Source organism: Polyangium mundeleinium, from assembly GCF_028369105.1.
GTDB lineage: Bacteria > Myxococcota_A > Polyangia > Polyangiales > Polyangiaceae > Polyangium > Polyangium mundeleinium.
Genome location: NZ_JAQNDO010000001.1, coordinates 8,191,615 through 8,249,285, shown reverse-complemented (window position 1 = coordinate 8,249,285; position 57,671 = coordinate 8,191,615). Strand labels below are relative to the sequence as shown.

Sequence of the window (57,671 nt, the reverse complement as noted above, 5' to 3'; positions counted from 1 at the left end):
CAGCGCGCCCGTCTCCATGCGGGCACAGGTATGGTCGTAGCCGGCGAAGAGGTACGTGGCCGCTCCGCCGAGCGGCACCTCCGGCGGCGGCATCTCGCCCGGCTCGTCGCCGATCGGGCTCGTATGGCCTTGCCCGAGCTGGCCATAATCGTTGTCACCCCAGCAGCGCACGCCGCCGGTCGAGAGCAACGCGCAGGTATGCCGCCCGCCCGCGACGAGCTGCATGACCGTTCCGCCCACGTCGACCACGGGGGGCGGCAATTCGCCGGGCTCGTCGCCGATGTGGCTCGTGTTCCCCTGGCCGAGCTGCCCGAATTCGTTGTATCCGAAGCAGCGCACGGAGCCGCCCTCGAGCCTCACGCATGTGTGCGCGCCGCCGAGCGCCACTTCGAGCACAGGCTCGCCGAGCGGCACGTCGGCGGGCGGCAGCTCGCCGGGCTCGTCGCCGAGGTGGCTCGTATTCCCCTGGCCGAGCTGGCCAAACTCGTTCGAGCCCCAGCATCGCAGCGTACCCTGTGGTCCGATCGCGCAGCCGTGCGCGTCGCCCGCAGCCATTTTCGCGGCGACGAGCTCCGGTGCTGCGCCGCCTTGGCCTCCGCTGCCTTGGCCTCCGCCGCCTTGCGCTCCTTGCCCACCCGTCCCGATCGACCCGCCGCCCATTCCTCCCGCTGCGTCGACTCCGGCGTCGACCGGCGTCGGATCCACGGGCTCCTTTTCAGCTCCGTCCGCACAGCCCCAGGGCCCGAGCGAGCCCAGCGAGGCGCACGCCAGCGCGACCCATCCTGCTCGGCGCATCATTTGACCTCCGTGACAAACGGTCCCTTCGAAATGCGAGAACGAAGCCGCCGCGCACCTTGCCCCGCGCGGCGGCCCCGTGCGAGCGCGTTATTCTTCGAGGTTCTCCGGGATGACGAGCAGAGCCGCGGAGGTGTTCGTGAACTCGACCGAGTAGGTCTCGCCCGACTCGAGGTCGTACGTCTTCACGTACGACAGCGCCGCGTCCGTGCCGTAATCCGGCAGGCTCGTATTGTTCGAGCCGGCGCAGACTTCCGCCGTCAGGGTCGTGGACCAGACCGGCGTGAGGACCGTCGTGCCGAGCTTGACCGTGACCGTCACGCTGGGATCGGTATAGAAAGCGTGCTCGGCGTCCTCATCGGCCTCGAAGGCGACTTTGCCCGCATAACTCGAGCCCGAGCCGGGCAGCGTGACGTTGTAAGCCCCGTGCTCGACGAGGAGCGGCGCCGTGCCGGAGGTGACGGCGGTGACGTTCGTATATGCGCCGCCCGGCGGCGACTGCGCATGGCTGCATGCATGCTCGATGTCCTCGGCCGTCGCGAGGCGCTGCACGGCCTCCCCCACGCCGCCCTCTTGCATGGGCTCTCCCGCGCAACCGACGAGGCAGCAAATGACGATGGAACTCGCCCACAGATACACGTTTTTCATGACCTCTCCTCGTGTCGGAATGGGCCCGCCGCGCGGCGCGCGCACGGGCTCCTCCCACGCGGACGTCGCAAAGCCCCGAGGCACCGCTGCTGCCACGGGGGACCGACATCCACCGCGCTGACCTACGGTAACAGCAACGGAGTTGCAAGTGAAATTTTAGTTGGCGGACTGGATGCGCAAAACGGAGACGAATTTGCCATCGAGTCGAGATATCGATCCGTTGTACGGTGAGGGCCCTCTCGTCGGGCGGACAAGGTTGCGTTCTTCACGCGGTGTAGCGCGTGGGATTCTAGATTTATGGAATGGCAGAGAGCCTCTTCCTGAATATCAATCCGTTCGTGGAACGGCTGGATGTTCGAGCTCGGTTGTCCCGAGGGGGAAGCCTCGCGTCCCCCTCTCGGCCAAGCGAATCCCCGGCCGATTCACCCCTCCGAGGCGGGATCACTGCGCGATCTCGACGCTCTAACTCGCCTCCCGCAGCCCCGCGAGCAGCGACACCAGCTCCGACGGCTCGAACGGCTTTGCGAGGTGCGCCTTGTAGCCTGCGGCGAGCGCGCGTTCTCGGTCCTCGGGCCGCGCGAATGCGGTGACCGCTACTGCGACGACGTCTTTCCCCTGGCCGTTGTGCCGCGCTCGGATCTCCTGGAGGAGCGCGTATCCATCCATCCCTGGCATCCCGATGTCGCTCACGATGAGGTCGATCGACCGTGACGCCGAGACGTCGAGCGCTTCTGCGGCCGAGGCTGCCGTGCATACGACCGCCTCGTGCTCCTCCAGCACGCGCTTCACGAGCTCGCGTGAATCGGCCTCGTCGTCGACCACGAGCACCGCCACGCCGTGCAGGTGCCGTGGATCGTTTGCGGGCACGCTCGGGGGCAGCCGCGTGGGCATGCGGATGCGCTCGCCGACTTCGCAGGGCAGCTTGACGGTGAACGTCGCGCCTTTTCCTTGGCCTTCGCTCTCGGCGCGCACCGCGCCCCCGTGCAGCTCCACGAGCCGCTTCACGATCGAGAGCCCGAGACCGAGGCCGCCGTGCTGCCGCGCCATCGAGGAGTCGGCTTGGCGGAATCGTTCGAATAGAAACGGAAGGAAGTCGGGCCTGATGCCTTCTCCCGTGTCGCGCACGGTGATCACGGCGTCCTTGCCCTCTTGCGCCAGCATCACCTCGACCTGGCCGCCCTTGGGCGTGAACTTGATGGCGTTCGAAACCAGGTTCCAGACGACCTGCTGCAGGCGCGCCGGGTCCCCGCGCACCGCGACGCGCGCCGGATCGCGGGGCCCGCGCAGCGTGACGCCTTTGGCCTCCGCGGAGGCGCGGCAGGCCTCGATCGCGGCCTCGATCACGGGCGCGAGTTGTGTCGGCTCGAGCTCCACGTGGATCTTGCCTGCGACGATCCGGCTCACGTCGAGCAGATCGTTGATGAGCTGCGCTTGCAGGTGCGTGTTTCGCTCGATCACGGCGAGCCCCTTGGCGAGCTGCTCTGGCCGGATCCCGGGCCGTTGCACGAGCTGCGACCAGCCGAGGATCGCGTTCAGCGGCGTGCGCAGCTCGTGGGACAAGGTCGCGAGGAACTCGTCCTTCATCCGGCTCGCCCGCTCGGCCTCCGCCCGCGCCGTGCGCTCGCTCTCGAGCAGGAAGGCGCGCTCGATCTCCACCTGCTTCTCCTTGGTCACGTCGCGGCAGATCCCCACGATGCGGAGGGTCTTGCCTGCCTCGTCGTAGGTGATGCGGCCGAGCGTGTGGATCCACCGCTCGCCTTGCTTCGGGTGCGAGAACCGGAACTCGTGCGAGAAATCCGGGATCCGCTGCGCCATGCGTTGCTCCATGTAGGCGTTCGCGCGCGTGAGATCGTCCGGATGCACCCCTCGGACCCAGTCGGCGAGGTGCACCGTCCGGTTCTTCGGATCGAAGCCGAACATGTCGTACTGGACCTCGGACCACGTGTAGAGGTCGCTCGCGACGTCGTACTCCCACCACCCGGCCTGCGCCCCGTCGAGGGCCATGCGAAGCCGATCCGCGCTTTCGGCGAGCGCCGCGGCGGCCTCCCTGCGCTCGGTCACCTCCTCGCAGACCACGTTCACGCCGACGATCACGCCGGACGCGTCGCGAAGCGGGAAGAAGCTCTCCAGCCATACCCGCGTCTTGCCGGGCTGCGCGGGCGTCTCGCCGACGAGCTCCACGTTCCGGAGTGGCTCGCCCGTCTCGAAGATCTTCCGGAACATGGGCTCGGCCTTGTCGGCGAGCCCCGGCAGTATCTCGCGCACCGAGCGGCCGATGTGCGCGGCCGGCGTGAAGCCATTGATCTCGGCGAGCCTCTGGTTGATTCGCACCCAGCGGAAATTCCGGTCGATCACGCAAAGCCCGATCGGCGCGGCCGCGTACGTCGCTTCGAGCTCGGCGAGCTGCCGGCGCGCGACCGCCTCGCTCTCCCGCTGCGCCTCCTCGGCCCGCCGCGCGGCCTCCAGCGACACCAACACCTCGCGCTCGCTCGCCTCCAGCGCGGCGGCTCGTTCGGCGATCCGCTGCTCGAGCTCGGCATTGCGACGACGAACCTCGGCCTCGGCGCAAATGCGGGCTTCGAGGTCTCGCGCGAGGGCGGCTTCACGCGCACGCCTCGCGCGCTCGTTTAGCACGCTGATGGCCACGCCCACGGCCACGAAGAAGCCGAGGCGCGCCTGATCCGCGCCGGAGGAGATGGTCAGGCTGCCGATCGGGCACAGGAAGAGCGCTGCGCCGAGCAACGCGGAGAGGGCCGTGGCGAGGAGGCCTGCGAGGATTCCCCCATACACAGCGGCGATGGCCACGGGCAGCAGCAGGGCGAGCAGGGGCGCATTGCCATCCAGCCACGGCTCCAGGGAGAACCGGACGAGGACGATCACGAGCATCACGGCGATGGTGAGCCCGTAGGCGTGGAGCGCCTTCCCCGGACCTAGACGACCACTCCGGGGGGCCTCGAGCCGCGCTTCGCGGCATTCGTCGGCTGTTTGCATCGACCCTCGCTCGGAACGGCGGAACCAGGGTACACCCGTCCTGACAAGGCTAACGGGATGGAAGCGCGTTCGCAACGTGCACCGCCATCTCGCGCTGCTCGCCCACGCCCGGTCGATCTCCTTTGAAAAGCGGACCGACCGGGCGGAAGCGTTTGTCGTGATGTACCGACGCGGAGGCGCCTCAGCCCGCTCGGTCGGCGAGAATGCGCACCTTGAAGCCGAGCTCGCGTGACAGCGCGACCATCTCGTCGAACACGTCGCCGTAGGCCACGGCCACGTGATTCGAGAGGTAATGCGCCATGAGCGTATCGCGCCCGATCCCCATGTCCGCGGCCATGAATGGCCATTCGCGCGTCGTGCCCTCCCACCAGGCGTCACGCACCGCGGGCGGCAGTTTGACCACCTCGCCCTTGCCGATATCCATCCAGAGCGCGCCTTCCTTGATGTACGTCCGCGCCCAGGTCATGGCCCCTGGCAGGCTCTCGCCGGCGAGCGAGCCGCCCGGCGTCGGGAAATACATCGCCGGCTGCCGGTAGCTGTGCGCGCCGCGCAGCGTGTCCTTGTCGTGGTTGAACGCGTAGGCGCCGCACGAACCCGAATTCAAGAGCACCCACAAGAACCGGCCGTCGTGCTCGCCGCCCCAGCGCACGTCGTGGAACATCACGGCCTCGTGCAGCCCTTTTTCCCGCAGGAGCCGCTTCATCAGCTCCATGGGAATCGCGTTCCCCTGGTCGGCCTCGGTCGCGCAGGCGATCGTCGTGCCATTCGACTCGGGGCGACACGCCGAATTGAACAGGCCCTCGGCGAGGTCCGAGGGCGGGCGCAGCGGGATGAGCCCGAGCTGGTATTGCCAGCCCAGGCAATCGGCCTTGTATTCGTTCACCAGGTCGAGCACCACGAGGTAATCGCGGAGCTGCTCGCGCGTCGCGCGCTCGTCGAAATCGGCCGCGCCATTTTCGCCCCAGTGGAACGTCAGGCCCCGATCCTTCACGAACCGGAGCGCGTCGTCGATTCGCTTCTCGGCGATGCCCCGGCCCCGATCGATGATCCACGCCTGATCGATCTTGTGCTCCGTGAACCCGTGCTTGTTCAGGAGCCGCGGGCCGAAATACCCGTTGATCATGCCCATCGAGGTGTCGCCGAGCATCAGCAGGAGCACACGCCGCTTGTGGATCTCCTCGGCCACCTTGCGGGCGATCGCCGCCGCGGCCGGGGCGATCGGGCCAGGCTCGCGGATCGCGTCCTCGGGCCAGGCGAGCCGGCCCGTCTGGCACCACATGTCGAGCCGATCCATGAACGCCTTGTCCGTCGTCCAGTCCTCGGCGTCCGTCCAGATCCGCGAGAACGGCCGATCCAGGCTCTCCAGGCAGGCCCCCGTGTTGAGCAGGCCCACGAGGCCGGGCCAGCGACCCGAGAAATTCGACGCCAGGAGCAAGGGGTTTTCCTTGCTGACCACGCCGTCCGTCGTGTGTGGCCCGTAAAACCAGTGCACACACACGCCGATCATCGGGTCGTCGACCGGCCCGAGCTTCTCGATCGACTCGTGGGGCTTCGAGAGGAACCCCTCGATGCGATAGGGCGAATGACCGAGCTTTTGCAGCGCTCGTTCGAGCTGGATCGTCGCGGCCGTGATGCTGGGGACGGCGACCTCGTTCGGCTTGGCCCGTGCGTCGCCGGGCCAGAACAGGGCGATCTTTTTCATCGTGGGGGTTTGGGGGCGTAGCTCGGCCCGTCCGAGCGTAGCCCCCATCGTGGAACGAAGGCATCGACTACGTGCCGGCCGGCGTCAAGCGCGCTCGAAGAGCCTCTCGTGCAGCACCGCCGACGCGGCGCCTACGTCCTTGTCGGCCACGAGCATCGTCAGGCTGATGCTCTTCATGCCGTAACTCACCATTTCCACGTTCACGCCTGCGTCCGCGACGGCCTGCAAGATCGCCGCGCCGAGGCCCGCTTGCGCCGCGAGCCTTCGGCCCACGACCACCATCAGCGTCTTTCCCGCCTCGACCCGCACCTCGCCGAGCCGCTCGAGGTCCGGCAGGGCGCGATCCAGCGGCTCACGGCGGTCCGTCGTGAACGACACGCTGACCTCGGAGGTCGCGATCATGTCGACCACGACCTCGTGCCGCCCGAGCGCCTGGAACGCCTCGCCGAGGAAACCCGCGGCGCCGAACATCCGCGTCGAACGGATCGTCACGGCGAACTGCCCTTCCTTGTAGGCGATGCTCGTCGCTGAAAGCTCGCTCGGGGGCGCGGCCTCGCGGATGACCGTGCCGGGGTGCTCGGGCCGGTTCGTGTTGAGCACGCGGACCGGGATGTTCTTTTGCATCGCCGGCACGAGCGTCGAGGGGTGCAGCACGCGGCTGCCGAAGTAGGCGAGCTCCGCGGCCTCGTCGAAGCGCATCTCGGAGATCGAGCGGGCCTTCTTCACGACGCTCGGATCGGCGGTCATCACGCCGTCGGTGTCGGACCAGATCTCGACCTCCTCGGCGGCGATCGCGGCGCCGACGAGCGTCGCCGTGAGATCACTGCCGTTGCGGCCGACGGTCGTGATGTCGCCGGCCTCGGTCTTCCCGACGAAACCCGTCACGACGGGCACGACGCCGGCCGGCACGCGCTCGCGCATCGCGCGTTGCATCGCGGCCTCGTAGCCGGGCAGGGGGCGCGCCGAGCCGAACGTGCTGTCCGTGAGGAAACCGAGATCCCAGACGTCGAACGCCTGGGCGGGCAGGCCTTCTCGCGTGAAGAAATCGGCGATGACCCGCACGGCCATGCGCTCGCCGAAGCTCGCGGCGTAGTCGAGGCTGCGCGAGCTGAGCTCCCGCACGAGCGACAGGCCCCGATAGAGGGCCGCGATCTCTTCGTAAAAGGGCGTGAGCAGGGCGTCGTCGCAGCCGAGCTCGCGGGCGATCGCGGCCTGGCGCTCGATCACGCGCTCGGGGGCGTAGACGCCGCGAGCGGCCTCGCGCGCGCCCGAGAGCAGCGCGTCGGTCATGCCCTTGTGGGCCGAGCTCACGACGAGCGGCGTCCGCGCCGCGCGCCCGCGGACGATCGCGAGCACCTTCTCGATCTGCTTGCGGTTGGCGACGGAGCTGCCGCCGAACTTCATGACGATCATGGCGGCCGGACGGTAGCGCAGTGCGTCGAAACGTGCAGCCGGTTTTTCCGGGGTTTGGGGGCCCCGCGCGTCGGGCTTTGCCGGTGAGGCCAGGCGAACGGAATTCCGAGTTTACGGTGAATGTCCGAGCGCAGCGCGAACCACGAGGCCGGCGAGCGCGCCGCCCACCACGATCCACGTCGCATTGATCTTCGGCTGCATCGCGACGGGCAAGGCGGCGGCGAGGAGCAGCCACGCGGGGACATCGACGAGCGCGCCGCGGCCGAGGGCGATCGTCGCGGCGGCGAGCAGGCCGAGCGAGGCGGCGGCGGCGCCGTCGAGCAGACCCGCGAGGCGGGGCGCGGCGCGCATCTTCGGCAGGAGCGGCGCGCTCGCGCGGACGAAGACGAAGCTCGGCAGGAAGATGGCGAGCGTGGCGACGGCCGCGCCGGCGGGGCCTTCGATCAGGTATCCAATGAATGTCGCGGTGGAGAGCACGGGGCCCGGCGTGAACTGACCGATCGCGACCGCGTCGAGCAGCTCCGCCTCGGTGAGCCAGCCCCGCTCGGTCACGAGCCCTGCGCGGAGCAGCGCGATCAGCACGTATCCGCTGCCGTAGAGAATGCTCCCGACCTTCAGGAAAAACAGCCCGAGCGGGACGAGTTTTCCCCCTGTGGTCGCGACGGACGCGGTAACCGGAACCATGAGCGTGGCGGCCGACGCGCCCGCCTTGTTCGGTGCGGAGGGCGGCTTCTCGGGGGGCTTCTTCGAGCCCGGGACGATCGCGCCGAGCGCCGCGCCTCCGAAGAGCACGCCAATTTCATTCACCCCGAGCACGCTCGCTGCGGCCGCGGCGAGGCCGAGCGAAAGGAAGAAAAAATCCTTCTTGCGAGGCAGGACGAGCCGCGCCATGGCTGCGAGCACGATCGAGAGCATCGCGGGCTTGAGGCCATAAAGCAGCCCTTCGAGGGCGGGGAGCGTGCGCAGGCGCTGGTAGGCGATCGCGAATCCGGCCGTGATCAACGCGGCCGGCAGGATGAAGCAAGCCCCCGCGACGACGAGCCCCGGCGTGCCGGCGCGGCGATACCCGAGGTGGATCGCCATTTCGGTGGAGTTCGGCCCCGGGATCAGGTTCGTCGCGGCGAAGAGATCCAGAAACTCCTCGCGCGTCACCCATTTGCGGCGGACGACGACCTCGGCCTCCATGAGCGCGACGTGCGCGGCGGGGCCGCCGAACGAGGTGCATCCGAGGCGAAAAAACAAGAGCGCCACCTCGCGCAGCCGGCCCGGAACGGCCGCGGCGGATGGCGCCGGGGGAGGCTTTGCCTCCTCGTTCAGATGTGGACTCCGCCGACCAGCATGGCGTCGATCTCACGCTCGGCGACGAGCCAATCCTCCACGGGGTCGGTCGTGCCAAGGCCGCGCGTCTCGGCGCGGCGATACGCGGTGAGCGCGATCAGCCGGCGGCGCTCCTCGATCGAGATGGGCCTGCGCTCGGAGGCGGCGGGCGCTTTGAAATCCTCGTCGATCACGGCGGGCGCTTCGGGCGCGGGCGTGGCGGCGACGGGCGGCGGCGCGAGGGGCGCGGCGACGGCGGCGGCGGTGGCCACGGCGGCCTTCGCGCTCTTCTTGCCTGCCTCGCTCTTCTTCGCTGCCTTCTTGCCTTTCGTCTTCATCGATCCTCTCCTCGGTGGTTTCGTCCGGGCGAGGCGGCTCCTATCCTGGAGGAAGGGGGAGGGCAAAGTTCTGGCAGGAGTGTCCGTGTCCACCGAGGCGGCGCCGCGTGGCTTGGCGTCGCGGAGGCGGAGGCGGAGTTCCGGGGCTCCTGCTCCTGCGATGAAGCCGGGGGGTTGACCGAAGCGCAGCGCGGCGCTCAGACAGTGTGGGTGTAACTTTGTGTTGTAATCCTGCCAATGATAGATCTTGACCAATGAGTTTCACGTGTGTATTTGCAGGGTTGGCGTCTTTTGATCGAGTACGCACGGAGGAATTTGTGACCCAACGAAACGTGGTTTTAAAAGTTGTTGCGCTCTTCGCGTCTTGCGCTGCCATCATCAGCGCTTGCGACAGTGCGCCGGTGTTCGACGAGCGGGCCAATGAGAATGTGGCCAGTGCCGAGCAGCTTCTTTGCACCGACGTGGGGAATTCGTGCAGCATCGACGCGGACTGCTGCACGAACCAGTGCTGGGGGAACACCTGCGAGTGCCTGTGGCCTTCGGATTGGGGGTGTACCAAGGACGCGGATTGCTGTTCCCCTGCCGTCTGTACCATCAACGCTCCGGCCACCGTTGGCACGTGTGGCCTCCCGCTCGGTGCTCCGTGCGCTCCGTCCAATGAATTCAGCGAGACCTGCGACAGCGAGGTGTGCTGGGACGGTGTCTGCGCGGAGTGCGAGCTGATCGGGAACGTGTGTAGCGGGACTGAGGAATGTTGTGAAGGCGAGTGCCGCTCGGGGGGATGCTGCCAGCCTCCCGGTGGTGCGTGCGACTCGGACTATGACTGCTGCATCGGACCCAGCCTCAGCTATGGTTGCGACCAGGGCATTTGCCAGTGCCTGTGGCCTTCGGATTGGGGGTGCACCAAGGATTCGGATTGCTGTTCCCCTGCCGTCTGTACCATCAACGCTCCGGCTACCATTGGCACGTGTGGCCTCCCGATCGGTGCTCCGTGCGCTCCGTCCAATGAATTCAGCGAGACCTGCGACAGCGAGGTGTGCTGGGACGATGTCTGCGCGACGTGCAGGCTGATCGGGTATGCATGTGGTGTGGACGAGGACTGTTGTGAAGGCGAGTGCCACTCGGGGGGATGCTGCAAGCCTACCGGTAGTACCTGCTGGGATGACTATGAATGCTGCTCGGGAGGCGTCGGCTCTTGCAACCAGGGCACCTGCCTGTGAATCTGGCCGGGCGTGCGTGACCTCGCCTCCGCTCGCTCGTGGTGAAGCTTCGGCTCATCCGCGGTGAGCTCCGGAGCCCAGGACGGCCGTCCCATAGATACCGCGTCCCTCGGGGGCCGCGTCCATGCCGCGGACGACGACCCCTGAGGGTCCTGCGGAGGCGAAAGCGATATCAGGGGGATCGGGCGCAGCGGAAACCGATGTTGCTGTAGCGGTCCTTCGGCATGTTCTTCACGCGAAAGGCGACACGAACGGCCGAGGCGAGATCGTCGAGCCAGCTCGTGCCTCGGATGACGAGGTGTTCTTCCTCGGGCCGATATTTGCTCGACGTCCATTCCCACACGTTCCCGCCGAGGTCCTTGATCTTTTGCGGCGTATTTCCTCGAGGGTAGCTGCCGACGGGGCACGTCGAGGCACGCTTCATCTCGCCCTTGTCGTTGCCCGGCCCATTCCAGCACAGTTGCTTGAGAGGCGTGTCTTCACCCCAGGGATACGTATTGGCGCGGCTCCCTCCGCGTGCTGCCCACTCCCATTCCTCTTCCGTCGGGAGTCGCTTCTGTTGCGATTTGCAATAAGCTTCCGCCTGAAACCAATCCACGCAGTTGATGGGGTGGTTCTGCCGATCCGCCTCCCCCCAGTTGCAGTACTTGCCGGTGTTCGGCGTGGTGCATTGTCCTGCGTCCACGCATGCGCCATACGCGCCGACGGTGACCTCGATGTCGTCGAGGAAAAATGGCGCGACGGTCACGGTGTCATAGCGGTCGCCCATCTGGAACGTCCCGCCCTCGAGGCGCACCTCCACGACACTCGGGGCTTTCGCCGGGGACGTGGTGGGTTTTGCGGGAGCCGGTTTCGGTTGCGCAAGGGCCTCGTCAGGTCCGTTCGACGCGAGCCACCCGACCGCCGCAAAGCTCCACACGACGATTCCACCGATCCATTGCCGCTTCATCGCTCAACCCTCCCAGGCCCCCGTGGCGAGAGTTTACCACAGGCCGGCCGCTTCGTGTTCTTCCTCGGTGATGCCGCCGTCACGCCGTTCCAACCCGGCGCGGCGCCGTGCGCGGGTGGCGACAGGAGCCCCCCGCGGGCGCCGGAGGCGTGATCCACCTCCGCTCTTCGGACGAAAGGCATAAGGCGACCCCGTCTCCCCCTCGCTCCGCGTCCACCCCACAGAAAGGACGCCCCGATCCTCCCCCGCGCCGCCGCCGCGCGCACCCAGCCGAGCCGTGATCCTCCCGTGGTCACGCCATGTTCCCCAGCACGACGCCCCGTCCCTCCCCTGGTCACGACGCGCGCGGGGTCAGGCAACGCGTGATCCGACCCCCTCGACGAAGCGCACGGGGGCAGGCGAGGTGTTCTGCCTCCTTTTTCTTGACGTGGTCGTGCGCAGTCCAGTAGCACACCTCGTATGCGCCAGATTCCGCTCTCCTATGGCTTGCTCTACTTCCTCGACGATCTCGAATTCACCGAGGCTGCGCTCGCTGCTGACGAGGACGCCGCCCTCCTCGCCCCGCCGTTCACCGAAGCCATCGGCGAGTGGGAGGGCCTCTTCGCGCAGGAGCGCGCGGCGCGTCGCGGGGTGACCCGGGCCGAGGCGGTGGTCGCGGTCCGCAACGAGCGGCTCGATTCGCTCACGAAGCGCTTCGGCGCCGCCGTGCGCGCGTTCGCGCCGGAGCTGCTCGGGAAGTTCTTCGGCGGCGCGGCCCCGGGGCAATTCGTGCGCAAGGGGCTGCGCGCGCAATGCGAGAAGACGCGCGACGTGCTGCTCCCCGAGGCCAAGAAGCTCGGCCCGCATCACGAGCTCACCCCCTTCGCGGCCCCACTCGACCCGGTCAGCAACGCCGCGCTCGCCGCGCTCGACGTCCGCACCAAGGCCAAAGGGAATCGGCAAATCGTCTCGAACGAGACCGACGAATGGAAAGAGGGCATCAACGCCCTGCGCACGACGACCTACGCGGAGCTGCTCAAGATCGCGACCACGAAGAAGTTTCCCAAGTCGTGGGTCGAGTCCTTCTTCCGAAAGCCCGACGGGGCCAAGGGCGAAGACGGCGATATGGACGCGGGCGCCGAAGCCGAAAGCGAAGGGCCCTGAGAGCGTGTTGCTGAACTTGGGTGGCAACTGGCCGATGAGTTCGAGCGGCCTCAACGGGGCCGTGTCGATGTCGTTCTGGGCGAGGGTGACCTCCCCGAGCACGGGGGAGTCCGCCGACACCTCGTGGCCGATGATTTGGAACAAGACGCCGCCCAATCCGGCACCGAGGTTCTTCTCGACCCGGACCTCGCTCGTTTTTCCCCTTCTACAGCTCATCCGGCCCTGGCGCCATGGGACCAAAGTCCTGCACGAGCGCATGGACCGGCGTTCCCCCATGAACCGCCCGGGGCGAGCGTGTATCCTCCGCGGCCATGGACGATCCCTTTCGCGAGCGACGGCTCCCTCCGGCCGAGGTGCGCCGCATCCTGCGCCGGGCCCTGGAGCTCGCCGAGCAGGACGCCGAGACGCAGGCGGCTGAGACCTCGATGACCGAGGCCGAGCTCGTCCGTCACGCGGGCGAGCTCGGGATTCCACGCACAGCCATCCGGAGCGCGACGGCCGAGCAGGCGCCGCCCGAGGAAGTGAAGATCCGGGGCGGGTGGCTCGGCGCGCCGACGCGGACGCTCGCCGAGGAGGAAATCGACGGCGAGATCTCGTCCGATGTGCACGAGGATCTCGTCGACGTGATCCGCAGCGTGATGGGCGACGCGGGGCAGGTGCAGATCGTGGGAAAAACCCTGACCTGGACGCCCACGGTGAACCCGCAGTCGCAGCCGAGGCAACTGTCGGTCACGGTGCGCTCCCGCAATGGAAAGACGCTCGTGCGGGTCGAGGAGCGGTTCACGAACCTCGCCCTGGCCTTGTACCTGGGCATCGGGCTCGGCGCGGGGCTCGGCGTGGGCCTGCCCGCCGCAGCGACCATCGCGGCTGCGACGAAGAGCGGCTTGTCCGCCGTCCTGGCCGCGGTCGCTTGCCTGGCGTTCGCGTTCCTGCTGCCGCGCCTGATTTTCCCCTGGGTCGTGCGGCGCCGAGCGAGGAAACACGACGCGCTCCGGAAGCGGCTCTCGAGCGTGATCCGCGGGGCGTCGCGGGGCATGCGGGCGGCGGAGGAAGCGGGCGCGTCGCGGAAGCGGAAGCGGAAGCGGATTGCGGGCGCGGCGGCGGAGGCGGAGGCGGAGGCGGAGGCGGAGGCGGAAGCGGAGGCGAATTCCCCTCCGGTCGTTAGGCGTCCGTCAAGTCGCTAGAATCACGGCCTTTCCGCGCCACCGACCGTCCCGCCAAACGCCGGGGCGCCCGCAGGTCCGTCACTTTTTTCGTTACCTTGCCCGGAGCCCAGCGTTGATTTGGGTATGGGACCCTCTCGATCGCCTGCGCCCTTCCTCGATCGTCTTGCCGAGCTCCTCGGCCTGCGCCCCGAGATCCAGCGCATCGTCATGAGCGATGACGATGCATACACCCGCGACTCCGCGGAGGACCAAGTCCAACGCGTGTACGACAAGGCGTACCGCCACCTCCCCGACTACGAGCCGCACCCCGACGGCATGAAGCCCTGGCTCCTGACCATCACCCGCAACGTGATGAGCGACGCGCACCGCGAGACGCAACGTCATGAGCGGGTGTTCGAGCCTGACGACGGGCACGTCGACAGAGCCGAGACGCCGGAGGTCTCGCCCGAGCGCGCGGTGGAGCTGAAGCAGGCCCTGGAGAAGGTGATGTCCGCTTTCCGAGACATGCCCCCCTCGCAAGCCGCGGTGCTCTGGATGGTTTGCGTCGAAGAGCGGTCGCACGAGGAGGCCGGCGTGGCGCTCGGGATCTCCGAGGACGCCGCGAAGATGGCGCTTTCGCGCGCGCGGAGGTTCCTCAAAGCTCGGTTCGGCGACGATCTCTTCACGGTCCCGCCTCCCCTGCTCGCGCTGCTCTCCGACTGCGCTCCCTTGCTCGGACACCTTTGGGCCTTTTTCATGGCCATGGTGTTCGCGTCGTTGGTGGTCTCGCCTCGCGAGCCCGCTCCCTTGCTCCACGCTGTGGCGACCGGCGTGGCGCGCGTCATGGCAGCTTCGGCCGCGGACGTTACGCACGCCGCGGAGCCGGTGCCCTCGTCGGATTTCGCTGCCGCATCCGCGCCCGTCCTGGTGCCGTCCACGCCGAAGAGGCAGATGCTCGCCCCGCGTCGTCGGCGGGTCGATAGCGACAAGCAAGGTTTCCCCACGTTCGGTTTGTCCGCGGACCAGAAGGGTTCGTCCGCGAACGCGTCCTTCTAGGATCCGAGCCTCCGAGTGTGCTAAAAGAACCAACCCATGCGCGCGATCGTATGCTGTTCGATCCTGCTTCTCGCGTCGCCCGCGGCGCGGGCGCAGAGCCTCCCGAGCGCCACCGACGAGAGCCCCGAGGCGGACAGGGACCTGGAGTTCCAGGCGTTCGCGCAGCTCGGGGATCACGAGCGCGTCGCGGGCCGGCTGCGCGAAGCCGCCCGGGCCTACCGCCAGGCGCTCAACGTGCGGTCCGATCCGCTCGTCGCGGGGCGTCTCGGGCTCGTGCTGGTCGAGGGCGGTAGGCCCGAGGATGCGACCGAGCTTCTGCTCTACGCGCTCCATCAGGCCCCCGCCACGACGCCCGCGGAGCGAGCCGAGCGCAGGCGCTTTTTCGAGGCGCACGAGGTGGCGCGCGCGCATGGCTCGTGGGTCGAGGTGATCGTCTCCCACGCGGGTGCGCGTGTGACGGTGGACGGCGTCGATCGGAATGCTGTGGGGCGTTCGGCCTTCTGGACGTTCGTGGCGGGGGGAGAGCACGAGATCCGCGCGACCCTCGACGGCTTCGAAGAGGCGGTCGTGACGTTCACGGCCGTGAAGGGGAAGGACATGAAGGTTTCCGTCCCCCTGACGGCGCGCACGGTGGAAGAGGCGCCGGCGATCCATGTCCCCGAGAAGGCCCCGATCGTGACGTTGCCCGTGGTGGTTTCGGGGCCTGGATTTACGAAACAGGAAGACCCGTTCGCGGAAGCAGACAAGAAGGGAATGCGGGGTTATGTCGAGGCGGGGCCGGTGGTGGTGTTTGGCGTGGCGTCGTGGAGCCCCGCGGTAGGTTTGGCGGTGGGTGGGGGAATCCGGCCGAATGAGCACGTGTCGCTGGGGATCGAGGCGCGCGCGGCGTGGCTGACGACGGGCGTCGCGGATCGACCGATCAATGCGATGACGGCAGGTGCGATCGCGAGCGTGTGCGGGCACTACAAGTGGTTCTACGGCTGCGGGATTGGGCATCTCGGGGTGCTCAACGTCGACATCACGAGTCAGGGCTACACCCCCGCGAGTTTTTCGTTTGTCAAGCCCGGCGTGGGAGGCCGCGTCGGCGCCAGGGTTCGACTTACGCAATCCTTCACGGTTCAGGCAGCGGCCGATATTCTCGGCTTATCGAGCGGTGTGATGGTGGTTGTTGGACCAACGATCCTTTCGGAGCAGCCGGCGGTCATGGTCGGCGCCCAGATCGGCGGAGGTTGGGAGTTTTGAACATGCGCAGGTTTTTTCTTGTTATGTTCGTGTCGTCCACCGGTGTGATTGGCGTATCCTGCACGGCGCCACCATCCTTCGTACCGGTCGAGTGTGATCCGGACTCGTTTTTCCCCGCGCCCGAGTGCATCGACGGGGGCACGGACGCCGGATCCGACGCGCCGGACGCCGAGCCCCAAGCCGCCTGCACATCGCAAGGCGGGGAATGCGTCGAGATTCCCGACGATCCCGAGGCCGGCTTCTGGAGCCAGGTTCCGTGGGCCGTCTGGTTCGGCCCGGCCGCGGACATGCCGAAGGAGTGCCCCTTCGTCGGGGGCGAGCAGCTCAGGCTTTACGCCGGCCTTACCGCTCCCCCCGCGCAGTGCGACCCCTGCGAATGCCAGGAAGCCACGGGGCAATGCAGCGGCGTTCCAGGGGCGATCACGATCGGAGCTGGCATGTGCGGCGCAGGGGGGGCGCCGTCGCTCCCTTTTGACGGCCCGGGGGGGTGGGAGGGGAGCTGCACGGGCGCGAACGCGCTGCCCGCGGGGGCGCAGTGCCCCCCGGGGAGCGGCGTCCCGTGCGCGCAGTCGATCACGTTCTCGGCGCTTCCGCCTCCGGCCAACGAGACGTGCGGCGTCAAGCCGTCGCAGATCATCAAGGTGGGCGGGACGAAGAGCACGGAATGGGAGACGGGCGCGCTTGCATGTCGGTCGAGCCTCGATTCGTCGCTTTGCGGCGCGGGGGATCAACTGTGCATTCCCAAGGTTCATTATCCCCACCGTCAATGCTTGTGGCGGGAGGGGAAGCACACCAAGTGCCCCAAGCCCTACGATTATGAGGGGCCTCGGGTCATGTACCCGTTTCAGCCCAAGGAATCGCGCGAGTGCACAGAATGCATGTGCGGCGCGCCGCAAGGGGGCATGTGCATGGCAACCGTGCGCCTCTTCGACGATGGTGTCTGCTCGAACGAGTTCCACCAGAGGATCGTCACGTCCGAGGACAGCCCCTGCGATCCCATCCTCCCCGCGGGCCGAGCCATCGGCGGGAAGTCCGTCACGGAAAACGTCTACGTCAAGGGCACGTGCGAGGCGGGCGGTGGGGAGCCTATCGGCGAGGCGGTCGAGGATGAGGAGAACGCTGTGACGTTCTGCTGTCGACCCTCGTACATGTTTGACGAGTAGACCTCGGGCGCGCACCGCAGGTACGACATCTTCGTACAAATCAGCAACGAGCATCGTTACCCGCTGCCTCTCCGACGCGTTGTTTGTCTTGAGGGACAAGCACAAGCGACTCGCAGGAGGGGGCGGTGGGGAGATGCTTTTTTGGGCATGCGTTTTCCCATCGCCCTCTCCTGGGGGTCGCTTGTTGGCCCCCAGCCTTCCCCTTCCCGGGCCGATTCTGGCGTCGGACGCCTGCTCGCGCACCAAGACCAAAAGAGAGGGCCGGACGCGGACCCGGGAGGGGAAGGTTTTTTCTTGCTCGTCGCTCGAAGACGGGGCGCCGTCGCGCGCTCGGCTGCGCCATGGCAATGGCCAGGTCTGTGGAACAGCGGAAGGGGGCACGCACGCCTCGTCTAGGCCTTCTGGCCGGGATTCGAGTTCATGTGGCAGCCCGGCCATACCGAGGAGGGGCATTGCAGGGCCGAGCGCTCATCCGGGCGCGAGCATCTCGCAAAGCTCGCCCAGGCGGTAGCCCTCGGCCAGCGCGCGCACCTCGCCCACCCAAGCGGAGAGCCGCGCGTCCTCCGCCTCGATCGCCTGCAACGCTTGCAGCAGCTCCGGGATACGCCCTCGCTCGGCGAGGTCCAGAAGGCGCGCGCGTACCTCCGCGGGCGGCTCGATCCGGGGCGCAGGCGCCGCCTCCCCTGGCGCCGCTTCCATTGCACGCGGCGCGTGGCTCCAGGTGAGCGCGAGCCGCCGCGCGAGCACCTCGAAGAGCGCCGGCAAGCGCACGGGCTTGGGGAGGAACTCGTCGCAGCCGGCGTCCCTGGCGCGCCTCTGTTGCTCCTCGTCCACGCTCGCGGAGGAGGCCACGATGGGCAATCCCGTGAGCGCAGGCGTCTGGCGCAGACGGCGCGCGACCTCGTCGCCAGGGATGTCCGGCAGGGTGAGGTCCAGGATCACCAGATCGGGCCGCCGCTCCTCACAGAGCGCAAGGGCCTTCCCGCCTTCCTCGGCCTCCTCGACCTCGAACCCGAGCGGCCCCAGCGCGTCGCGCAAGAAGGCACGGTTATGGTCGTTGTCATCGACGACGACCACCACCCGCCGCGCGCCCTCGTAGCCCGTGATCTCCTCGGAGAGGTGCTCTTCGCCCGCTGTCGCACGCTCCGGAAGGGCGGGCAGGCGCAGGGTCACCGTGAACGTGCTTCCCGCGCCCGGAGCGCTCTGCACCTCGATCCGGCCGCCCATCTGCGCCACGATGCGCTGGGTGATCGAAAGCCCGAGCCCGGTGCCCTCGATACGCGCGCGCCGGTCGCCCGATTGCTCGAAGGGCTGGAAGATGCGCGCCAGATCCGCAGGTGCAATCCCCGGCCCGGTGTCCTCGACGTGAAAGGAAACCTCCTCGCCCCGGCCCTCGACGCGCAAGGTGACGCTCCCCTCCCGGGTGAACTTGACCGCATTGCCGACGAGATTGACGAGCACCTGCGTGAGCCGCTTTTCGTCCGCGCGCACCCAGGAAGGCGCATCCTTCGCGGGCACGTAATGAAATGCGAGCCCCTTGCCCTCCGCCCGCACCCGGCAGAGGTCCACCACGCTTTGCACGAGCAGGGGCAGATGGACATCGCTCGGAACAATCTCCAGCTTGCCCGCCTCGATGCGGGCGAGGTCGAGGACGTCGTCGATGAGCGAAAGCAGGTGCTCGCCCGACCTTTGCACGACGCCGAGCCCGTCCTTGCCCTCCCGGGGGAGCCCCGGCATGCGGGCGACGAGCTGCGTGTAGCCGAGAATCCCATTGAGCGGCGTGCGCAGCTCGTGGCTCATGCTGGCGAGGAAGGCCGATTTGGCGCGGTTCGCCTGGTCGGCTGCCTCCTTGGCCGCCTTGAGCTCGGCGGTGCGCGACTCGACCTGCTGCTCGAGCTCGAGGGTCCGCCGCCGCAGCGCGCGCAGCCGCACGCGCACCCCGCTCCAGACGAGCCCGAAGAGCGCGAGCGTATAGCCGAGGTAGGCCCACCACGTCCGCCACGGCGCGGGCTTTACCTGGAATGCAATCGAGACGGGCCCCGCCACGTTGCCGGCATGGTCGCGCCCCCAGACCTGGAAGGTGTACGCGCCCGCGGAGAGGTTCGTGTACCTCGCCTTGGCGTCCGTGCTCCAGTCGCTCGGCGAAGGGTCGAAGCCGGCCATCTGCGTGCGATAACGCGTGTCGCGGTCCCGGAAGAAGGAGAGGAGCGCGTAATCGAAGGCGACGGTGTTCTCGTCCCACGCGATGCCCATCCCGGGCAGCAGCGCCCCGCCCGCCGCGCGCGCCGCGGAGAGGACGAGCGGCTTGGGCGTCGTCGCTTCGACCTCGTCTGCCGGATCGAAGACGGCGGCGCCGCCGGCGGTGCCCGCCCAGATGCGGCCGCGGCTGTCGACGAACGAGCCGTTCATGTTGCATTCGTTGCTCGGCAGCCCATCCTCGGTGGTGAAGGTGTAGAGAGAAAACTCGGCGGGGTCGTCCGGCGTGGGCGCGCGGGGTGAGAGGCGCGCGACGCCGCGGTTGGTGAAGAGATGGATGCGGCCCCGCGCGTCCGCGCGCACCTGATAGATGGTGTCGTCCGGCAGCGACGGGCGGCTCTTCGTGCCGAGAGGCGAACGCCACACGTTGGCGTCGAGGTCATACCGCGCGACGCCGCCGCCCAGGGTGCCGATCCAGAGCACACGCGCGCCGCGCATATCGCGCAGCTCGGTCAGCGTGGCGACGAAGTCCCCACCGAGCGGCGCGTTCGCCGACGTGTAGTTCGTCCATCGACCGTCCTCGAGCCGGGACAACCCTCGGCGCGTGCCGAACCACGTGGCCACCTTGTCGCCCGGGCGCGTGCTCTCGAGGACGGACGTCACCCCGTTGTCGAGGAGCTGCGTGTTCTCCTGCTTGACGACCTGCCAGGCGCCCTGGTCGTCGAGGCGCGCGGCGCCGCTGCCCAGCGTGGTGACCCATAACCCGTGCCCGTCCAGCGACTCGCGCAGGTCGGTGACATTGCCGCGCGGCATCGGGGAGTTGCGCGGGGTGTACGTGGTGAAGCGCCCGTCCTGCCAGCGATGGAGCTCGCCGCTGGCGCTGCCGATCCAGACCACGCCGGGCTCGCGCCGGGAGGCGAGGAGCGTGGTGATGCTATTGCCGAGCCCCCCCGGCGTATCGGGCGAAGTGAGCGGCGAGAAGCCTCCCGCGGACCGCCGGATCACGTTGCCATCCATGCCGAACCAAAGCTCGGGCGCGCCGCCCTCGGGGCGCACCTCCGTGATGGCGTACACGGCGCCCGAGAGGGGCGAGTTGCGCGGCGTGAACGCCGTCCACCCGTCGTGCCGCAAGCGTGAGAGGCCGCCGTTGGTGGTGCCAATCCACAGCACCTGCGCGCCGTGTGCGCGGCTGGTCGGCGCGAGGGCGATGACGTAATCGTCCGGGAGGGTCGAGCGCGCCTTGGCCAGCACCGTCCACACGCCGTCCTGCAAGCGCACCAGGCCCCCGCCCATGGTGCCGATCCAGAGCGCACGTTTTCCCGCGCCGCTCACCGTCTCGCCGAGCGTCCGTACGAACTCCGCGGGCAGAGGCGAGTTCGCTTTCGTGAACGGCTCCCAGCGCCCGTCCGCGTGATGGGCGAGGCCGCCCATCGTGCCGACCCAGAGCTCCGGCCGGCCCCCCTCGCCGACGGTGGTGAGCAGAGCGGTGACGATATCATGAGGCAATCCGTTCGCCTTGGTGGCGAACGGGGCGCAGCGCTCGGCCTCGCAATGCAAGAGCCCGGCGGTCGTGCCCACCCAGAGCGTCCTCTCACCGTTCGGCCCATGGCCTTCGCGCACGGCATCGACGCCTGCGCGCTCGAAACCGGGCCCGAGCTCGATCCGACGCAAGCGCTCGCCCGCGTCGAGGCGGTGGAGGCCGCCCACGGTGCCCACCCAGAGCGCGTGGCCTTCCCCCTCGCGCGTCTCGACGATGGTGCGCACGAGCTTCGTGGGGCCCTCGACCGCCTCGATGCGCGTGAACCGCTCGCTCGCATAACGAAAGATTTCGCCCGTCTCCAGCCCGAACCAGACGGCGCCGTCATGCGTCACCGCAAGGGCCGTCACCCAGCTCGACGAGGTTACGCCGCGCGGCAGCTCGAGCGGCGTGAACCGCTGTCCGTCGTAGGAGGCGGTGCCGGCCTGGGTGCCGATCCACATTCGCCCGCCCGGCTCGAAGGCGATGGCATTGACGCTGTTCTGGGGGAGCCCGTCGTCCGCGCCGAAGGAGCGGATCATGGGCACGCCGAGATCCGCGATGTCGGCGGCGGAGGCGGGACCCGCAAGAGAAAGGAGGAGCCCCAAGGCGAGGCAGGAGAGCGCATGTCGAGGGCGAAAGGAAGACCGGATGGTCATGCGCCGCGCATCTTACGCGCGCTCGCTCCCGGTCGCAGTCTTGTTCGACCTGGCCGGCGCACAGGAAGCGCCAGACATAAGGGAAGAGGCGCGGGGGTTGTTCGCCGGCGCCCCGGGGCGCCCCCGCCGGGAGCTGCCGGAGTAGGACTTTGGTCCCATGGCGCACGTGGCCCGATGGAGCTTATCTGGGGCGACACGGAACGTCGCGGCTCTTGTATGTGGAGCAGCCCGAGGCGAAGCCCTGAGCGGGCCCGCAAGTGTCCCTGAAAGGAAAAAGCAATGGCTACAGTGAGCTTTTCGTCAGACTGGTCTCATAAGCAGAGCGGCGACATTCGAGCCGGGGAGCCCTTGCAGATCGAATACGCCACGGACAGGTTGTGTCAGTGCCGGGCGGAGCGTTATGGGCAGAAGGCGTGGAGTATCCGCGTCAACCTCCGATTTCACCCGAGCGGACAGGAGCAAGCCGGCGATGTCTCCTCAGGAGCCTGCCAGGTGAACGTGCCCGCGAACACCAGCCGGATCGAGCTATGGTTCAACAATACGGATCACACGGGCTGCTCGACCTGGGATAGCCGCTACGGCCAGAACTATTGGCTGGACGTGAAGGCCGCTGGGTAAGGGCCGCAGCTCGGTCTGACAAGCTGCTGCGCGCCTGCAGGGGTGCCGGAACCCGTAGCGGAAGCGGAGGCGCGAGTGCCCTGCGGGTCGAGCAATGACGAACACCTGGCCAGGTTCCGCCGGGAACTCCGACAGATCCGCCTGCGCGAGCGTCCGCCGCGCGAGCTCGCCGTCAGGGCGCAGGCGACGGGCGTCCTGCCACCCGCCGTCGAGGCGCTACGCATCGCCGCTCGTGCTGTCTGGAAGACAAAGGAGGGAGCGCTCGATCGTGGCGGCCTCGGTGTGCTGTTGACGGTGGGCCGCCGGATGGAGAAGCTCGCGCCATGAGAAGCGCGCTGATCGTCGGTGACCTCCAGGCCGGGATTCTCGACAACTACCCATTCACGAAGGCCGTGGTGCCACCGGTGACTGAACTGCTGCCGCGTGCGCGCGCGGCCGGGGCGCTGGTCGTGTTCGTGCGTACCGCGTTTCGGGCCAACGGGGCGGACCTGGCGGGTGAGGTCTTCGCGGCCTTCTACCGAGCCGGTGACCTGTTCCACGAGGGTTCGCCGGGTACGGAGGTCGCGCTGGAGGTCACCGCGGACGACGTCGTCGTGCTCAAGCGGCGCACGAGCGCGTTCGCGGGAACGGATCTCGATCTGGTGCTCCGCGCCCGCGGCGTGGACTCGCTCGCGCTCACCGGAGTCGCGACGAGCGCCATGGTCGCGGCCACGCTATACGACGCGTCGGACCGGGGCTACAGGCTGACCGTGCTCCGCGACGGGTGCGCTGACCAGGATCCGGCGGTGCACGAGCTCCTCGTCAACACTGTCTTTCCCAGCAGGGGAGCGGAAATCCTTACGTGCGCGGAGTGGCCAGCTCCTTCTCGAACCAGTGGTGCGCGTACGGCTCCCCGTTGAACGGCTCGACCTCGCGGTAGCCCGCGGCGCGGTACAGCCTCAGCACGCGGTATCACCGAGCTGCTCGGGTTTGTTCAAGCTCCCCACGCTCGCCGCCGAATCTCGTGAAGCTCAGAGGCGGCGGCGCCGCTCGTCCCGGGGTGTGGAGCGCGCCTATGATCAGCGTTTGCGGGCGCTTTTGACCCCGGACGCGGGCGCGTCCGGGCTAGGCGTGGGAGGCTCGCCTAGCAGTCGAAGGCCGGCTCCAGGGCGGGCGTCGTGGGCGGCTTCCTGTGCTGCGGGAAAGCGGTCGCCCCGGCCTTCGGCGACTCAGAGGCAACTGCTCCATCGCCGCGCCTCCACCGCCGCCGTGTTGATCCTGCTTGCCGCGTCTTGCGGCCGCGACGCCCTCCCCGATGGCCAGCCGGCGCCGGTCGAGCCTTCCCCGACGCAAGCTTCGCCGCAGCCGTCGAGCGCCGCGATGCCGAGGGACCTGCGGGCGGCGTACATCGCCGCGGTGCAGGCGAAGGCGTCAGAGGCATATGCCGCGAGGAGGGCCGGGTCGCGCTCTTGTATGCGGACCTCTTCGGGAAGGATGCCAAAAGGAAGGAACTCCTGACCGTGCTTCTTCCTGGGGCGTGACCGGCGGTAAACATCGTCGCTGACCGGCACGTCGTCAACCGCATCGGCAGCGGAGCTAGGCGCTCCGTGGGCCGCGGGGTGGCGCGCCGCAGGGGCGCGCCTGCGTTTCCGCTGCCCGTGACGCGGCTCGGGAAGCTACGGATCGAGTGGAAGCGAACGGGTTGCCACCGTAGGCGCCCTCATGCGTCGAGCTAGCCTTCCTTGCACGGATCGTCCACCAATTCCGCCGACGATCGCCCGAAGCGCGCCCGGACGACGTCCTCGACCGACACGAAATGCATCCCCCGTCGCCGGATCTCTTCGATGATCGCTGGCAGCGCCCTGGCGGTCTGCGCGTGGGTGCTATGGAGCAGGATGATGCCGTAAAAGCCTCGATCGAGGTTCCGCTTCACCGCGGAGAGCACGCATTCCGCGTCGCCCCGGGGGCACCGGCCGTCGGCGATGGCGATATTCCATCCGATGTGGACTGCGTGCCGCGCGACGATGGGGGCCACCTTCTGATAGCCCCGGCCGCGCCGGCCCCCCACGTAAGGATCGCCGTAAGGCGCCCGGAAGAGCGTGAGGCGCGGCGCCTCGTCGCCCAGGATCTCCCGTACGGTCTGCTCGACGCTCGCGATTTCATGCTCGATTCGTTCGGGTGACAGCGAGGAAAGGCGCCAGTGGTGCACCGTGTGGTTGCCGAGCGCGTGCCCTTCCTCCACGATTCGACGCACGATGGCGCGGGCGTTCTCGTTCGTGCTCAGGGATGACCAGTTTTCCGTATTGATGAAGAATGTCGCGTGGACCCCCTCACGCGCCAGCACGTCGAGCACCTTGGGGGTATTGACCAGATCCGGGCCGTCGTCGAAGGTGAGCCCGATGGTATCGGGCGTGAGATACGCCGGCCGCAGATCGAAGGGAATTTCTGGGGCCTCCTCGCACGCCTCGAGCGTGCGAGACGCCGCCGGGCCCGCGGGCGTGTGACGCTCGGGCGTGACGTGAGTCGCATGCGCGGAGAGCCCCGCGGATACTGCGAAGGCCCCCAGGAGGAGGGCCCGAATGGTATCCGTTGCACCTTCGCTGCGCATGATGCCACCTCCCCATCGACGCGGCCCGCCATTCCGAGGCGATCAGCGCCATTCCTCGCAAGTCATCAGACGGCCAGACCCAACCGTCAATGGCTGCGATGATGATGGTGAGGGGGAGAAGCTTCAGCGCACGGCAAGATCGCGGGGCTTCTCCGACAGGATGCAGCGCTCAATTCGCGCCGATCACCGCCGCCGTTCGCGCCTTCCCGATTTGCGCCGCCTGCGCCGTATCTTCGTTCCTCGTCACCACCGCGCTCGTCCCGGTGAATGCCACGTACGTGACGCCGCCGTCGACGCCGCCAAAGGTCGGGCTCGGGTCGATGCCGAGCATCTGGGCCATGGCGTACGAGGCCTCGCCGATCACGCCCTTCGGGCCGAGATCGCCGAGGATGCCGTAGAGTATCTTCCCTTGGTGGATGACGCCGACCACGCTCCCGAGCTCCAGGCCGTGGGCCTTGTAATCGAAGCCGTTGCTCGGCAGGGGCAAGACGACGAAAGGGAGCGTAGACGCGTCCAGCGGGTTGCCCGCCGAGTCCACGGCGGACGTCTCTGCCTGATAATACGGGTCGGCCTTGCATTCCGCGCCTCGGCCGCCGTCGCAGTCGATGTCGAGGTCCGAGGTCCACCAGATCGCGCCATTGAGCGCGCACAGGGGTACGGTCTTTGCGCCACCTGCGTCATGTGCGAATTTCGTCGTCCCCGCGAGCTGATGGCAATTCGTCAGTTTCGCGACGAGATCGGCAGGCACGGGCTCAGGGCCCGGCGCTGGAGCTGGGGCGGCGTCGTCGTATTCGCCGGAGCTCGCCACCATCGCGCTCCGCAGCGCGCTCGCCAGCAAGATCGCAGCAATGGCCACGATGCCGCCCGCGGAAGGAATACGAGTTCCTGGCATGGCGTCCCTCCTAGCTCAAGCATAAAGCGCTTTCAGACGGGCCGGGAGCCTTGGCTCTACGCGACGGTCGAGACCGAGGCCAACGACGGCATCGTCAAAACACGTCCGGCGAGATGGGCCGTGATGTGAGCGCATCCTGACGCGATCTGTCGAATTCTGCAGAGCCGGGAGGGGCCGCGCTGGCAAACAGCCTCGCTGCGCGCCGGGCCTCGATCTCGAGGAGCGCGCCGCGCTCTGCACGCGAGGGTTCGGGCCCTGACAGGGCGATCGGGATCCCGCAGTACCTCCAGGGGCACCATGAGCACAGTGCCGCGCGCGGGCCGGGTGGGTGGTGTGGAGGATGAGACCGGGTGAGAGGGCAAGTCGGGGCAGGCGCCTGATGCCGCTGCCGCTTCCGTTTCCGCTCCCGATTTCCGCATCCGGCAATTGATTCATGCCAGATCAGGCCGGCCACCACCACCTGCCTCCGTCAGGGGGGCTGCTCATGCGCGGCCGCGATAGTGAGTGGAATAGGGAAAGCCGTCGTATCTGCGGCGGAGACACCCTAACCCGGCCGCTCCTCATGCCCGGCTGCTGAAGCTCGCGCCGCCATGGTGACGTCGAACGCCGTCCGGTGGCCGGCCTCAGCGGAGGGGGCTCGGGCCGGCCGGGGATATGGCAGGGAGTCGGCTGCGAGATTTTTCCGGTGACGCTGCCATGGCACGCGCGTCCAGCCCCCTCGACGCGACCGGCCGTCGCCTTACGTTCTGACGAGAGCGGTCGTCGACATTCAATGCGACGGGATTCTATCGGCAAGTTTTCATCCTGCAACTGGTCGGTCGAGCCGTCACGGAGGGGTTCATGGCCAGCGAGCAGTTTTCGCGGGCCCGGGGAGGTGGAACGCCATATCGGGGCGGTTCGTTGTTTGGCAGGGCCATCCAGGCGATGGTTGCCTGCCTGCCCGCCCTCCTCACCGGCTGTGGAGGCTGTGGATCGGCGACACCGGACGGGGACAGCCCAACACCCCCTCGGCAGGTCTCTGCGGTAGAGATCGCAATGCTCGATCTGGCCGAACAGATCTTGATCAGCCGGTGCATGAAGGCGCACGGCTTCACCTTCGTTCCTGTCTGCACGCCGCCGAGCGAGCGCCCGTCCTTTCGTTACGTCATCGATGATGTGGTGTGGGCCCGAGAGCACGGCTTCGGTGACGGAGGCACGCGAGGAAGGGCGCAGGCCATGCGGCCGAACCCCAACCAGCAGTATTTTGATGCGCTGGCCCCGGGCGAGCAACTCGCCGCCCTGGCGGCCCTGAACGGGGAGCGGCCGGACGGACTGTCCGTGGCGATGCCGATGGGCGGGGTCATCACGGCCAGCGACCGGAGCTGCCGCGCGGACGCGCAACGTCGCCTCTATGGTGATCTCGAGGCCTGGTTTCAGGCGACCACCATCGTGGGAAACCTCGCGCCCTTGTATGTCGCCGAGGTCGAGCAGGACGCGCGGTTCACGAAGGCGGTGGAGGATTGGGCCCGGTGCATGAGCGGGGCCGGGCATCCGTACCCGAGCCCCAGGGATCTCCGCTCCGCGCTCGATGATCTCACCAAAGGCCTCGGCCCCGCCGAGGCACACGACGTCGAGGTCCGCCTGGCGGTCGCCGAAGCCACCTGTGCTCGCGACACCGCGCTTGCAGCGACCGTGGAGGAGCTCGACCGGGTTTACGGGGACCGCGTCCGCGAGAAATACCGGTCTCAGATCGAAGCCGAGCGGCGCATGCAGCACGCCGCGCTCCCGCGAGCCCGAGAGATCACCGCCGGGGGATCCTAGGGGCGCAGCGGTCCGAAGACGTGCCCCGACAATCGCGCCCGGGCTTCAAGAGATCGTCCGATCGAGGGCGGAACGAGGAGGGATGGAGATGCGAAGAACAGGAACGGCAAGGGCAATCATCGCGGCAATCGGTCTCATGGGGGTCGCTCTCGCAGCGCCTGCCAGCGCTGCCGACGGGAGGGTCTACGTCTATGAGCACATCAACTACGGGGGGCGAGTTTGCTCCACGGAGGGCAATGTCAGTGATTATGCGTCGTTCTGCGGACACGACATGGTTTCCAGCGCATGGAACAACGGGTACAATAGCGGCAACCGCGACGTGATCTTTTACGAGCACCCCAACTACAGGGGGCGTGGGACGTGCCTCAAGAACGGCCAGAGGTGGGCCCGCATGCTGCCAGGCTGGAACGACGTCGTCTCGTCGCACAGGTGGAGCATCTGCTCATAGGTGAGGAGCGGGGGCGGGAGGGGTCGACCTGGCCGTGGTTGGGTGGTGCATCGTTTCACCACCCACGCGGGTGCGTTCAGGACCTCCGCCCGCACCGCCTCGAGCGCAATAAAGGGAGAGCTGGCCATGACATTACGTTTCACGCGGGGGCTCATCGCGGCGGCCACGGTTCCTGCACGAGTTCGGCTACCCGTCCCAGCAGAAGTGGGGGCCGGTCTACCTACGTGGGCTGCTCGGGCCAGGCGACCGCAAGAGCATCGAGCCGATGGCCGCGCGAGTTTGCCCAGGTGAGACGCAGCAGCTTCACCACTTCATCTCGACCTCTCGCTGGGACACGGCCGGGCACGAGCGCGTGCTCCTCGAGAAGGCTGGAGCGCTCGTCGGCGGCAAGAACGCCCACCTCATCATTGACGACACCGCAATTCCAAAGAAGGGAACGCACTCGGTCGGCGTCGCGCATCAGTACTGCGGGCAACTCGGCAAGAACGCCAACTGCCAGGCTCTCTTCGACGCGCGCAAAGAACGGCTTCAAGGAAGTGCAATGGCGGGACGGGACGAAAGGCCATCTCTCCGCGTCGTTCGCCGCCATCCGCGTGCGCGTGGCCGACGGACCGAAGGTCATCGGACACAATCGTGGGCCAGGCGAAGAAGCCTGGCTCGTCTGCGAAAAGCGCGCGAACGGCGTGCGGAAGTATTACCTTTCGAACTACCCGCCCGACACCGAACTCGGAACGCTCGCCTCGGTGATCAAGGCGCGCTGGGCTTGCGAGCAAGCACATCAGCAGATGAAAGAGGAGCTCGGGCTCGACCATGTCGAGTGCCGCTCCTGGCACGCGCTGCATCATCACGCGCTCCTGACGATGATGGCCTTCGCCTTCCTTCAGCACCTACGCAACGCCGAAAAAAACGCTTGGACACAGCGGCTCACCGCCTGAACCGTCGCTACCGGAGATCCGGCGGCGACTGATTCAAAGGCTCGCTGCGCCCATGAGATGCGCGCGGTGCGGAGCGACGGTGCGGGCGCTCGTGCCGATATGAAGGTGTGGTTGGTGGTGGCAGAGGAGTGCTAGTGCGCAGTAGGCGGCGCCTATGCCGATTCCTGCGTGTCCTCCTCGTCAGGCATGTGGGTGACCTCGGCGTAGTTGAAGACGTGGTGAGGCTTTTCGTGGGTCAGGTGCGGCTCCGGACGATTGTGCCTGGTGCCGTTGCCCTGGAGCCGAACGATACGGACCTGGTTGCTGCTCGATTGTTCACGCGGTTCCATGATGCCTCCGTGTCGTGGTGGGGTGTTGCGGCGCCGGATGCCGCAAGACCTTTCACCCCCCGCACGTTTGGAGACACAAGGAGCATGCCAGGAGGATGCGCTCAGGCTGCTCATGCAAATTCTTTTCTATCCGATCCGGCGCGGTCGTGGATCTTGCGCCGTGAGCGAGTAAACCACATTATCGACCGGGCGGTCGTGCAACCATTGAGCGCACCGGAGCACGCCCTCGCGCCGGAAGCCGAGGCGCTCCATCGTCTTGATGCCGCGCCGATTTTCAGCGGCAGTCTGGGCCTCGATACGGATGAGCCCGAGTGCATCCATGCCATAGCACGTCAGCGCAGCGCCTGCGTCGTACACCAGCCCCAGCCCCTCGTGCGCCTCTTCCACCATGCAGGCGATTGAGCTGCGACGATCGGAGGCGCGTAAGTCGTACAGACCCATCACACCCACCACCGCGTCGCGGTGCCGGATCACGAACCACAACGCCTTCTGCTCATCGAAGTCGCGCCGCGCCGCCGCCATCACCTCCTGCAGGGATTCCAGGCTCCGACACCCGTCCACCCACGGGCACCACGCACGCAAACGCTCACGGTCGCGATCGAACAGATCGAGCACTTCGCCTGGAGCGGCAGTCCAAAGCGACGTCAAGTGCGCATTGGCGCGGAATTGAAGCGTCGGCATGACGGACGGATAGTCCGGAAATAGAGTCCTGCGCATGGCGTGCCTCCTTCACGGCGAGGCGGCGGGCCTCGTTTTCGCAGCGCGCCGCCTGAAACGAGACAAGGGGAACGTGAACCGTCGAGTCAGCGTGTCAAGGAGCGATGTGACGTTACATTATTGAACACTGACGAGCATACGGCGGACACGGCGCTTGGCGCGTTCATTGTACCTTCGGCGAGCGGGTGGTCGGAGGATTCGCAGCATTCGGCTACGCCATCGAACGCCCATCAACCGCATCGAGGAGACTCCATGCAACGAATCGAGCAACTCGCCCGCGCCCCTGTGCGCACCATCTGGTTCCAGGACGGCGGAAGTGGCCACAACCGGCAGGAGCCGCGCCTGACCCACAGGAAGCCGCATCACCTCTTCTGGTACGAGAACTACATCCAGACGAAGGATGCGGAGGAGGTAGGCGTCTCCTGCCCCTGCAACACGTTCTAGACGCGCAGCCAGCCCGGGAGCCTTCCGTACCGGAAGCGCTCCCGGTTTCGATTGGAGTTCGTTCCCCCATGAAGCCCAAGGACCATGTATCGCTGGGAGAGCAGCTGGATCGCAGCCTTCACCCGGTCTTCGGTGTACGCCCCACGTACTTTGCAGACTCGCTGGAGGTCTACGACTTTCTGCGATCCACGGGGTGCCGCTGTCATTACCTGGCGGCTGGAGACGATCCGGCAAGCCTGCCGGAGGAGCTCCGGGCCAACGCCGTCCTTCTGTTCACGGAACGCGATAATCCACCGCGTTTCTACGACGACGCGTTCGGCAATAGCAGGGTGCTGATGATCCCACTGCGCCCTTTCGAGCCTTCCCTGCGGGCTGCCATGTATGCGCTGGAGCGCATCGCCCAGTCTGACTTTGCGCGAGCGGCAGAGAACAGCAGGCAATTGATAAATTTCATCGGAGCGCACCAGGATTCATTTCGTATCCAGGGCGATGGGTGCGATCTTCTCGTGCAGTTGGCCGACGAGATCACCGTGATGCAGCCCATCGAGGATCCCTTCCTCCAGCCAAGAGAATGGGGCGCTATAGGACAGTGGCTCGAGGTGGGGTTGATCCCGAACGGAGGCAACATCCAGCGCTCGGGCTACCTCGTGAAGGGGCAGTTCCTTGCCCGGGGGACGTCCATCGCTCGCCACCAGACGATGCCGGAGGCCAGAGCCCATCTCCACCGCGAGGCACGCGAGCTCGCGCATGACTTGCGTGAGGATGGTCAGTTCCCCCTCACGCTGAGCGTGGAGGACTCGCGCATCAAGGAGATCCGGACGCAAGGCGGCAAGGACATTTACAAGGAGGTGCGACGGCTATCAGGTGAGCACACGGACATGGTGCTCCTGGAACTGTCAATGAGCAGCAACGCTAGCACGTCCAGCCAGACCATCGACTGGAGCATCAACTCCGTCATGAACGAGGGCTGCGCGGGGGTTCATGTCGCCGTCGGCGATGGAATCAGCGCGGCGCATATCGACTTCATCGCGACCGACGCCAGAATCATCCCCTGAACGCCCCCACGCCGGCCTTGACGGCGCCTGTCGCGACCGTGCGGCATGCAGCCGCGTTTGCCTGCCGCCCGTTCGCCGGGGGGCGATGATCCTGCTAAGCTGCCGCGCGCCTACGCTGCCCGTTAGCCCAGCACCAGCGGCAGCGATGTGTAGCCCAGAGCCACCCGAGCCACTTGCTGGCGGACCGGCGCCGCCGCTCCCCGGCCCAGCGTGGGGAAGCGATCGAGGAATGCATGGAGCGTGGTGCGTGCCACGAGGCGAATCAGCGGCGCGCCCGCGCAATAGCGTGATCCCCGGCCGAAGCTCAGGTGCTCGCGGTTCGTCGGGCGCTCGGGCCGGAAATCGTCCGGGGCTTCGAACACCTCCGGGTCCCGGTTCGCCGCACCGCAGCACAGATCGACGAGCTCACCTTCCGGGATTTCCATGCCGCTGACCACGATCGCTCGTGTCGTCACCCGGCTGAAGCTCTGCATTGGGCTTTCGTAGCGCAATGCCTCCTCGACGATGGGCTCGACGAGCGACCTGTCCTCGCGCGCTCGCCGCCAAAGCTCCGGGCGATCCCCGAGCAGGGCCATCATGTTGCCGAGGAGGTTGGCCGAACCCTCGCTGCTGGAGATCACCGCCCCCGCGATCGCGCCGCGGATCTCGTCATCCGGGAGGGACTCGCCCTCGATGTCGGCCGCGATCATCGCGGAGAGGAGGTCATCGGCCGGCTCGGCCCGGCGTGCGGCGATCGCCTGCCGGAGGTAAGCCGTGAATTGCTGGAGTGCCTGAGGCCGCTCCTTCAACGGCATGCTGGAGTAGGCGACGCCGGCTTCGCACCACGGCTTGAACAGGGGCGCATCGTCGCTCGGGAAGCCGAGCGCCGCGACCATCATGCGCGTGGACAGAGGGGCGGCATAAGCCGTCATGAACTCCACGGGTCCTCGCCCCACCGTGTCCAGTAGCGCGCCTGCGATCTGCTGGATCTGGTCCGCGAGCGCGCTGAGCCGCTGCGGAGAGCATACTTCGCTCACCAGGCTCCACAGATGCGTGCGGTGGGGCCGCGTGCTCCGGACACGCATCAACCGGGGGATGCCTTCCCGAAGCTGTGGCGTGGCCGCGCAGAACGCGGTAGGGTCGCGGAGGGCGGCGAGCACCTCCCTGTGGCGGAGCAGCATCCAGACATAGGGCGGCTCGCTTCGGCCTTCGCGCGATGCAACGTGCAACCGCGTGTAGCACACAGGCGAGGCATGCTGGAGGGCGCGATAAACCGGGTATGGGTTCCGAATCGTGGAAGCGGACCCGAGCACCTCCGGAGGCAGCGGCGCAGGAGGGTTCATGAAGCCCTCCTGACACCACGCACGCGGGCTCCCGGCGCGGCTGGCCAATGATTGATGCGATTGGGCGCCTCGCCGGCTGCGGTCGCGACGGTAACGTTATCCAGGTGCGGCGGGCTCCAGTATCGTTTCAGCTGGACAAGATCGGCGGCCATGGCAGGGCGCGACATGGGGGCGCCGGCCAGGAAAGCCGATACGATGGCGACGAGGGTCAGAGGACTCGATTTCATACTCGCTCCCGTGACGGTGCTCGTCGCCCAACTGCGACTTGCCGTCACTCCACTACATGCGGTCGCTCCCGAACGCCGCCAAGCGCTGCTGCGACGACACGGAGCACGGTTTGCACGGCGCGGGTCGGGAAGCTCCTCGCCGCTCCCAGAACGCGCGCGGGGCGCAGAGGCGCCAGGAAGGGTCCAGAAATCGAATCCGGTTTCGCCTGGTAGCGGCGCCGGTCCCGAGGACGGGGTGGCGGGCGGAGGAAATTCGGAGACCCGCTTCCTGCCCTGGGGGTCCCCGTTCTCCGTATTGGGCGCAATGTTCTTGGCTGTCGGGCAAACCTGTGCATCCACGACCGATGCTCATCGGACGCGTGCAGGGGGCCGGCGTCAGTGCGGAAACGGCAGCGAGAGCTGGCCCCTCGGCGCTCTTAGCCTCCTCGGCGGCCCGCGTGGGGAGAGCCCGACTCGAGCCAGTCCCGCCGCAATCGCTTCGGGCGTGAGCGCCACCGCCCGCCAGCGCATTTTGCCCGAGCATTCGGGACACACCGTCACGTCAATCGCAAACACATGCCGCAAGAGCCACGCCCACGGCTTGCGGCGCATCTTGCCCGCGTCAAAACCCGACGGAGCCTCCATCTGCCCGAACAGCGATAGCTGTTCAATGCCTTGTGTCTTCAACGTCGCAGGAGCTGGCTCCACCGCAGATCCCGCGGGTTACGCCGGGTCAGGGGTGACGGAATCCGAAGCGGAAGCGGATTGCGGGCGTGGCGGCGGGAGCGGGGCGTCAGGGCGTGCAATGCAAGGCCATCACCTGCCCGGCGCCCGCATGACCGTCGAAGGGCGCTCCCGGCGCGCTGACGGCGATCTCTCCCTTGCCGTCGCCGTCGAGATCTCCGAGCAGCGCGACGCCGGTCCCGAAGCCATAAATGCCGACGTTGTCCGGAGGGAGCACGTGGACCACGTCGATGAGCACGGCGCCGTCCTTCCCGCTCAGCACAGCGACGCGCCCGGTCATTCCGAGCACCACGATGTCCAGGCTGACGCCGTTCGCACCTGCGATGACATCGGGCACGCCATCGCCGTTCACGTCGTCCGCAGACGCCAGGGCCACACCGAGATGGTCATCGGCGCGATCTCCCTTGCTCGTCCACAACGCGTCGCCGGTGCGCCCGTCTAGCGCGACGACCCTCCCGCCATTCGGCACGAGCGAGGCGTGGTTATGCGCGCCCACGATCACATCGGGATATCCATCCGCGTTCACGTCGCCGTGGGTCGAGAGGGGATTGCCGATCAAGTCCGGCGTGCCCCCCTGGCTGCCCGCTTCGCCCACGTAGGTCCACAGCGGGTCTCCCGCAAGTGAGCCGATCGCTTGCACGCGCCCCTTGAAGTTGGCCGCGTACACGTCGCCGACCAAAAGCTCGCGCAGGCCGTCGCCGTCGGCGTCGGGCACCGTCGCGAGATTGGCTCCATAAACAGGGCTCGCCTCGGCAGGCGTCTCTGGCTTCGCGAACACCGACGCGTCCGCGCCCGAAGAGAGCTCCACCCAGCCGGGGAGCTGCATGCTGAACCCGGAGCTGCCCACGAAAAAGTCCGGCTTGCCGTCGCCATTGCGATCCTCCGCGAGCGTGATGCCATGACCCAAGCCATCCCCGGCCGGCGTTCCTTGGCCCAGGCGCGTGAACCGCTCCTCGAACCCCTTGGGCGAGAAGACGCGGACATTCGTGGCGCACGCGAGGGGGCTCGAGGAACCCCCGGAGGAACCCCCGTCGTCCTCCTCGCATACACGCTCGTGGGCGGCGACCTCCTCGACGCCATCGCCGTCGAAATCGCCGCCCACGGCCCGCACGTATGCACTGCCCCCGAGGACGGTTTCGCCAAGCCGCGTCCCATCCTTGCCCGAGAGGACGACCAGGGCCGTGGCTTTGCCTTGATTGCGGCTCACGACGAGATCACGAAGGCCATCGCCGTTGACATCCCCGACGCCGACGACGTTGTTGCCGAGCCCTTCCGACGCGGTTTTCCCACCGGCGATCCACAGGATCTCGCAAGAACCGGCGCGCGGCTCGAGGAGCAAAGCATTGTCTTCCCCGCCCCCCGCACCGCCGGAGCCCCCCATCCCGCCGGAGCCCCCCGTACCGCCCGAATCGCCGGTGCTGCCCGGGTCCTCCCCTGGATGTTTGCAACCACCCGCGACGAGCGCGAGCGCAAGCCCGACCATCACCACGCGGCCCCGCCCCGCGAGATTCATCTTCGTTCTCATCTGTGCCATGCTCCTTAAGAACGCGGCCGCCATGACCGCTCGCCTTGAACATGCGCAGCGGGAGACCGAGCGACGACATAAACCAGGGCGCGCGCGTGCGTTCTAAGGTTCTTTAAGGTGTCCCGGTCGCGCGCTCCGAGCGAGCTGCCCCTCGGCGCGCGCCTGCCCGAGCCGACGACGAGCTTCGTGGGGCGCGTGCGAGAGCTGCGCCGGATCGGCGCGCTCTTTCGCGAAGGCGCCCGGCTCGTTTCGGTGCTCGGGCCTGCCGGGATCGGCAAGACGCGCCTCGCGCTCCAGTATGCGAGGCGCGCCCTCGCCGGCGGGCGGAGGGCCGTGGGGGGCGTGGATCTGTCGCGTGCGCGGGGCGCCGACGCGCTCCTCACGGCGCTCGCGCAGGCGCTCTCCCTTCAGGTCGGGCCGCGCGGCCCTTCGGTCGAGCTGATGACGGCGGAGCTCTCGGCGCGCGCGCCGCTGCTGCTCGTGCTGGACAACCTGGAGCAGGTGGACGGCAAAGGCGTCGCGCTCCTGTCCACGCTCGCGGCGGGGGCGACAGGCGTGCGCTGGCTCGTGACGTCGCGCGCGCCGCTGCGCATCCCGGAGGAAGCTCGCCTTCGCCTCGATCCCCTCCCGAGCCGCGCCGCCGCGCGTCTCTTCGAAGCACGGTGCCGCGCCGTCCAGCCCGGCTTCGTGATGGGCGAAGGCAATCGGGGCGAGGTGGAGGAGCTCGTCATGCGGCTCGATCGGAACCCGCTCGCCATCGAGCTGGCCGCCGCGCGGGCCGACATCCTGACGCTCCCGCAGCTCCGCGCCCGGTTGACCCGCCGTTTCGAGCTCTTGAAGCCTCCCGCAGGCGCCGCGCGCGCGCCGCGATTGCAGGAGACCCCCGCGATGGTCCGCGAGCGCTCGCTCCTCGCTGCCCTGGATGGGTCGTGGGAGCTGCTCGACACGCCCGAGCAACGCGCGCTCGCGCGCTTGTCCGTGTTCGCGGGCGGCTTCGACCTCGATGCCGCCGAGGCGCTGCTCGCGGAGGGCGCGGCCGAAAGGGCTCCCTTCACGCTCGACCTTCTGGAATCCCTGTGCGAGCAATCCCTCCTGAGCCGCGAGCGCGTGGAGCCGGAGGGAGAGGCTCGTTACCGCCTCGGCGAGAGCGTGCGCGATTATGCCGCCGCGCGCCTCGGCGAGGGCCCGGAGCGCGCCGCCGCAGAGCTCGTGCACGCATGTTTTTATGTCCCGCTCGCCGAGCGATGGGCGCGCGGCGCCGTGGGGCCCGACGCGGATGCGTGTTGTGCGAAGCTCGGGCGGGAACGCGAAAACCTCCTCGCCATTCATCTGCGCCTCGCCGAGCGGGCGCCTTCCCTCGCGGCGCGCGCGGCGCTCGCCCTCGGCCCCGTGTTGATTGCGTCCTCCCCGCTGCGAGCGCGGCAGGAGATGTTTGGCGCGAGTGCCGTGCTCGCCGAACGCGCAGGCGACGCCGCGCTCACGGCGCGCGCGGCGCTCGCGTGCGCCGAGCAGGAGCGATACATGGGCGAGACCCGCGCGGCGCTCGCCCGCGTGGTGAAAGCGGCCGAGCTCGCGAGGGGGCTCGCGGACCCGACGCTCGAGGGCGAGGCCGCGCTCGTGCACGCGTACCTGTGCTTTGACGCGACGGCGTTCGCGGACGCGGCGCAGCACGCCGAGAGGGCGCGCGCGAGCTTCCTCGCCGGGAGTGATCGGTACGGAGAAGCGCGCGCGCTGCACCTCCTGCTCGTGCTCGATACGCACGGCTTGCAGACCCGCTCGCGTGAGCTCGCCGAGAGAGCCTTGCACCTGGTCCGCGAGGTCGGGGACCGGCGGCTCTTGCTCTCCACGATGGTTCATGTCGGGAGCCTTTCGGTGGAGCAAGGGCGGCACGCCGAAGCGCGCGTGGCCCTCGAGGAGGCGCTGTCCCGCTCGCGCGCGGACGGCGCGCGCGAGGTCGAGTGCCGCGCGCTCGTCTATCTGAGCTTGCTGGAGAGCGATCTCGGCGATTTCGATCGCGGGGAGGCGCGGCTGCTCGAAGCGATGCCGCTCGCCCGGCAGCTCGGGCACAGGCTCGCCGAAGGCCTGGTGGTGGGATCCCTCGGCGTGGTGGAGCTCTTGCAGCGCCGCGTGGGCGAGGCGCGCGCGCACCTCCGCCAAGCGGCCTTGCTGCTGGAGGACGTGGGAAACCGCCATGCGCGCGCGACCTTCATGGCGTTCGCCGGCGCCGCGGAGGCGCTCGAGGGCCGCGCCGTCGACGCCAGGGCGCTTTTCCAGGTCGCGAGCGAGCTCGTGAGCGGCGCGGAGCCGCCGAAATGGGTGGCCGGGGTGCTCCATGTCCTCGGAGGTCTGCTCGAGGTCGACGAGGCGCGGCGTGCGCGGGACCTGCGCGGGGACGACGAAGGCTGCAAGCGCCTCGCGCGCCGCGCGCACCGGCGCCTTTCGGACGTCGAGGCGGGCGCGCTGCGCCCTCGCGTGGAGGGGCGGCGCAAGGGGAGCCGGATCCCATCCGCGTCGCCCGCCGCCGCGTCCTGGGCTGACATCCGGCTCGCCGCGCGGCTCTTGCGGGCCGAGCTCGCCGCGCTCGAAGGCCCGCTTCCGGCGCCCTCGACGCGCGCCGGGGCTGCCTCGGCTCCGGAGGTGGCGGCCGACGGCTCGTGGTTCACGCCGCGCGGGGGGACGCCCGTGGATCTCGGTCGAAGGCCCGTGCTTCGGGCGATCCTGGCCCGGCTCGTGGAGCACCTGCGCCGGAGCCCCGGCGCCGCCCTGTCGCTCGCGGAGCTCTTCGCCAGCGCCTGGCCTGACGAGCGGCCTCGGCGCGGGGTCGCCGAGAACCGCATGTACGTGGCGATCGCCACGCTGCGCTCGCTGGGCCTGCGTGACGTGCTCCGCACGCGCGACGACGGCTACCTGCTCGACCCGGGGCAGGTGATCCACGTCCGCGCGTGAGGCGGAGGCGGACGCAGGGCGCGGGGCGAGGTCGCGCCGCTGCACGCCGGCTCCCTCCTCGGTCCGACCTGTTCAGTGGTACCCCGCTGATCCGTCGTCCAGGACACGAACCCGAGGTGCCGGCTGCCCGTTTCGGTCTTCACCGGACAAGTTCACCGGTGATCGGACAGAGTACGTCCGTCACAGGCGCCCGGTTCGTGTCATCTTTCTTGGCCGGCGTTCAGGTACCTGGTAGGGTGTTCAGGTATGCACCGCGCCGCTGCCACGGTCCTCGTCCCGGACGCCGACGCTCGCCACAAGGAGCTCTTCCAGAGCGCGCTCGTCCGCCCCGCGATCGAGGGCCTCTCCGGCCGCGCCAAGGCCTTGCCCCTGGGCCTGCACACCGTCGACGCGTCCTTGCCCGAGGGAGGCTTGCCCCGAGGCGCCGTGGTCGAGCTGACGGCGCCCCAGGGCCTCGCCCGCTCGACGACGCTCGCCTTGTCCCTCTGCGCCTCCGCGCAAGCCGAGGCCCGCCTCCGCGGCGAGAGCGATACGCGGGGCGCGTGGTGCGCCTGGCTTGATCCTACACAAACGCTCTTCGCGCCCGCTCTCGCCCGCGCCGGGGTGGATCCCGACCGGCTGCTCGTCGTCCGGCCGAACCTCGACGACCTCGCCCGCGTCGCCGTCCGTGTCGCCGGTTGCCACGCCTTCTCCGTGGTCGTGATCGACACGGCCGGCGTGCCCGGCTGCCGCGGCGAGACCCGGCTCGACCGGTGGGTCACGATCGTGCGGCGCCTCGCCCTCGCCGTCGAAGGCAGCGACACGACCGTCCTCTTGCTCACGGACGCGGCCGCCTCCCGCGCGATGCCGCTGCCGGCCGCGATGCGCATCGAGCTCGAGCGGCTCAGCGAGGATCGGCTCGGCCTGCGGGTCGCCAAGGACCGGCGCGGCCGCGTGACGGGGGCGCAGTCGATCGAGCTTGGAAAGAGCGCATGATGGGCGCATGAGGTTCGGGTGATGGGCCGGCGAATCGTGGCGGTGGTCTTGCCGCAGCTCGGCTGCGAGCTCGTGCGGCAACGCGCCCACGAGGAGAACCACGAAGGCGGCCCGCTCGCCGTGTTGTTCTCGAAGGGCAAACCAGACGGGGGAGGGGAGGCGCAGGACCGCGCCACGGCTACGCTCGACCTCGTCGACGAGGTCGCGTGGAGGTACGGGATCCGCCCCGGCCAGCGCGTGGCCGAGGCACAAGCCACGCTCGCCGAACTCACGATCCAGAGCGTCTCGTTCACGGAGGTCGACGCGGCGCTCGGTCGCGTGGCCGAGGTTTGTCTCGGCGGGACCCCCGCGCATGGAAGCGGACTCGGCACGACGGCCGCGATCCGCCTCGCCCCCGAACATCCCGACGAGGACAAACGCCGCGGCCCCGCAGGCGACGCGCCCTTCGACACGGTCTTCCTCGACGTCACGGGCGTCTCGCACCTCGTGGGCGGCGAGGAGGCCTTGCTCGACGAGCTTTGCGAGCGGATCCACGCGCTCGGCCACAAGGTCTTGGCCGCGATCGCCGACGGTCCGCGCATCGCCCGCGCCCTCGCCCGGTTCGCCGCGAGCCCGGTTCTCGCCAGCGGTTCGGTCAACGGTCAGGGGCTACGCTCGGACAAGCCGAGCTACGCCCCCGAACCCCCGCTTCTCGTCCGCAAAGCTCCCCACCCCACGGTCGTCGCCAAGCCCGGCGCGCGTGTCCTCGGCCCGCTGCCGCTCACGGCGCTGCCGCTCGATCCCGACACGGCGGCCTTTTTCGGGCGGCTCGGCATCTTCACGGTCGAGGCCCTGACGAAACTCCCGCGCGGCGAGCTCACGCCGAGGCTCGGCCTGCGCGCCGCCGAGGTGCTCGATCTCGCCTCCGGCCGCGACGAGCTCCCGCTCGTCCCGTACGCGCCCCCGCGCACGATCGTCGAGGAGACGAGTTTTGACGACCCGATCGGAAGCGTCGAGCCCATCCTCTTCGTCCTCCGCGGCATGACCTCGCGCTTCGCGGCTCGCCTCGGCGCCCGCGGCGAGGCTTGCCTCTCGCTCACCATCACGATCCCGCTCGACCGCTCCATCGCGAGCCTGCGGGATTCCGCCCGCGAGCCCGTCCTCTCGCTCTCGATCGACCTGCCCTCGCCGCTCTCCGACGCGGGCGACCTCCACCGCGCGCTCCGGGCCAAGCTCGAGCGCGCCGAGCTCTTCGCGCCGGCCGTCGGCGTTCACCTCGAGGTCTCGCAGATCGTCGAGGCGCGGCGTGTCCAGATCGACCTCTCGCGCGACAAGGCCGTGCGTCCCGACGCGCTGCCCGCCCTCCTCGCCGAGCTCTCGGCCGAGATCGGCCAGGATCGCGTGGGTTTGCTCGAAGCGACACACGCCCACAAGCCCGAGGCGCGCTCGAAGCTCGTCCCCGTCCGGGATCTCGACCAGAAGCGCGTCCCCGCCCAGGCGGGCGACCTCGAAGCCGCCGAGGATCGCGATGTTCCCCTGCCCACGCGGCTCTTCGCGACGCCCGTCCCGATCGGGCGCATCACGAAGGGCGCGGTCGTCGCGGTCGACAACCGGCTCTACGCCATCGAGTCCTTGCGGTTCGTGATGCGGCTCGACGGGGTCGAGTGGTGGACGAGCTCGGCGGCCTCGCGGGATTACGGGGTGGCCTGGCTCGTCCCGGGCGCCACGAGCGCGAAGGGCCCGGCGGGATCCAAGGCCGAGGGGGCGTCGCGGGCAGCAGGCCTCGCGTGGGTCTTCGTGGACCGGACGACCGGGGAAGGGTACCTCCAGGGCTGGTGCGAATGAACCGACGAAGGCCGGCCCTCTCCGTCGTCTCCGGTGGTGCCTCCGAGCCTTCGCCCGAAGGGCCCGCGGAAAAGCCTGCGTTCGCCGAGCTCTGCGCGCGCTCGGCGTTCTCGTTCCTCGAAGGCGCCTCGCAGCCCGAGGAGATGGTGCGGCGGGCGCACGAGCTCGGTTTGTCCGCGATAGCCATTGCGGATCGGGACGGCCTCTACGGCTCCGCGCGCGGGCACGCCGAGGCGAAGAAGCTCGACCAGCCGTACATCGTCGGCGCAGAATTGACGCTGGAGAGGGACGGCGAAAGGAGCGGCAGTGTCGTCCTCCTCGCCCAGGATCACGAGGGCTACTCGAACCTCTGCCGCCTGCTCACCCTCGCCCACGCGACGCACGAGAAGGGCACGGCGGGCATCACGGTCGAGGACGTCGCGCAGGCGCACCGCGGCCTCTTCGCCCTCGTCCCCCTCGCAACCCCCGCGCTCGCCACCGACGTCCTCCTCGGGCCGCTCCGCGACACCTTTGCCGAGCGCGCCTTCCTCGCCACCTGGCGCCACCTCGATCGGGGCGACGCGGCCCGCCTGGAAGCCACCACGAAGGCCTCCGCCCGCTACGGCCTCGCCGTCCTCGCCACCGCGCGCCCCCTCTTCCACCACGGCGGCCGCAAGCCCCTCGCCGACGTCCTCACCTGCATCCGCCACAAGACCACGCTCGACCAGGCCGGCGCCCTCCTCGCCCCGAACGCCGAGGCCACCCTGCGCGGCGCCGCCTCGATGCAGAACCTCTTCCGCGACGAACCCGCCTGGGTCGGGCGCACCGTCGAGGTCGCCGAGGCCTGCCGCTTCTCCCTCGCCGAGATCCGCTACCACTTCCCGAGCGAGGGCCTCTGTTTGCCTGGCGAGACCCCGGACGACGCGCTCCGCCGCCTCACGTACGAGGGCGCGCGCGACCGTTACCCCGCGGGCACGCCGCCCCGCGTCGGAGCGCAGATCGAGAAGGAGCTCGATCTCATCAAGCTGCTCGACGTCGCCGCGTACTTCCTGAGCGTCCACCAGATCGTCTCGATCGCCCGGGAGAAACGCATCTTGTGCCAGGGGCGCGGCAGCGCGGCGAACAGCGCGGTCTGCTTCGTCCTCGGCGTCACGGCCGTCGATCCGGCGCGATCGAGCCTGCTCTTCGAGCGTTTCCTCTCGCCCGAGCGACGCGAGCCTCCGGACATCGACGTCGACTTCGAGCACGAGCGCCGCGAGGAGGTCATCCAGGCCATCTACGAAATGTATGGCCGTGACCGCTCCGCCATGGTCTCCGAGGTCATCTGCTACCGCGGCAAGAGCTCGCTCCGCGAGGTCGGCAAGGTCTTCGGGTTGACCACGGATCAGCTCGATCGGCTGAGCGGGCTCGCGCTCTACCACGAGGCCGACACGAGCGAGAAGAAGCTCGCCGAGCTCGGCTTCGATCCGAACGACGCGCGCCTCCGGCAGGTGATTTTCCTGGCGAACGCGCTCGAAGGCATGCCGCGGCACCTGTCGATCCACGTGGGGGGCTTCGTGCTCTCGGCCGCGCCGCTGCACCACGTCGCCCCGATCGAGCCCGCGCGCATGCCCGGCCGATCCGTCATCCCCTGGGACAAGGACGACCTCGACGAGCTCGGCTTTTTCAAGGTCGACATCCTCGCCCTCGGCATGCTCACCGCGATCCGCAAGACGCTCGCGGTGGTCCACGAGCGAACGCGCCCGGAAGAACCCTTCGATCCGATCGACGCGCTCGCCCGCATCCCGGCCGAGGATCCGGCCGTCTACCAGGCGATCCAGCGCGCCGACACGGTGGGCGTCTTCCAGATCGAGAGCCGCGCGCAGATGTCGATGCTGCCGCGCCTCAAGCCGAAGACGTTCTACGACCTCGTGATCGAGGTCGCGATCGTGCGGCCGGGCCCGATCCAGGGCGGCATGGTGCACCCGTACCTACGGCGCCGCACGGGGCAGGAGGCGCCGATCTCGCCGCACCCTTGCCTCGACGGGATCCTCGCGCGCACGCTCGGCGTCCCGCTCTTCCAGGAGCAGGTCATGCAGATCGCGATGGTCGGCGCGGGCTACACGCCTGGCGAGGCCGATCAGCTAAGGCGCGACATGGCCGCGTGGAAAAAACACGGCAGGCTATCGCGGCACCGCGAGCGGCTCCTGCGCGGCTTCTCCGAGAAGGGCATCTCGGCCCGCTTCGCCGAGCAGCTCTACCTGCAGATCCACGGCTTCGGCGAGTACGGCTTCCCCGAGTCCCACGCGGCGAGTTTTGCCCTCCTCGTTTACGCCTCCGCGTGGCTCAAGGTCCACCACGCGGCCGCGTTCACCTGCGCGCTCCTGAACTCCCAGCCGATGGGGTTTTACAGCCCATCCTCCCTCGTCCAGGACGCGCAGCGGCACGGCGTGATCGTGCGGCCCGTCTGTGTCGTGTCGAGCGGCTGGGATCACTTCCTGGAAGACGCCGGCGTGATCCGGCTCGGGATGCGGCTCGTGAAGGGGTTTGGGGCCGGCGGGGCCGAGGGCGTGCTCCGGGCGCGCGCGGAGGCGCCGTTCACGGGCGTCGCGGACCTCGTGCGGCGCGCGGGCCTGCAGAAGAACGAGGTCGAGGCCCTCGCGGAGGCGGGCGCGCTCGAAGCGCTCGTCCCGAGCCGGCGCGAGGCGCTCTGGAGGGCGCGGGCGCCGCGCCTGCCCGATGGCCTCTTCGCCAAGGTCCCGCTCGAAGAAGAGAAGGACGTGGGCCTGCCGAAGATGCGCGCTGCCGAGCAGCTCGTGCTCGACTACGGGCGGGTGGGTTTGTCCCTTCACGACCACCCCTTGCGGCACCTGCGCGCGCGGCTCGAACAGGAGGGCACGGTGACGGCGGCCTCGATCCGGGAGCGGCGCGCGGGCGAAACGGTGCGCGTCGCGGGCCTCGTCGTGGGCCGCCAGCGCCCGGCCACGGCGAGCGGCGTCACGTTCGTCACGCTCGAAGACGAGACCGGCGTGGTCAACGTCATCGTGCGCAAGGACCTCTTCGAGGCGAGCTACGCGGCCGCGCGGTACGCGAAGATCATGGCTGTGCGGGGCCGCGTCGAGCGGCAGGGGGCCGGGGCGAAGGGCGCCGCAGGGGACCCGGAGCCCGGGGCGTCGAACTACGAAGTCGTCCACGTCCTCGCCGAGGCCCTCGAGCGCCTCGACGCACCCGGCAAACGCGGCGTTCCCACGCGATCACGCGACTTTCACTGAGGCGCGCGCCCCGGATCGTTTGTGCACATATCGACCGGATCCTGCGCCTCCCCGGTCGCTTTTTGCTCGCCAGACCGGCCGCGACGCGGCAAAGATCCTGGCCGATGCTCGGTCTGTACCGACCCCTCGTCCGCGGCTTCTTCGCCGCGGCCCTGCTCGCCGCGTGCAGCAGCGGGTCGTCCACGACCACCGAGGCGGCGCCTTCTTCGAGTGGATCGCCGGGGCCTCTGCCGCTCGGCTCGTTCATCGCGCCGAGCCCCACGCAGCCCCCGCAGCCGAAGTCGCCGCAGCCGAACCCGCTCGGCCTGCCTCCGCGCAAGATCAAGCTCGACCCTGGGCGCCGCGTCTTCACCTTCTCCGAGCCCATGCTGACGAACGCGCGCATCGGCTCGACGCTCGTGCTCTACGCGGCGACGGCGATCGGCTTCGACGGCGACGACCTGGTCATCGAGGGCCAATCCGGCGGCCCCTCGTACAAGGTCCACCCGGGCTACGTGATCCCGGTGCCGGACAACGTGAAGCCGAAGCTCAACGACGTGGTGCTGACGGAGTGGAACGGCGTGATGAAGCACGCCGTCGTGCGGCGCTACGTGAAGGATCGGATCGCGGTCCGGTACACGGACATGGAGGCGCGCGCGCCCGAGGGGCTCTTGAAGGGGGTGCGCTGGGTCAAGCAGGTGAACGGGCTCGAACCTGGCAACTATGCGGCGCACCGGCAGGAGGGCGAGGTCCGGCACGTGCTGCTCGTCTCGCCGTTCGAGGCCGGCGGGGTGAAGCGCTGGTTCTGCCTGGGATTCGGCGGCGCGGCGCTTCTCGCCGACGAAGCGGATTTGCAGCCGATCCCGATCAAATGGAAAGGCAAGGCGGGCGCGGTCGTATGGGCCGAGTGGGCGGGCACGATGCGCCGGGCCGTGATGCAGAGCGAGACCGAGCCGGGGATCTTCACGGTGAAGTTCGAGCGAGCGGGCAAGCCAGAGGTCGTGGGTTATGGCTTGATCATGGATCCGCTCTAAGGTCCCATACCGCGAAGCATTTTGCGCACGTTGCAGGTCTGGAATTGCTTCCGCCGTGGTGTTAGGAAGCCAGATCCATGCAGCTCCGAGAAGCCATTCGCGCCGCGCGTCAGTGGGTTCCTTTCACCGCTCGCACCGTCGGGTATGGGACGATCTCGCTCACGCTCGGCCCGCTCACGCAGGATCACCGCGCGAGCCTGTGGGCAATGAAGCGCTGGTGCAAGTCGAGCGCGCGGGGGCTGCACATCGACGTCGACGCCACGGGGCTCGAGAACGTGCCCACCGACGGCGCGTACGTTTATGCCTCGAATCATCAGAGCTTGCTCGACATCCTCGTCCTCGGCGCGGTCCTCCCGGGTGATTTCAAGTGGGCCGCGAAGCGCGAGCTCATGAACATTCCTTTCCTCGGCTGGCACCTCAAGCTCGCGGGGCACGTCCCGGTCGAGCGTGGCGGCGGGCCGCGGGTCGCGGCCGAGGTCATCAAGCGGTTCACGGAGGTCCTCCAGCGCGGCAAGCCCCTGCTCATCTTCCCCGAGGGCACGCGCAGCGAGGACGGGGTCCTCAAGGACTTCAAGATGGGGGGTTTTTACGCGGCCGTACGCGCCGGCGTCCCCGTCGTACCCGTCGCGCTGGAGGGCGCGGGGCACCTCATGCACAAGGGCGCCATCGACTCGGGCGACGGCAGCACGATGCGCCTCGTCCGCGTGCGCGTGGGCAAGCCGATTCATCCGATCACCACGGGCAAGGAGTCGGCGCGCGTCGTCGACCTGCGCGACCGCACGCATGCAGCCGTCGCCGAGCTCCTCCTCGGGCTCGGCGGTCGCGTCGCCGAGGCTCCGTCCAAAGAGAACGGAAGCGCGACCGCAGCCTCGTCGGCCGAATCCTGACGCTCGCTCGCTCTTGACCCCGACGTGGGGCCCGATACGCTGAGAGCCTTCCTCGTTCCTTTTCAGGGTTGGAGGGTCTCATGGCTTACGGCCTTTCGCGCTTCGTTTTTCGGCCATTGGCAGCGGCAGCGGTCCTCGTCCTCGTGGGGTGTGGGACGCAGACCGAAGGGGGGATCATTCCGAGCGACACGGGCGCGACGCCCGACGTTCCTCCGATCCCCGACACGCCGGACCATCCGCCGCTCGACTATCCGGACGTGCTCACGTGCAACCCGGACATCACCGTCGCGGCGGACAGCCGCGCGCTCATCGTGCGGGATCCGGCCGTGCTGGCGCGCTTCAGCCTCGAGCGGGTCTTGTCGCAGATCGTCACGCTCGCCGGAGAGGACACCACGCCCGAGGAGCTCGTGCGGCGCCTCTTCGACGCGCAGAACCCCGCGGCCGAGGGGGTTTTCTCGGACAACCCGCATTGTGATGACGTCGACAACGCTGCGTTCAAGAACGGCGCGGCGCTCTTCTGCCCGCGGGCCGAGGGGGCGCTCGCGTCGAGCACGGGCCTCTTTCAAGCGGGTCACCCCGACTCCTTCGTGCCTGTGGCGATCGTCAATCGCTTCGACCTCACCCCGCAGTTCGGATCGACCTGCGGCGAGCATCGCATCGTATATGCGAAGACCTCGGGCCGCACGGACCCGGCGAACCGCGTCTTCTTGATCTTCGAGGCGGCACTGCCGAATCCGTCGGGCGACGTCCTTTCTGGCTGTCGCCCTGTGGCCGAGGCGTGGGCGAGCATCGGGGCCGAGGCGGACGTGGAGATCGTCGCGGACAAGCTCGAAGCGCTCTTCTTCACGGGCACGTCGGGCTTGCCCCCCGTCGTCCACCCCGACCATTACGGCGCCGTCTCCTCCGAGAACGATCCTTACAGCGGCTCGCGCGGCCAGGTGCGCGTGAGCCAGCAGATGCAGGAGCCCTGGGAGATGCGCGAGTATCACCTCAAGCGGACGCCGCCGGGGTCGATGGAGCTCGCGCTCACGTTCCAGCCCGTCACGGTCAAGAACAACCCCCTGCCGCAGCTCTTCGATGGGGCGAACGCCACGGAGACGGCGGTGAGCTTCCGGAGCGAGTTCGTCAATATGAGCCTATGGGAGCTCGGGCAGAAGGAGTTCCCCAAGGTCCGCATGCGGATCGGCAAGCAATTCAACATGGGCGAGAGCGTCGTCTCCGGGGACGCCTCCGTCGATTATGCGTCGCGCGCCATCGGCGTCACGGGCTCCGATTTCGCGTCCGAGATCCAGAACATGATCGACGCCTTGGGCCTGAACGTGGATTGCCCCCCTGGCGATCCGCTCACGGCCGAGTCGGTCCTGCACCGCGCGACATCGCTCACGTGCGCCGGTTGCCACGCGCCGCAGCGCTTCCTCGGCCCGGATCGGTCGCTCGGCTGCGGGCTCTCGTTCCCGTCGACCCTCGGCGAGGTGCACATCGACGAGAATGGCACGCTCTCGGAGGCGCTCACGGACGTGTTCTTGCCGCGGCGCGCGGAGGTGCTCTCGACGTACCTCCAGGCGTGCGACATCGGGGCCATCATGAACAGCCTCGAGCCCAGCGAAGGCGACATCATGAAGTGACGACCCGCCTCAATTCGAGCCGCAGGGCCCCGCGTTCCCCGCACCGAAATAATACTGGCTGATCCCCTCGCCGCAGGGGCACTTCACCGCGCCCATCTCCGCGACGAGGCAGGCGACCACCTCGTCGTTGGGCTCATCCATCCCGATCACCTCGACGCACCCGCCGGGGCCCATCCTCACCTCGAGCCAGCCGTTCGTCTTGCAGCCCGAGGCCGCCTGGCATTCCTTCGACGTCGCGGCGACCCAGTCCTCGAACGCGCACGGAAAATCGTTCGAGCCGACGCATTCGCCCGTGGGGCGATCGGCGCAGAGCGGGTGGGCGTCGCTGCCGAGGCCGCTGTCGAGCTCGGGGACGCCGCCGGCGTCGAACTCGGGGGGACGGTCGAGGATCGAGCCGTCTGGTTCGTCGCGGAGGTCCGCGTGCCTCGTGCAGGCGAGCGGCGCGGCCGTGGCGCCGAGGGCGGCGGCGACGAGCACGACGGGGACGAGCTTGGGGTCTTTCACGGCACGCGCTCCTGCTCTTTTTCCGTGAGCGTCCGGAACCAGACGACACGATGGGGCGACATCGTGACCACCGTGTCCGGCTCGATCCGGATGAGCTCGCGGATCGGGAGATCGGGGGCCTTGGCGAGCTCGCGCGCCTCCTCGTAGGTCTCGGGGCGGGCGTCGTGGACCGTCATGAACAGGAGCCGCGCGTCCTCGAATTGCAGGCGATCGAGGATCCGGACGAGCGTGAGCTCCCCCGGTTCGTCATACCCCTCCACGGCCACGAAGGCGCCGGGCGTATCGATGTGAGCCTCGGGCGGGGTCCATGCGTCCGACGCGCAACCGGCCACGAGGGCGGCGCTCGCCCAGCCGAGACAGAGGTTCTGGAGCCATGCTCGCAACAAAGGTCGCCTCCCTTCAAAAGCCGAGGGTGATGCCTGCGCTCGGCGCGAGCACGAGCGCGCCGAACGGGAACACGGCATGCGCCGCGATCTCCACGAAGGCCGCGCGGCGGCTCTCCCACGCGAACGCGAGGCCCGTCCCGGCGCCGACGAAGCCGTCGCCCGCGCGTTTCCAGACCGTGACCTCCTGCTCCAGGTCATTGCCACCCTGGTAGGGCGGGGCGAGCGGGTTCTCCCGCACGACCGTACGTCCTTTCAGGTCGACCATCGCGTAGCCGCCGGTGACGAACGTATAAGGCCGGAGCCCCGAGCGGGCGAAGAGATCGTCGCCAAACCAGTGGGTCGCGCGGGCGGCGAGAGAGAACGGCACGAACGCCGTGCCCTCGCGCGGCGTGGGGCCCTCGCCGAAGAAGGCCCAGCCGAGCCGCAGGCCGAGCGTCGTGTCATAATGGATGAGCCGCTCGAAGCCGACGACGACCCGCGTCGGCCCGAGGCCCCCGGAGGGCGGCGTGTTCGTCTGCACCGGCGTGCCCGTGTATTGCGCGTCGTCTGCGCGGAAACAGGCGTACCCCTCGTTTTCCTGCGAATACAGGCTGCACACGCCCGCCGTGGCAAAGGCGCCCACGTCTTGCTGCACGCCGAGGGAGAACCAGTTCTTGCGGCGATCGACTCGCTCGCAGAACCCGCGCCAGCTACACGTCGTGCCGCCCTCGCAATCGGCGTCCGACTGGCAGGCGATCTCCACGACGCGTTCGCTCGGGCAGCCGAGCAAGCCGGCGGGGCAATCGGCCGGATCGGGGCATTTCGCGCCCTTCCCCTCGCCGGGTTCGAGCACGGTGTCGTGCTTGATGGTCACGAGGTAGGGCCGCGCGCGGGACGCGCCCGTCGCGATCACGCGGCCCTCGGCGTCGTGGACACGAATGTAGTAGCGGAGATCCCCGGTGACGGTGCTGATCTCCAGGCAAGGGATCGCGCCCTCGTACTTGGCGCCGCTCCGCCGCAGTTCGAGCGCGGTCCAGTCCGGATCCCCCCAGAGCCGATAATGCACGAGCACGCGGCGGGCGCGGAGCGCGATGTCGATCGGGAGCTCGATCGCAATGGGAACGGCGCGCAAGATCCCCTGCTCGGCCGTCCGCTCCAGCGTCGGGTTGTGCAGCACCTCGGGGCCCATCTTGCCCCGATCCTCGGCCGGCTCCTCGGCCCGACCCGCGCCCGAAGCTGCGGCGAGCGCGAGCGCGGGGAGCGCGAAGAGCCCTCGCGCGCGGCTCATTTCGCCCCTCCCGACGCGGGGTTGCCCTCGTCCTTCGTGGCCGGCTTCTTTTCGAGGATCCGGAACTCGACGCGTCGGTTCTTGCCGCGACCCTCCTCGGTCGTGTTGTCCGCGATCGGCTTGTCCGACCCATACCCCTTGGGCACGAGCCGCCCGCGGCCGATCCCGCGCCGGACGAGCCATGCGACCACGCTCTCGGCGCGGTCTTGCCCGAGCTTGCGGTTCACGTCGGGCGTGCCGGTATCGTCCGTGTGGCCTTGCACCTCGATGCGCGTGACCTCCGGGTGATCCGTGAGCACACGCGCGACCTCGCCGAGCACGCCGTCGCTTTCGGGCCGGAGGACAGCCGTGCCCGTCTCGAATTGCACCTGCTGGGAGATCACGATCTCCTGCTCGGCGAGCGAAGCGACGGGCGGCAGCTCAGGCTCCTTCGGCTTCGGGCACCCATTCCCCGCGGGCGGCTTCGGGCCGGGCTCCGTGGGGCATGCGTCTTTCTTGTCGGGCACGCCGTCCTCGTCCGTGTCCTTGGGACAGCCGTGTGTCTTGCGCACGAACGTGGCCTCGCCGGCCGCGCGCGGGCAAGCATCGTTCTCGTCGGGAACCGCGTCCCCATCGTAATCGGGCGGAGGTTCGGGGCAGCCGTGCAGGAGCGGATCCCCCGATTCCACGCCGACGAGATCGAGACAAGCGTCACTCTTGTCCGGAATGCCGTCGTTATCGCGATCCGGCGGAGGTTTGGCCTTCTCCGGCGCATACCCGAGGAGCGCGAGCACCCGGACGTCGGCGCTGCCCGCGCCGCGGCCGAGGCCCGGGCCCATGGCAAGCCCAAGTTCGAGGGGGCCGCCGGTGATGCGGTAATGCCCGGTGACGAGGGCATGCGCGACGGTGGCGCGAGGATCAAAGAGGCGTGCACCGCCGAGGAAGGGGAGATCAGCGGAGAGCTCGCCGCCAAGGGTGAGGGTGCGGGCGCCATCGACGAAAAAGCCGCCCGCGAGGCCAAAGGTGAGGGAGGTGGCGACGCGGGTCGGCAAGACCCCGGGGAGCGCGACAGCCGGGCGGGTGCGGAGGCCGCCGGAAAACGCGCCGTGGAGGCGTTTGCCGGTGGCCTCCGCGACGAGGGCGAAGCGTCCGCGGACGGCGCCATCGCCAGCATATCCATCGGTGCCGGTGGGGAGCCAGAGGGAGGCGGAGAGGCCGAGGGCGGCACCCTGGCCCGCTTCGTCGAGGCCACCAGCGAGGCGGACGCGGGCGCCGAGGCGGAGGTCGCCGAGGGCAGCGCCAACCGCAGTGCGGGGGAAGGCGTCGCCGGAGGAGGGCGTGCTGCCAGCCTGGGTGAGGGAGAAGGGGACGTCGAGGGAGACAGTGACCCGGTAGAAGAGGGAGAGGGACGCGAGGGCGTGGAAGAAGGTTTGATCGGAGATGACGGGGTCGAGCTGGTCCTTGGCGTTGCGGAGGACGAGGGGGCGGCGGGCGTAATCGAGGAGGAGGCGCGCGGAAGGGAGGAGGTGGCCGCGGACGTCGGCGTGTTCGACGAGGAAGGCGCGATCGCCGGCGGGGGCAGGTTCGGCGGCGAGGGAAGGGGTGTCGTCGGCGGCAGCGGGGCGCGCAGGGAGGAGCGCGAGGGCCGGGAGGAGGAGGACAGGGAGGAGGCGCGGCCCGGGCGGCACGAGGGGGGACGGTAGGCGGGGGGAGGGGAAGGGGTCAAGGCTGAAGCTGAAGCTGTCGCTTAGGCTTAGGCTGAGGCTGAAGCTTGAGCTTGAGCTTGAGCTTGAGCTTGAGCTTGAGCTTGAGCTTGAGCTTGAGCTTGAGCTTGAGCTTGAGCTTCAGCCTCAGCTCCAGCCCTAGCTCCAGCCCCAGCTCCAGCCCCAGCTCCAGCCCTAGCTCCAGCTCCAGCCCCAGCTCCAGCCCCAGCTCCAGCCCCAGCTTGAGCGGTTATCCCTTCTCGTCCGGGGATGTCGATTGTGCCCGCGTGCTCGGAAGGCGAAAGGCCAAGCCGTGCTCGCCATCCTCGCCGTGCTCGCGCTTCGCGCTGCGCGCGGCTCCGGGTGGCTGCGCGCGGTGCGAGGCTGCGCCTCGCAGCCTTTCGCCTTCCTCCGCGCGCGGGCCGGGGGCCGGGGTCCCCGGTCGGGGATACGGAGGATGACATGGCTCTCAGGATTTATGGCGTGGCGATCGAGATGCTCAGGATGTTGCGGCCGGTGATGGAGCGGATCGGGAGGAAGGATCCGAATCTCGGCGATCAAATGCGCCGTGCAGCGATGAGTGTTCCGCTGAACCTGAACGAGGGCGCGTATTCGCAGGGAAGGAACGAACGCGCCCGGTGGCATACCGCCATGGGGTCGGCCGCAGAGGTCCGCGCGTGCCTGGACGTGGCAGAAGCGCTCGGATACGTGGAAAGCGTCGACGATGAGATGCGCAACACCCTGAACCATATCATCGGCACCCTGCACCGCCTCACGCGACGGTAACGGTCCGGGCGTGCCGTCCCCGTGGGCGGCACGCCTTTTCACGGTGACGGCAACGGCCGTGGCAGTGCGGGTCCAAACCACGTCGGTTTCGCGCGAGATGGGGTGCTCGCGGGAGGGGAAGGGAGGGGAGGCCCCAATGCGAGCCACGCAGGAGGTCGGGTGGGGTCGTCTACGACGAGGAAATGGCCGCAGATGCCACTTGGCGCAGCGTCGTATCGTCACTCGTGAACTTGTCACGGATCTGCTGCGCGTAGCTGGTCAGGTCGGCCGCCAGGCCATTGGAAGAGGCGGTCAGCAGATCGGCCAGCGTGCTGGTCGTCTTCGCGCTTTTGTTGTCGTTGAAATACTTGTGCAGGCGTCCCACGACCGGGTTCTCGTAGACATCGGCCTTCAGCACGTTCTTCCCGTTCTTCAGGGTGAAATGCACGCCGAGCCAGCCCTTGATCAAATTGTTGTTGTCATCTCCGGGCGGGATGCTTTTGTCCTTGTGGTTCTCCCGGGCGGAGCGGGCTTCTTTCATCCACGCGCGTAGCTCGGTCTTCAGCACGGCGATCACGAAAGCGTCCGTGTCCTTGGAGGCGCCCCACGGGGATTCCTTCCGGACAATCTGATCATGCGCATGTGACATCTCGTGCGTCAGGGCTGCGATGCCCCTGCCCAGTTCGGTCGCCTTGGTGCCGTTGGTCACGTACTCCTTGATCGGATTGAACCAGCTCGTCGAGATTTCAAGCATCCTGGTGCTGAAGTTCCAGCCCCCACCGCTGCCACCCGAGCTGATCCCGATCTCCGCTTTGTGGTCGCGCAGGGCTCCCCACAAGGCGGCGGTGGTGGAGCCGAATTTCGCGAGCAGCGTGGTGTCGTCGACGCTTTGCATCCACGTGCCATCCAGGTCGAACTTGCTTTGCACGACACGAGGAGGCGCGCCGGACAGGTTCGGCTCGTAGGCCCTCCGCTGCACCACGGTCGCCGGATGCGGCGGCCTCACCAAGAGGCCCCCGAACGGGCGCTTCGGCTGTACGACGGTCGCCGGGTGCGGCGGCAACCTCGTTGCGGGCCAGTGGGGTTTCTTCGAATGATCGGGGGGCATGGGCGTTTCTGGGCGGCTCTCCATGCTCGCGCGGAGTCGCAACCCAGGCAAAGTTTCGGGCTGCCCAAGGTGGCATGACTGCGGGGGGCAAGGCGTGGTTGTTCACAGCCGGCGGGCTCGGGCTCGCGGGAATCACCAGGGGAGCATTACGGGAGGGCTCGCACGCAAGGAGAAAGCGACCGTGGACGAGCACTGTAAGAACCTGATTTGCGACCCTGAAGGGCTGCGCGCACTGGAGCGCGGCAGACAGCTGAGCGTGCTTGGAACTGTGGGATTTGCGGTCGGCGGGGCGGGCCTCCTGACGGCAGGGATCCTGTGGGCAACGCGGCCAGGCGAGAAGAAATCGGGCGGCAACACGGGGGCCATCCAGGCCGACGTGATCGAGCAATCCTGCCCTGGCAGAGGATCCTGGCCGGAGCGCAGAGGAACTCGAGTCGTTCGGCGACATTTGCAAGATCGATCCCGAGGCCTGCCCGACGATTCGACTCGACCAGATTCGCCTGCGACCCCTCGGTGATTCCCTGGAGCTGATGGGGTCACCTGACGCCGACCATCCCCAGAACCTGCCACGCGTGCGGCAGCCCGATGAGCCTCCGCTGAGACGCAGCGCAAGCGGAAGCAGCCCCATCCACAGCCGCCCTCGCGTCTCCAAACGTCCGACCCCCCTCGCGTCATCGTCGCTTGCGCCCGTTCGAACGTTCGAACACCCACACGTCACCGTCTCCTGCGGGTCTCCGAACGTTCGATCCGCGGCGCGTCATCGTCGCTCGTGGGTCTCCAAGCGTTCGAACCCCCACGCGTCACCGTCTCCTGCGGGTCTCCGAACGTTCGATCCGCAGCGCGTCATTGTCGCTCGTGGGTCTCCAAGCGTTCGAACACCCACGCGTCACGCTCTCCTGCTGCCCTTCGAACGTTCGAACACCCGCACGCGACAGATTCCTCCGCGCCAAGCCGAGCATCCCTTCCTGCACGTATCGTCAGGCCGAGGATTGCGTGATGGTGCAAATGAGCCGTGTCGTTGGATTCTCGACGGGACACATGGAACGCTTGATCTCCTGCGCGAATCTTTTTAGTGTGACTGAAGGGGGCCGTACTGGAGGAGGTACACAATGGAGCAGAGCAGCCGATCAGGTTCACGGGCTTCTTGGGGTCGCGTCGGAGCTGCGTTGTGCGCGGGTGCCATTGCTGCGAGCGCCTTGGGGGCGGCGACGCCTGCCGCGGGCGGCCATCCCGGGGGCGGACATGGGAATGCCGGGGGGCAGCAGGGGCTCACGCGCCTCCTCGACGAGGCTGAAATCGAAAAGCTGACGTACTGTTATGCCGCCGGGACCGACGCCATCGGGCGCGGCGAGCTCGAGGTGGGCCGGAGCCTGTACCAGAAGTGCTTCACGCCGAACGCCGTCCTCGAGGCCTATTACCCCGGTGACGACCCCAATGGTCCCCCGAGCCTGACCTCCAATCCCACCGCGTGGGCCGACGTCGCGGACAACGAGTTCACCACGAACGGCTACGTCTCGACGCAGCACTTGAACGGCAATGTCGTGATCAACGTGCAGGGGAACACGGCGACGATGTCGACCTACCTCACCGCGACGCACGTCGTGGATCCTTCCGGCATCGTCGACCTGGCGCACGGGACCTACGAGGACATCGTCGTGCGTACACCTCACGGCTGGAAGATCGCAAAACGGACGCTGCGCCTGCTCACTTACATGCGCGTCCAATCGCCTTGACCTGACACACAACCCGGGGGGGTTCGGGTTGTTTCGGGACAGCGCCGAGCACGGCGCGCGCAAGAGGTTCGCTCCATGTCGCCGGTTCACGACGAGAACGAGATCCAATTCGAGCACTTCTTCGAGACGTCCAGGGACCTCCTCTGCGTGCTGAGCGGCGACGGGCGGCTGATCCGCACCAACGAGGCATTCCGGAGCACGCTCGGATATACGGAGTCCTCCCTCGCGGGCGCGGAGTTCACCCGGCTCGTGCACCCCGACGAAGCCGCGCCGCTGCACGCGTTCCTGCGCCCGAGCGAGGAGGGAGACGCGTCGATGAAGCTCGACGCAGGTTTCGTGCACCGGGACCTGAGCTACCGGAGGCTCCTCTTTTCGCTTCGCCGCGTGGCCGGGGATTCGAAGGTGTACGGGGTCGGGCTCGAGGTCGAGGCGCAGGAGCCCGTGGACGAATGGGAGAGGCGGCGTGATCTCCTCCAGAAGATGCAAGCGACGGGGCGCGTCGGGGGATGGGACGTGGATTGCACGACGGGACGCCAGTTCTGGACCGAGGAGACGTACCGGATCCACGAGGTGCCCATCGGCTTCAATCCGAACGTGGACAACGGGATCTCGTTTTACGCGCCGGAACACCAGTCGATCATCACGGAGGCCTTCAGCGCCTGCGCGGGCGAGGGCAAGCCCTACGATCTGGAGTTGCAGATCGTCACCGCGAAGGGCCGCCGGCTCTGGGTGCGCACCGCGGGCACCGCGGTGATGGAGAACGGGAAGGTGACCCGGGTCATCGGGGCCTTCCAGGATATCGACGATTTCAAGCGCCGCGAGATCGAGGTCGAGGAGAAGCTCGCGATCATCGCGCAGCAGCGGTCGGAGATTCACGCGCTCTCCGTGCCGGTCATTCAGGTGTGGGACGACGTCCTCGCGCTGCCGGTCGTCGGCGGGCTCGACGAGGCGCGCGCGTCCGAGATCACGACGCGGCTGCTCGACGCCGTCGTGTCGAGCCGGGCGCGGTTCGCGATTCTGGACCTGACCGGGGTGGAGAGCGTGGACGCGGGGACGGCGGAGCGGCTCTCGGGCATCCTCCGCGCCATTCAGCTCCTCGGGGCGGAGGGGCTCGTCACGGGGATCCGGCCCGCCGTGGCGCAGACCTTCACGTGCCTCGCCACGGGGTTCGCGGGAGCGAGGACGCTCAGCAACCTGCGCGAGGCCATCAAGGTATGCATGCGGGGGCGCGCGCGGCGCGCGGACACGCGACAGGGCCCTCCCGAAAAACTGCCACGCGTGCGGTAGCCCGAGGATGTTCCTCGTGTCCTTTCAGGACGCTGTCGCCGGCGGGCCTGCGTGCGGCGCGTCGTAGGCCTGGCTCAGCGCGCCGAGGTTCTCGACCACCAGGATGTGGCAGATCTTGTCTCCGCGGAACGTGCACACGACCGCCCACTCCGTGAAGAAGACGGCGCCATTCTTCACCACGCGCAGCGTCTCGTCGCCGGTCACCACGGCCTTCTCGTCGTTGGCGAAGAAGTCGTGGACATTGAGCCCTACGTGCTCGACCACCGAGGCCATGCCACGAAAATACTCCGCGACCCCATTCTGGCCCCGGAACTCGCCGCTGAGGGGCGTCCCTGGCCCGATCGAGAGCTTATAGACGACATCGTCGGTGAGGTTCGAAAGCAGAATCTGCGGGTCCCCCGTGGCCGCGAACTCCTTGAAGATTGCACGTAGCAGCGTGATCTTTTCGTCGGCGCTCATCCTGATCTCCTTCGTGTTGCGGAAGTGACGATACACGAAACGAGGGCGTCGCGCGCGGCGGCACGTGTGTCTCCGCCGCGCACCCGATGTCCAGGGCCCACGGTCCCGGGCGGGGAGGGGACCCGGCCCGGAACGAACCGAGCATCCCTGGCAAAACGAGAGCCGACAGGGCTCACGCCCCCAGCGTAACCCCGAGCACAGGACTGCGGAAGATCAGATATGCTGGAAACGGATACATAAGAAATTTTTTTTTACGCGTGGATGGAACCGCGGCGAGCGTCGTGCCGACTCATCTGCGATGAACCGACGCCCCACGCCCTTCCTCTTGGTCGCCGCCTTCTTGGTGGTGGGGTGCCACCACGAACATCAAGAGCCGCAGGAACACGGCAAGTTTCTCGTGACGAGTCCTCTTCGGAAGGACACCGAGCTCACCCGAGACTACGTCGCACAAATCCGCGCGATCCAGCACATCGAGCTGCGTGCTCTCGAAAAGGGCTACCTGCAAGGGACCTTCATTGACGAGGGCCGTCAGGTCGCGAAGGGCGCGAAGATGTTCCAAATCATGCCCATGATTTACCAGGCAGAGGTGCAGAAGGCCGACGCGGAGGCGCAACTCTCGGCGATCGAGCTCAGAAACACGAAGCTCCTCGCCGATAAGAACGTCGTGTCCCCCAACGAGCTCGCCCTGGCCAGGGCGAAGCTCAACAAGGCGAAGGCCGAAGTGGCGCTCGCGTCGACGCACAAATCGATGACCGAGATGCGGGCGCCGTTCGACGGCCTCGTCGGGCGCTTTCACGTGCGGATGGGCAGCCTGGTCGACGAGGGGGATCTGCTCACGACGCTCTCCGACAACAGCAAGGTATGG

At 68.4% G+C, this 57,671-nt stretch carries 45 protein-coding genes and 2 pseudogenes (2 of these 47 only partly in view); 25 read left to right on the top strand and 22 right to left on the bottom strand.

The window, feature by feature from the left end:
- The 8 genes from POL67_RS32820 to POL67_RS32785 form a co-directional block, all read right to left on the bottom strand.
- Positions 1-705, bottom strand: the 5' portion of a protein-coding gene (locus tag POL67_RS32820) for an RCC1 domain-containing protein (protein ID WP_271924392.1). It extends 618 nt beyond the left edge of the window; 705 of the gene's 1,323 nt are visible here — the first part of the coding sequence; it begins with the start codon at positions 703-705; the stop codon falls past the left edge of the window.
- Between the two features lie 180 nt (positions 706-885).
- Positions 886-1,443 carry a hypothetical protein gene (locus POL67_RS32815; protein ID WP_271924390.1) on the bottom strand — a complete coding sequence of 186 codons (558 nt, stop codon included), beginning with the start codon at positions 1,441-1,443 and terminating at the stop codon, positions 886-888.
- 462 nt (positions 1,444-1,905) lie between these two features.
- Positions 1,906-4,434, bottom strand: coding sequence for an ATP-binding protein (locus tag POL67_RS32810; RefSeq protein ID WP_271924388.1), 2,529 nt, complete (start codon positions 4,432-4,434; stop codon positions 1,906-1,908).
- A gap of 181 nt (positions 4,435-4,615) precedes the next feature.
- Entirely contained in the window at positions 4,616-6,136 is a 1,521-nt protein-coding gene (locus POL67_RS32805) for a hypothetical protein (protein WP_271924386.1), read from the bottom strand.
- An 84-nt stretch (positions 6,137-6,220) separates the two neighbouring features.
- Positions 6,221-7,549 carry an aspartate kinase gene (locus POL67_RS32800; RefSeq protein ID WP_271924384.1) on the bottom strand — a complete coding sequence of 443 codons (1,329 nt, stop codon included), beginning with the start codon at positions 7,547-7,549 and terminating at the stop codon, positions 6,221-6,223.
- Between the two features lie 111 nt (positions 7,550-7,660).
- Positions 7,661-8,800 (bottom strand): chromate efflux transporter, encoded by a 1,140-nt coding sequence (gene chrA, locus POL67_RS32795; RefSeq protein WP_308789558.1) that lies wholly within the window; start codon positions 8,798-8,800, stop codon positions 7,661-7,663.
- Positions 8,801-8,862: 62 nt separating this feature from the next.
- Positions 8,863-9,204 carry a DUF2934 domain-containing protein gene (locus tag POL67_RS32790; RefSeq protein WP_271924380.1) on the bottom strand — a complete coding sequence of 114 codons (342 nt, stop codon included), beginning with the start codon at positions 9,202-9,204 and terminating at the stop codon, positions 8,863-8,865.
- Positions 9,205-10,596: 1,392 nt separating this feature from the next.
- A complete protein-coding gene (locus tag POL67_RS32785) occupies positions 10,597-11,373 on the bottom strand; it encodes a formylglycine-generating enzyme family protein (RefSeq protein WP_271924378.1) in 777 nt (258 codons plus the stop codon).
- 459 nt (positions 11,374-11,832) lie between these two features.
- On the opposite strand from POL67_RS32785, the gene POL67_RS32780 reads away from it, so the two are divergent.
- From POL67_RS32780 to POL67_RS32760, 5 genes are all read left to right on the top strand, one after another.
- On the top strand, positions 11,833-12,516 hold the full coding sequence (locus tag POL67_RS32780; RefSeq protein ID WP_271924375.1) for a hypothetical protein: 684 nt from the start codon (positions 11,833-11,835) through the stop codon (positions 12,514-12,516).
- A gap of 311 nt (positions 12,517-12,827) precedes the next feature.
- Positions 12,828-13,700: a hypothetical protein gene (locus POL67_RS32775; RefSeq protein WP_271924373.1), complete on the top strand. Its 873-nt coding sequence runs from the start codon at positions 12,828-12,830 to the stop codon at positions 13,698-13,700.
- Positions 13,701-13,805: 105 nt separating this feature from the next.
- A complete protein-coding gene (locus POL67_RS32770; protein WP_271924371.1) occupies positions 13,806-14,717 on the top strand; it encodes an RNA polymerase sigma factor in 912 nt (303 codons plus the stop codon).
- A 36-nt stretch (positions 14,718-14,753) separates the two neighbouring features.
- On the top strand, positions 14,754-15,959 hold the full coding sequence (locus tag POL67_RS32765; protein ID WP_271924370.1) for a PEGA domain-containing protein: 1,206 nt from the start codon (positions 14,754-14,756) through the stop codon (positions 15,957-15,959).
- A 2-nt stretch (positions 15,960-15,961) separates the two neighbouring features.
- Complete coding sequence (locus POL67_RS32760) at positions 15,962-17,122, top strand: hypothetical protein (protein ID WP_271924368.1); 1,161 nt, start codon at positions 15,962-15,964, stop codon at positions 17,120-17,122.
- A 468-nt stretch (positions 17,123-17,590) separates the two neighbouring features.
- Here POL67_RS32760 and POL67_RS32755 read toward each other — a convergent pair whose 3' ends face one another.
- A complete protein-coding gene (locus POL67_RS32755; protein ID WP_271924366.1) occupies positions 17,591-21,493 on the bottom strand; it encodes a hybrid sensor histidine kinase/response regulator in 3,903 nt (1,300 codons plus the stop codon).
- A 288-nt stretch (positions 21,494-21,781) separates the two neighbouring features.
- Between POL67_RS32755 and POL67_RS32750 the strand changes: the two genes are divergently transcribed.
- A complete protein-coding gene (locus POL67_RS32750) occupies positions 21,782-22,111 on the top strand; it encodes a DUF6209 family protein (RefSeq protein ID WP_271924364.1) in 330 nt (109 codons plus the stop codon).
- A gap of 323 nt (positions 22,112-22,434) precedes the next feature.
- Positions 22,435-23,010 carry a cysteine hydrolase family protein gene (locus POL67_RS32745; RefSeq protein WP_271924362.1) on the top strand — a complete coding sequence of 192 codons (576 nt, stop codon included), beginning with the start codon at positions 22,435-22,437 and terminating at the stop codon, positions 23,008-23,010.
- Between the two features lie 309 nt (positions 23,011-23,319).
- Here POL67_RS32745 and POL67_RS32740 read toward each other — a convergent pair whose 3' ends face one another.
- The 3 genes from POL67_RS32740 to POL67_RS32730 all read right to left on the bottom strand — a co-directional run bounded on the left by POL67_RS32740 (position 23,320) and on the right by POL67_RS32730 (position 25,590).
- Positions 23,320-23,661, bottom strand: coding sequence for a hypothetical protein (locus POL67_RS32740; protein WP_271924360.1), 342 nt, complete (start codon positions 23,659-23,661; stop codon positions 23,320-23,322).
- Between the two features lie 161 nt (positions 23,662-23,822).
- On the bottom strand, positions 23,823-24,698 hold the full coding sequence (locus POL67_RS32735) for a polysaccharide deacetylase family protein (protein WP_271924358.1): 876 nt from the start codon (positions 24,696-24,698) through the stop codon (positions 23,823-23,825).
- A 169-nt stretch (positions 24,699-24,867) separates the two neighbouring features.
- Complete coding sequence (locus POL67_RS32730; protein WP_271924356.1) at positions 24,868-25,590, bottom strand: glycoside hydrolase family 75 protein; 723 nt, start codon at positions 25,588-25,590, stop codon at positions 24,868-24,870.
- 1,035 nt (positions 25,591-26,625) lie between these two features.
- Here POL67_RS32730 and POL67_RS32725 point away from each other — a divergent pair.
- The 4 genes and pseudogenes from POL67_RS32725 to POL67_RS32710 all read left to right on the top strand — a co-directional run.
- Complete coding sequence (locus POL67_RS32725) at positions 26,626-27,390, top strand: hypothetical protein (RefSeq protein WP_271924354.1); 765 nt, start codon at positions 26,626-26,628, stop codon at positions 27,388-27,390.
- A gap of 136 nt (positions 27,391-27,526) precedes the next feature.
- The gene (locus tag POL67_RS32720) at positions 27,527-27,838 is read left to right on the top strand and encodes a peptidase inhibitor family I36 protein (RefSeq protein WP_271924352.1); all 312 of its coding nucleotides are present in this window, start codon (positions 27,527-27,529) and stop codon (positions 27,836-27,838) included.
- 217 nt (positions 27,839-28,055) lie between these two features.
- Positions 28,056-28,337: pseudogene (locus tag POL67_RS54340) on the top strand (transposase); the annotation flags it as partial.
- Positions 28,338-28,368: 31 nt separating this feature from the next.
- Positions 28,369-28,737, top strand: a pseudogene (locus POL67_RS32710) (IS701 family transposase); the annotation flags it as partial.
- Between the two features lie 188 nt (positions 28,738-28,925).
- Here the strand turns inward: POL67_RS32710 and POL67_RS32705 are convergent.
- Together POL67_RS32705 and POL67_RS32700 are read right to left on the bottom strand one after the other, a co-directional pair.
- Positions 28,926-29,102 carry a hypothetical protein gene (locus tag POL67_RS32705; RefSeq protein WP_271924346.1) on the bottom strand — a complete coding sequence of 59 codons (177 nt, stop codon included), beginning with the start codon at positions 29,100-29,102 and terminating at the stop codon, positions 28,926-28,928.
- A gap of 126 nt (positions 29,103-29,228) precedes the next feature.
- Positions 29,229-29,819: a GNAT family N-acetyltransferase gene (locus POL67_RS32700; RefSeq protein ID WP_271924344.1), complete on the bottom strand. Its 591-nt coding sequence runs from the start codon at positions 29,817-29,819 to the stop codon at positions 29,229-29,231.
- A gap of 252 nt (positions 29,820-30,071) precedes the next feature.
- On the opposite strand from POL67_RS32700, the gene POL67_RS32695 reads away from it, so the two are divergent.
- Both POL67_RS32695 and POL67_RS32690 read left to right on the top strand, forming a co-directional pair.
- Positions 30,072-30,263, top strand: coding sequence for a hypothetical protein (locus POL67_RS32695; RefSeq protein ID WP_271924342.1), 192 nt, complete (start codon positions 30,072-30,074; stop codon positions 30,261-30,263).
- A gap of 68 nt (positions 30,264-30,331) precedes the next feature.
- Positions 30,332-31,318 (top strand): CgnE/CgnB domain-containing protein, encoded by a 987-nt coding sequence (locus tag POL67_RS32690; protein ID WP_271924340.1) that lies wholly within the window; start codon positions 30,332-30,334, stop codon positions 31,316-31,318.
- A gap of 122 nt (positions 31,319-31,440) precedes the next feature.
- Here the strand turns inward: POL67_RS32690 and POL67_RS32685 are convergent, their stop codons facing one another.
- Positions 31,441-32,640, bottom strand: a complete 1,200-nt coding sequence (locus tag POL67_RS32685) for a cytochrome P450 (RefSeq protein WP_271924338.1) — start codon at positions 32,638-32,640, stop codon at positions 31,441-31,443.
- Between the two features lie 999 nt (positions 32,641-33,639).
- On the bottom strand, positions 33,640-35,115 hold the full coding sequence (locus POL67_RS32680) for a VCBS repeat-containing protein (RefSeq protein ID WP_271924336.1): 1,476 nt from the start codon (positions 35,113-35,115) through the stop codon (positions 33,640-33,642).
- A 117-nt stretch (positions 35,116-35,232) separates the two neighbouring features.
- On the opposite strand from POL67_RS32680, the gene POL67_RS32675 reads away from it, so the two are divergent.
- The 7 genes from POL67_RS32675 (at position 35,233) to POL67_RS32645 (ending at position 47,615) form a co-directional block, all read left to right on the top strand.
- A complete protein-coding gene (locus POL67_RS32675) occupies positions 35,233-38,061 on the top strand; it encodes a winged helix-turn-helix domain-containing protein (RefSeq protein ID WP_271924334.1) in 2,829 nt (942 codons plus the stop codon).
- Between the two features lie 246 nt (positions 38,062-38,307).
- Positions 38,308-39,036 (top strand): ImuA family protein, encoded by a 729-nt coding sequence (locus POL67_RS32670; RefSeq protein ID WP_271924332.1) that lies wholly within the window; start codon positions 38,308-38,310, stop codon positions 39,034-39,036.
- Between the two features lie 21 nt (positions 39,037-39,057).
- The gene (locus POL67_RS32665; protein WP_271924330.1) at positions 39,058-40,860 is read left to right on the top strand and encodes a DNA polymerase Y family protein; all 1,803 of its coding nucleotides are present in this window, start codon (positions 39,058-39,060) and stop codon (positions 40,858-40,860) included.
- Positions 40,857-44,090: an error-prone DNA polymerase gene (locus POL67_RS32660; protein ID WP_271924328.1), complete on the top strand. Its 3,234-nt coding sequence runs from the start codon at positions 40,857-40,859 to the stop codon at positions 44,088-44,090. Before POL67_RS32665 ends, POL67_RS32660 begins: the two co-directional genes overlap by 4 nt.
- A 104-nt stretch (positions 44,091-44,194) precedes the next feature.
- Positions 44,195-45,103 carry a hypothetical protein gene (locus POL67_RS32655; RefSeq protein WP_271924326.1) on the top strand — a complete coding sequence of 303 codons (909 nt, stop codon included), beginning with the start codon at positions 44,195-44,197 and terminating at the stop codon, positions 45,101-45,103.
- 77 nt (positions 45,104-45,180) lie between these two features.
- Positions 45,181-45,990, top strand: coding sequence for a lysophospholipid acyltransferase family protein (locus tag POL67_RS32650; protein WP_271924324.1), 810 nt, complete (start codon positions 45,181-45,183; stop codon positions 45,988-45,990).
- Positions 45,991-46,070: 80 nt separating this feature from the next.
- Complete coding sequence (locus tag POL67_RS32645; RefSeq protein ID WP_271924322.1) at positions 46,071-47,615, top strand: hypothetical protein; 1,545 nt, start codon at positions 46,071-46,073, stop codon at positions 47,613-47,615.
- Positions 47,616-47,624: 9 nt separating this feature from the next.
- Here the strand turns inward: POL67_RS32645 and POL67_RS32640 are convergent, their stop codons facing one another.
- Genes POL67_RS32640 through POL67_RS32625 form a run of 4 tightly spaced genes read right to left on the bottom strand, consistent with a single transcriptional unit; the run spans position 47,625 to position 50,590 of the window.
- Complete coding sequence (locus tag POL67_RS32640) at positions 47,625-48,119, bottom strand: hypothetical protein (protein WP_271924320.1); 495 nt, start codon at positions 48,117-48,119, stop codon at positions 47,625-47,627.
- Entirely contained in the window at positions 48,116-48,505 is a 390-nt protein-coding gene (locus POL67_RS32635) for a hypothetical protein (RefSeq protein ID WP_271924319.1), read from the bottom strand. Before POL67_RS32635 ends, POL67_RS32640 begins: the two co-directional genes overlap by 4 nt.
- Positions 48,506-48,518: 13 nt before the next feature.
- On the bottom strand, positions 48,519-49,772 hold the full coding sequence (locus tag POL67_RS32630; protein ID WP_271924318.1) for a hypothetical protein: 1,254 nt from the start codon (positions 49,770-49,772) through the stop codon (positions 48,519-48,521).
- Positions 49,769-50,590, bottom strand: coding sequence for an OmpA family protein (locus tag POL67_RS32625; RefSeq protein WP_271924316.1), 822 nt, complete (start codon positions 50,588-50,590; stop codon positions 49,769-49,771). Before POL67_RS32625 ends, POL67_RS32630 begins: the two co-directional genes overlap by 4 nt.
- Before the next feature lie 57 nt (positions 50,591-50,647).
- On the opposite strand from POL67_RS32625, the gene POL67_RS32620 reads away from it, so the two are divergent.
- Together POL67_RS32620 and POL67_RS32615 are read left to right on the top strand one after the other, a co-directional pair.
- Complete coding sequence (locus tag POL67_RS32620) at positions 50,648-51,454, top strand: hypothetical protein (protein ID WP_271924314.1); 807 nt, start codon at positions 50,648-50,650, stop codon at positions 51,452-51,454.
- 462 nt (positions 51,455-51,916) lie between these two features.
- Positions 51,917-52,240 carry a four helix bundle protein gene (locus tag POL67_RS32615; RefSeq protein WP_271924313.1) on the top strand — a complete coding sequence of 108 codons (324 nt, stop codon included), beginning with the start codon at positions 51,917-51,919 and terminating at the stop codon, positions 52,238-52,240.
- Positions 52,241-52,409: 169 nt separating this feature from the next.
- Here POL67_RS32615 and POL67_RS32610 read toward each other — a convergent pair whose 3' ends face one another.
- Positions 52,410-53,147: a hypothetical protein gene (locus POL67_RS32610; protein ID WP_271924311.1), complete on the bottom strand. Its 738-nt coding sequence runs from the start codon at positions 53,145-53,147 to the stop codon at positions 52,410-52,412.
- Positions 53,148-54,523: 1,376 nt separating this feature from the next.
- Here POL67_RS32610 and POL67_RS32605 point away from each other — a divergent pair.
- Positions 54,524-55,060, top strand: a complete 537-nt coding sequence (locus POL67_RS32605) for a nuclear transport factor 2 family protein (RefSeq protein WP_271924309.1) — start codon at positions 54,524-54,526, stop codon at positions 55,058-55,060.
- A gap of 75 nt (positions 55,061-55,135) precedes the next feature.
- Positions 55,136-56,347, top strand: a complete 1,212-nt coding sequence (locus POL67_RS32600) for a PAS domain S-box protein (RefSeq protein ID WP_271924307.1) — start codon at positions 55,136-55,138, stop codon at positions 56,345-56,347.
- 24 nt (positions 56,348-56,371) lie between these two features.
- Here the strand turns inward: POL67_RS32600 and POL67_RS32595 are convergent, their stop codons facing one another.
- The gene (locus POL67_RS32595) at positions 56,372-56,806 is read right to left on the bottom strand and encodes a nuclear transport factor 2 family protein (protein ID WP_271924305.1); all 435 of its coding nucleotides are present in this window, start codon (positions 56,804-56,806) and stop codon (positions 56,372-56,374) included.
- 298 nt (positions 56,807-57,104) lie between these two features.
- Here POL67_RS32595 and POL67_RS32590 point away from each other — a divergent pair, with 298 nt between their 5' ends.
- Positions 57,105-57,671 carry the 5' portion of an efflux RND transporter periplasmic adaptor subunit gene (locus POL67_RS32590; protein WP_271924303.1) on the top strand. It continues 516 nt past the right edge of the window, so 567 of the gene's 1,083 nt are visible here — the first part of the coding sequence; its start codon is at positions 57,105-57,107; its stop codon lies off the right edge, out of view.

Coding starts and splice junctions, on each gene's coding strand:
- POL67_RS32815 (WP_271924390.1), bottom strand. CDS start 1,443: ATGAAAAACGTGTATCTGTGGGCGAGTTCCATCGTCATTTGCTGCCTC.
- POL67_RS32810 (WP_271924388.1), bottom strand. CDS start 4,434: ATGCAAACAGCCGACGAATGCCGCGAAGCGCGGCTCGAGGCCCCCCGG.
- POL67_RS32805 (WP_271924386.1), bottom strand. CDS start 6,136: ATGAAAAAGATCGCCCTGTTCTGGCCCGGCGACGCACGGGCCAAGCCG.
- POL67_RS32800 (WP_271924384.1), bottom strand. CDS start 7,549: ATGATCGTCATGAAGTTCGGCGGCAGCTCCGTCGCCAACCGCAAGCAG.
- POL67_RS32790 (WP_271924380.1), bottom strand. CDS start 9,204: ATGAAGACGAAAGGCAAGAAGGCAGCGAAGAAGAGCGAGGCAGGCAAG.
- POL67_RS32785 (WP_271924378.1), bottom strand. CDS start 11,373: ATGAAGCGGCAATGGATCGGTGGAATCGTCGTGTGGAGCTTTGCGGCG.
- POL67_RS32780 (WP_271924375.1), top strand. CDS start 11,833: ATGCGCCAGATTCCGCTCTCCTATGGCTTGCTCTACTTCCTCGACGAT.
- POL67_RS32775 (WP_271924373.1), top strand. CDS start 12,828: ATGGACGATCCCTTTCGCGAGCGACGGCTCCCTCCGGCCGAGGTGCGC.
- POL67_RS32770 (WP_271924371.1), top strand. CDS start 13,806: ATGGGACCCTCTCGATCGCCTGCGCCCTTCCTCGATCGTCTTGCCGAG.
- POL67_RS32765 (WP_271924370.1), top strand. CDS start 14,754: ATGCGCGCGATCGTATGCTGTTCGATCCTGCTTCTCGCGTCGCCCGCG.
- POL67_RS32760 (WP_271924368.1), top strand. CDS start 15,962: ATGCGCAGGTTTTTTCTTGTTATGTTCGTGTCGTCCACCGGTGTGATT.
- POL67_RS32755 (WP_271924366.1), bottom strand. CDS start 21,493: ATGACCATCCGGTCTTCCTTTCGCCCTCGACATGCGCTCTCCTGCCTC.
- POL67_RS32745 (WP_271924362.1), top strand. CDS start 22,435: ATGAGAAGCGCGCTGATCGTCGGTGACCTCCAGGCCGGGATTCTCGAC.
- POL67_RS32735 (WP_271924358.1), bottom strand. CDS start 24,698: ATGCGCAGCGAAGGTGCAACGGATACCATTCGGGCCCTCCTCCTGGGG.
- POL67_RS32730 (WP_271924356.1), bottom strand. CDS start 25,590: ATGCCAGGAACTCGTATTCCTTCCGCGGGCGGCATCGTGGCCATTGCT.
- POL67_RS32725 (WP_271924354.1), top strand. CDS start 26,626: ATGCTCGATCTGGCCGAACAGATCTTGATCAGCCGGTGCATGAAGGCG.
- POL67_RS32720 (WP_271924352.1), top strand. CDS start 27,527: ATGGGGGTCGCTCTCGCAGCGCCTGCCAGCGCTGCCGACGGGAGGGTC.
- POL67_RS32705 (WP_271924346.1), bottom strand. CDS start 29,102: ATGGAACCGCGTGAACAATCGAGCAGCAACCAGGTCCGTATCGTTCGG.
- POL67_RS32700 (WP_271924344.1), bottom strand. CDS start 29,819: ATGCGCAGGACTCTATTTCCGGACTATCCGTCCGTCATGCCGACGCTT.
- POL67_RS32695 (WP_271924342.1), top strand. CDS start 30,072: ATGCAACGAATCGAGCAACTCGCCCGCGCCCCTGTGCGCACCATCTGG.
- POL67_RS32690 (WP_271924340.1), top strand. CDS start 30,332: ATGAAGCCCAAGGACCATGTATCGCTGGGAGAGCAGCTGGATCGCAGC.
- POL67_RS32685 (WP_271924338.1), bottom strand. CDS start 32,640: ATGAACCCTCCTGCGCCGCTGCCTCCGGAGGTGCTCGGGTCCGCTTCC.
- POL67_RS32680 (WP_271924336.1), bottom strand. CDS start 35,115: ATGAGAACGAAGATGAATCTCGCGGGGCGGGGCCGCGTGGTGATGGTC.
- POL67_RS32670 (WP_271924332.1), top strand. CDS start 38,308: ATGCACCGCGCCGCTGCCACGGTCCTCGTCCCGGACGCCGACGCTCGC.
- POL67_RS32665 (WP_271924330.1), top strand. CDS start 39,058: ATGGGCCGGCGAATCGTGGCGGTGGTCTTGCCGCAGCTCGGCTGCGAG.
- POL67_RS32660 (WP_271924328.1), top strand. CDS start 40,857: ATGAACCGACGAAGGCCGGCCCTCTCCGTCGTCTCCGGTGGTGCCTCC.
- POL67_RS32655 (WP_271924326.1), top strand. CDS start 44,195: ATGCTCGGTCTGTACCGACCCCTCGTCCGCGGCTTCTTCGCCGCGGCC.
- POL67_RS32650 (WP_271924324.1), top strand. CDS start 45,181: ATGCAGCTCCGAGAAGCCATTCGCGCCGCGCGTCAGTGGGTTCCTTTC.
- POL67_RS32645 (WP_271924322.1), top strand. CDS start 46,071: ATGGCTTACGGCCTTTCGCGCTTCGTTTTTCGGCCATTGGCAGCGGCA.
- POL67_RS32630 (WP_271924318.1), bottom strand. CDS start 49,772: ATGAGCCGCGCGCGAGGGCTCTTCGCGCTCCCCGCGCTCGCGCTCGCC.
- POL67_RS32625 (WP_271924316.1), bottom strand. CDS start 50,590: ATGGGCCCGGGCCTCGGCCGCGGCGCGGGCAGCGCCGACGTCCGGGTG.
- POL67_RS32620 (WP_271924314.1), top strand. CDS start 50,648: ATGCGCGACGGTGGCGCGAGGATCAAAGAGGCGTGCACCGCCGAGGAA.
- POL67_RS32615 (WP_271924313.1), top strand. CDS start 51,917: ATGGCTCTCAGGATTTATGGCGTGGCGATCGAGATGCTCAGGATGTTG.
- POL67_RS32600 (WP_271924307.1), top strand. CDS start 55,136: ATGTCGCCGGTTCACGACGAGAACGAGATCCAATTCGAGCACTTCTTC.
- POL67_RS32595 (WP_271924305.1), bottom strand. CDS start 56,806: ATGAGCGCCGACGAAAAGATCACGCTGCTACGTGCAATCTTCAAGGAG.